66 protein-coding genes, 1 pseudogene and 1 riboswitch (1 of these 68 cut by a window edge) are annotated in these 54370 nt (G+C 59.6%); of the genes and pseudogenes, 22 read left to right on the top strand and 45 right to left on the bottom strand.

Annotation, left to right across the window (positions count from 1 at the left end; all coding sequences use genetic code 11):
• A protein-coding gene (locus AC1DE4_RS12745) for an aldo/keto reductase (RefSeq protein ID WP_477881520.1) crosses the window boundary here: on the top strand, positions 1-540 show its 3' portion. It extends 447 nt beyond the left edge of the window; only the last 540 of its 987 coding nucleotides appear in the window; the start codon falls outside the window, past its left edge; it ends in the stop codon at positions 538-540.
• 65 nt (positions 541-605) lie between these two features.
• Here AC1DE4_RS12745 and AC1DE4_RS12740 read toward each other — a convergent pair whose 3' ends face one another.
• The 6 genes and pseudogenes from AC1DE4_RS12740 to clpP form a co-directional block, all read right to left on the bottom strand.
• The gene (locus AC1DE4_RS12740; RefSeq protein ID WP_477881518.1) at positions 606-2804 is read right to left on the bottom strand and encodes an esterase-like activity of phytase family protein; all 2199 of its coding nucleotides are present in this window, start codon (positions 2802-2804) and stop codon (positions 606-608) included.
• 83 nt (positions 2805-2887) lie between these two features.
• A pseudogene (locus AC1DE4_RS12735) lies at positions 2888-3545 on the bottom strand (EamA family transporter).
• An 81-nt stretch (positions 3546-3626) separates the two neighbouring features.
• A riboswitch (FMN riboswitch) is annotated at positions 3627-3776 on the bottom strand.
• 122 nt (positions 3777-3898) lie between these two features.
• Positions 3899-4174, bottom strand: a complete 276-nt coding sequence (hupB, locus tag AC1DE4_RS12730) for a DNA-binding protein HupB (protein WP_007531759.1) — start codon at positions 4172-4174, stop codon at positions 3899-3901.
• Between the two features lie 207 nt (positions 4175-4381).
• A complete protein-coding gene (gene lon / locus AC1DE4_RS12725) occupies positions 4382-6796 on the bottom strand; it encodes an endopeptidase La (RefSeq protein WP_018857066.1) in 2415 nt (804 codons plus the stop codon).
• A gap of 413 nt (positions 6797-7209) precedes the next feature.
• Complete coding sequence (gene clpX / locus AC1DE4_RS12720) at positions 7210-8487, bottom strand: ATP-dependent Clp protease ATP-binding subunit ClpX (RefSeq protein ID WP_018857068.1); 1278 nt, start codon at positions 8485-8487, stop codon at positions 7210-7212.
• Positions 8488-8781: 294 nt separating this feature from the next.
• The gene (gene clpP, locus AC1DE4_RS12715) at positions 8782-9411 is read right to left on the bottom strand and encodes an ATP-dependent Clp endopeptidase proteolytic subunit ClpP (protein ID WP_007792131.1); all 630 of its coding nucleotides are present in this window, start codon (positions 9409-9411) and stop codon (positions 8782-8784) included.
• Between the two features lie 424 nt (positions 9412-9835).
• On the opposite strand from clpP, the gene AC1DE4_RS12710 reads away from it, so the two are divergent.
• Both AC1DE4_RS12710 and AC1DE4_RS12705 read left to right on the top strand, forming a co-directional pair.
• Positions 9836-11041 carry a GGDEF domain-containing protein gene (locus AC1DE4_RS12710; protein ID WP_477881516.1) on the top strand — a complete coding sequence of 402 codons (1206 nt, stop codon included), beginning with the start codon at positions 9836-9838 and terminating at the stop codon, positions 11039-11041.
• 43 nt (positions 11042-11084) lie between these two features.
• Positions 11085-12329: a cytochrome P450 gene (locus tag AC1DE4_RS12705; protein ID WP_018857071.1), complete on the top strand. Its 1245-nt coding sequence runs from the start codon at positions 11085-11087 to the stop codon at positions 12327-12329.
• Positions 12330-12404: 75 nt separating this feature from the next.
• Here AC1DE4_RS12705 and AC1DE4_RS12700 read toward each other — a convergent pair whose 3' ends face one another.
• Positions 12405-13739 carry a dicarboxylate/amino acid:cation symporter gene (locus AC1DE4_RS12700; RefSeq protein WP_477881514.1) on the bottom strand — a complete coding sequence of 445 codons (1335 nt, stop codon included), beginning with the start codon at positions 13737-13739 and terminating at the stop codon, positions 12405-12407.
• A 239-nt stretch (positions 13740-13978) separates the two neighbouring features.
• On the opposite strand from AC1DE4_RS12700, the gene AC1DE4_RS12695 reads away from it, so the two are divergent.
• On the top strand, positions 13979-15841 hold the full coding sequence (locus tag AC1DE4_RS12695) for a sensor histidine kinase (protein WP_018857073.1): 1863 nt from the start codon (positions 13979-13981) through the stop codon (positions 15839-15841).
• On the top strand, positions 15838-17199 hold the full coding sequence (locus AC1DE4_RS12690; protein ID WP_477881512.1) for a sigma-54-dependent transcriptional regulator: 1362 nt from the start codon (positions 15838-15840) through the stop codon (positions 17197-17199). The genes AC1DE4_RS12695 and AC1DE4_RS12690 overlap by 4 nt, the downstream gene beginning before the upstream one ends.
• 54 nt (positions 17200-17253) lie before the next feature.
• Here AC1DE4_RS12690 and AC1DE4_RS12685 read toward each other — a convergent pair whose 3' ends face one another.
• From AC1DE4_RS12685 to AC1DE4_RS12675, 3 genes are all read right to left on the bottom strand, one after another.
• Positions 17254-17598, bottom strand: coding sequence for a cupin domain-containing protein (locus tag AC1DE4_RS12685; protein WP_113470087.1), 345 nt, complete (start codon positions 17596-17598; stop codon positions 17254-17256).
• A gap of 4 nt (positions 17599-17602) precedes the next feature.
• Positions 17603-18886 carry an O-acetylhomoserine aminocarboxypropyltransferase gene (locus AC1DE4_RS12680; protein WP_192304835.1) on the bottom strand — a complete coding sequence of 428 codons (1284 nt, stop codon included), beginning with the start codon at positions 18884-18886 and terminating at the stop codon, positions 17603-17605.
• A 110-nt stretch (positions 18887-18996) separates the two neighbouring features.
• Positions 18997-19425, bottom strand: coding sequence for a CoA-binding protein (locus AC1DE4_RS12675; protein ID WP_113470086.1), 429 nt, complete (start codon positions 19423-19425; stop codon positions 18997-18999).
• A gap of 104 nt (positions 19426-19529) precedes the next feature.
• Between AC1DE4_RS12675 and AC1DE4_RS12670 the strand changes: the two genes are divergently transcribed.
• Positions 19530-19859: a hypothetical protein gene (locus tag AC1DE4_RS12670; protein ID WP_113470085.1), complete on the top strand. Its 330-nt coding sequence runs from the start codon at positions 19530-19532 to the stop codon at positions 19857-19859.
• A 412-nt stretch (positions 19860-20271) separates the two neighbouring features.
• Positions 20272-21108 carry an EamA family transporter gene (locus tag AC1DE4_RS12665; protein WP_192304833.1) on the top strand — a complete coding sequence of 279 codons (837 nt, stop codon included), beginning with the start codon at positions 20272-20274 and terminating at the stop codon, positions 21106-21108.
• Here the strand turns inward: AC1DE4_RS12665 and AC1DE4_RS12660 are convergent, their stop codons facing one another.
• Complete coding sequence (locus AC1DE4_RS12660) at positions 21109-21942, bottom strand: enoyl-CoA hydratase (RefSeq protein WP_018857080.1); 834 nt, start codon at positions 21940-21942, stop codon at positions 21109-21111.
• 73 nt (positions 21943-22015) lie between these two features.
• On the opposite strand from AC1DE4_RS12660, the gene AC1DE4_RS12655 reads away from it, so the two are divergent.
• The 8 genes from AC1DE4_RS12655 (at position 22016) to AC1DE4_RS12620 (ending at position 27778) form a co-directional block, all read left to right on the top strand.
• Positions 22016-22447 (top strand): PaaI family thioesterase, encoded by a 432-nt coding sequence (locus AC1DE4_RS12655; protein WP_018857081.1) that lies wholly within the window; start codon positions 22016-22018, stop codon positions 22445-22447.
• A gap of 224 nt (positions 22448-22671) precedes the next feature.
• The gene (gene rplM / locus AC1DE4_RS12650) at positions 22672-23136 is read left to right on the top strand and encodes a 50S ribosomal protein L13 (RefSeq protein ID WP_018857082.1); all 465 of its coding nucleotides are present in this window, start codon (positions 22672-22674) and stop codon (positions 23134-23136) included.
• A 2-nt stretch (positions 23137-23138) separates the two neighbouring features.
• Positions 23139-23606 carry a 30S ribosomal protein S9 gene (gene rpsI / locus AC1DE4_RS12645; RefSeq protein ID WP_018857083.1) on the top strand — a complete coding sequence of 156 codons (468 nt, stop codon included), beginning with the start codon at positions 23139-23141 and terminating at the stop codon, positions 23604-23606.
• A gap of 136 nt (positions 23607-23742) precedes the next feature.
• Complete coding sequence (locus AC1DE4_RS12640) at positions 23743-24045, top strand: putative quinol monooxygenase (protein WP_169681791.1); 303 nt, start codon at positions 23743-23745, stop codon at positions 24043-24045.
• Between the two features lie 95 nt (positions 24046-24140).
• Entirely contained in the window at positions 24141-25100 is a 960-nt protein-coding gene (gene speB / locus AC1DE4_RS12635; protein ID WP_113470084.1) for an agmatinase, read from the top strand.
• 63 nt (positions 25101-25163) lie between these two features.
• A complete protein-coding gene (gene argC, locus AC1DE4_RS12630; protein WP_113470083.1) occupies positions 25164-26096 on the top strand; it encodes an N-acetyl-gamma-glutamyl-phosphate reductase in 933 nt (310 codons plus the stop codon).
• Positions 26097-26110: 14 nt separating this feature from the next.
• Positions 26111-26902 (top strand): sulfite exporter TauE/SafE family protein, encoded by a 792-nt coding sequence (locus tag AC1DE4_RS12625; protein ID WP_477881508.1) that lies wholly within the window; start codon positions 26111-26113, stop codon positions 26900-26902.
• Positions 26903-27004: 102 nt separating this feature from the next.
• Positions 27005-27778 (top strand): bestrophin-like domain, encoded by a 774-nt coding sequence (locus AC1DE4_RS12620; protein ID WP_018857088.1) that lies wholly within the window; start codon positions 27005-27007, stop codon positions 27776-27778.
• Between the two features lie 5 nt (positions 27779-27783).
• Here AC1DE4_RS12620 and AC1DE4_RS12615 read toward each other — a convergent pair whose 3' ends face one another.
• A complete protein-coding gene (locus AC1DE4_RS12615) occupies positions 27784-28191 on the bottom strand; it encodes a DoxX family protein (protein ID WP_477881506.1) in 408 nt (135 codons plus the stop codon).
• A 158-nt stretch (positions 28192-28349) separates the two neighbouring features.
• The gene (locus AC1DE4_RS12610; protein ID WP_477881504.1) at positions 28350-29240 is read right to left on the bottom strand and encodes an aminoglycoside phosphotransferase family protein; all 891 of its coding nucleotides are present in this window, start codon (positions 29238-29240) and stop codon (positions 28350-28352) included.
• 293 nt (positions 29241-29533) lie between these two features.
• Between AC1DE4_RS12610 and AC1DE4_RS12605 the strand changes: the two genes are divergently transcribed.
• The 4 genes from AC1DE4_RS12605 to AC1DE4_RS12590 all read left to right on the top strand — a co-directional run bounded on the left by AC1DE4_RS12605 (position 29534) and on the right by AC1DE4_RS12590 (position 31382).
• Entirely contained in the window at positions 29534-29677 is a 144-nt protein-coding gene (locus AC1DE4_RS12605; RefSeq protein ID WP_156828753.1) for a hypothetical protein, read from the top strand.
• Between the two features lie 7 nt (positions 29678-29684).
• On the top strand, positions 29685-30596 hold the full coding sequence (locus AC1DE4_RS12600; protein ID WP_192241570.1) for a dihydrodipicolinate synthase family protein: 912 nt from the start codon (positions 29685-29687) through the stop codon (positions 30594-30596).
• Positions 30597-30712: 116 nt separating this feature from the next.
• The gene (locus AC1DE4_RS12595; RefSeq protein WP_051085589.1) at positions 30713-30976 is read left to right on the top strand and encodes a hypothetical protein; all 264 of its coding nucleotides are present in this window, start codon (positions 30713-30715) and stop codon (positions 30974-30976) included.
• A 103-nt stretch (positions 30977-31079) separates the two neighbouring features.
• Entirely contained in the window at positions 31080-31382 is a 303-nt protein-coding gene (locus tag AC1DE4_RS12590; protein WP_018857094.1) for a DUF1883 domain-containing protein, read from the top strand.
• On the opposite strand, the gene AC1DE4_RS12585 is transcribed toward AC1DE4_RS12590, so the two are convergent.
• Together AC1DE4_RS12585 and AC1DE4_RS12580 are read right to left on the bottom strand one after the other, a co-directional pair.
• Positions 31383-32699 (bottom strand): replication-associated recombination protein A, encoded by a 1317-nt coding sequence (locus tag AC1DE4_RS12585; protein ID WP_477881501.1) that lies wholly within the window; start codon positions 32697-32699, stop codon positions 31383-31385. It lies immediately after the preceding gene.
• The gene (locus AC1DE4_RS12580; RefSeq protein ID WP_018857096.1) at positions 32696-34099 is read right to left on the bottom strand and encodes a DegQ family serine endoprotease; all 1404 of its coding nucleotides are present in this window, start codon (positions 34097-34099) and stop codon (positions 32696-32698) included. The genes AC1DE4_RS12585 and AC1DE4_RS12580 overlap by 4 nt, the downstream gene beginning before the upstream one ends.
• A 409-nt stretch (positions 34100-34508) precedes the next feature.
• Here AC1DE4_RS12580 and AC1DE4_RS12575 point away from each other — a divergent pair, with 409 nt between their 5' ends.
• Complete coding sequence (locus AC1DE4_RS12575) at positions 34509-34808, top strand: lysozyme inhibitor LprI family protein (protein WP_245267949.1); 300 nt, start codon at positions 34509-34511, stop codon at positions 34806-34808.
• 35 nt (positions 34809-34843) lie between these two features.
• Here the strand turns inward: AC1DE4_RS12575 and ilvD are convergent, their stop codons facing one another.
• The gene (gene ilvD, locus AC1DE4_RS12570; protein WP_018857098.1) at positions 34844-36682 is read right to left on the bottom strand and encodes a dihydroxy-acid dehydratase; all 1839 of its coding nucleotides are present in this window, start codon (positions 36680-36682) and stop codon (positions 34844-34846) included.
• Positions 36683-37007: 325 nt separating this feature from the next.
• On the opposite strand from ilvD, the gene msrP reads away from it, so the two are divergent.
• Together msrP and msrQ are read left to right on the top strand one after the other, a co-directional pair.
• The gene (gene msrP, locus AC1DE4_RS12565; protein WP_477881499.1) at positions 37008-37955 is read left to right on the top strand and encodes a protein-methionine-sulfoxide reductase catalytic subunit MsrP; all 948 of its coding nucleotides are present in this window, start codon (positions 37008-37010) and stop codon (positions 37953-37955) included.
• Positions 37955-38611: a protein-methionine-sulfoxide reductase heme-binding subunit MsrQ gene (msrQ, locus tag AC1DE4_RS12560; RefSeq protein WP_018857100.1), complete on the top strand. Its 657-nt coding sequence runs from the start codon at positions 37955-37957 to the stop codon at positions 38609-38611. Before msrP ends, msrQ begins: the two co-directional genes overlap by 1 nt.
• A gap of 37 nt (positions 38612-38648) precedes the next feature.
• On the opposite strand, the gene AC1DE4_RS12555 is transcribed toward msrQ, so the two are convergent.
• From AC1DE4_RS12555 to AC1DE4_RS12415, 29 genes are all read right to left on the bottom strand, one after another.
• Positions 38649-39032: a VOC family protein gene (locus AC1DE4_RS12555; protein WP_477881496.1), complete on the bottom strand. Its 384-nt coding sequence runs from the start codon at positions 39030-39032 to the stop codon at positions 38649-38651.
• A gap of 261 nt (positions 39033-39293) precedes the next feature.
• Complete coding sequence (rplQ, locus tag AC1DE4_RS12550; protein WP_018857102.1) at positions 39294-39719, bottom strand: 50S ribosomal protein L17; 426 nt, start codon at positions 39717-39719, stop codon at positions 39294-39296.
• Between the two features lie 45 nt (positions 39720-39764).
• Positions 39765-40775, bottom strand: coding sequence for a DNA-directed RNA polymerase subunit alpha (locus tag AC1DE4_RS12545; RefSeq protein WP_007531694.1), 1011 nt, complete (start codon positions 40773-40775; stop codon positions 39765-39767).
• A 100-nt stretch (positions 40776-40875) separates the two neighbouring features.
• The gene (rpsK, locus tag AC1DE4_RS12540; protein ID WP_003547577.1) at positions 40876-41265 is read right to left on the bottom strand and encodes a 30S ribosomal protein S11; all 390 of its coding nucleotides are present in this window, start codon (positions 41263-41265) and stop codon (positions 40876-40878) included.
• 134 nt (positions 41266-41399) lie between these two features.
• Positions 41400-41768: a 30S ribosomal protein S13 gene (gene rpsM / locus AC1DE4_RS12535; protein ID WP_016553566.1), complete on the bottom strand. Its 369-nt coding sequence runs from the start codon at positions 41766-41768 to the stop codon at positions 41400-41402.
• A 219-nt stretch (positions 41769-41987) separates the two neighbouring features.
• Positions 41988-42638: an adenylate kinase gene (locus AC1DE4_RS12530; RefSeq protein WP_026371777.1), complete on the bottom strand. Its 651-nt coding sequence runs from the start codon at positions 42636-42638 to the stop codon at positions 41988-41990.
• Positions 42635-43975: a preprotein translocase subunit SecY gene (gene secY / locus AC1DE4_RS12525; RefSeq protein WP_018857104.1), complete on the bottom strand. Its 1341-nt coding sequence runs from the start codon at positions 43973-43975 to the stop codon at positions 42635-42637. Before secY ends, AC1DE4_RS12530 begins: the two co-directional genes overlap by 4 nt.
• A 239-nt stretch (positions 43976-44214) precedes the next feature.
• Positions 44215-44688 carry a 50S ribosomal protein L15 gene (gene rplO / locus AC1DE4_RS12520; RefSeq protein ID WP_016553563.1) on the bottom strand — a complete coding sequence of 158 codons (474 nt, stop codon included), beginning with the start codon at positions 44686-44688 and terminating at the stop codon, positions 44215-44217.
• A 15-nt stretch (positions 44689-44703) separates the two neighbouring features.
• Positions 44704-44913 (bottom strand): 50S ribosomal protein L30, encoded by a 210-nt coding sequence (gene rpmD / locus AC1DE4_RS12515; RefSeq protein WP_018857105.1) that lies wholly within the window; start codon positions 44911-44913, stop codon positions 44704-44706.
• Between the two features lie 14 nt (positions 44914-44927).
• Positions 44928-45497, bottom strand: coding sequence for a 30S ribosomal protein S5 (gene rpsE / locus AC1DE4_RS12510; protein WP_007531680.1), 570 nt, complete (start codon positions 45495-45497; stop codon positions 44928-44930).
• A gap of 132 nt (positions 45498-45629) precedes the next feature.
• The gene (rplR, locus tag AC1DE4_RS12505) at positions 45630-45992 is read right to left on the bottom strand and encodes a 50S ribosomal protein L18 (protein WP_018857106.1); all 363 of its coding nucleotides are present in this window, start codon (positions 45990-45992) and stop codon (positions 45630-45632) included.
• Positions 45993-46004: 12 nt separating this feature from the next.
• Positions 46005-46538, bottom strand: coding sequence for a 50S ribosomal protein L6 (gene rplF, locus AC1DE4_RS12500; RefSeq protein ID WP_018857107.1), 534 nt, complete (start codon positions 46536-46538; stop codon positions 46005-46007).
• Between the two features lie 42 nt (positions 46539-46580).
• The gene (gene rpsH / locus AC1DE4_RS12495) at positions 46581-46979 is read right to left on the bottom strand and encodes a 30S ribosomal protein S8 (protein ID WP_004674934.1); all 399 of its coding nucleotides are present in this window, start codon (positions 46977-46979) and stop codon (positions 46581-46583) included.
• Positions 46980-46991: 12 nt separating this feature from the next.
• A complete protein-coding gene (gene rpsN / locus AC1DE4_RS12490) occupies positions 46992-47297 on the bottom strand; it encodes a 30S ribosomal protein S14 (RefSeq protein WP_003573787.1) in 306 nt (101 codons plus the stop codon).
• Between the two features lie 32 nt (positions 47298-47329).
• Positions 47330-47887: a 50S ribosomal protein L5 gene (gene rplE / locus AC1DE4_RS12485; protein ID WP_016553557.1), complete on the bottom strand. Its 558-nt coding sequence runs from the start codon at positions 47885-47887 to the stop codon at positions 47330-47332.
• On the bottom strand, positions 47887-48189 hold the full coding sequence (gene rplX, locus AC1DE4_RS12480) for a 50S ribosomal protein L24 (protein WP_007531676.1): 303 nt from the start codon (positions 48187-48189) through the stop codon (positions 47887-47889). The genes rplE and rplX overlap by 1 nt, the downstream gene beginning before the upstream one ends.
• Positions 48190-48201: 12 nt before the next feature.
• The gene (gene rplN / locus AC1DE4_RS12475; protein ID WP_018857108.1) at positions 48202-48570 is read right to left on the bottom strand and encodes a 50S ribosomal protein L14; all 369 of its coding nucleotides are present in this window, start codon (positions 48568-48570) and stop codon (positions 48202-48204) included.
• Between the two features lie 260 nt (positions 48571-48830).
• Entirely contained in the window at positions 48831-49070 is a 240-nt protein-coding gene (rpsQ, locus tag AC1DE4_RS12470) for a 30S ribosomal protein S17 (RefSeq protein ID WP_007787739.1), read from the bottom strand.
• An 11-nt stretch (positions 49071-49081) separates the two neighbouring features.
• On the bottom strand, positions 49082-49282 hold the full coding sequence (gene rpmC / locus AC1DE4_RS12465; RefSeq protein WP_007531673.1) for a 50S ribosomal protein L29: 201 nt from the start codon (positions 49280-49282) through the stop codon (positions 49082-49084).
• Between the two features lie 12 nt (positions 49283-49294).
• Entirely contained in the window at positions 49295-49708 is a 414-nt protein-coding gene (rplP, locus tag AC1DE4_RS12460; RefSeq protein WP_003573792.1) for a 50S ribosomal protein L16, read from the bottom strand.
• 33 nt (positions 49709-49741) lie between these two features.
• Complete coding sequence (gene rpsC, locus AC1DE4_RS12455) at positions 49742-50461, bottom strand: 30S ribosomal protein S3 (RefSeq protein ID WP_018857109.1); 720 nt, start codon at positions 50459-50461, stop codon at positions 49742-49744.
• A complete protein-coding gene (rplV, locus tag AC1DE4_RS12450) occupies positions 50461-50850 on the bottom strand; it encodes a 50S ribosomal protein L22 (protein ID WP_018857110.1) in 390 nt (129 codons plus the stop codon). Before rplV ends, rpsC begins: the two co-directional genes overlap by 1 nt.
• Positions 50851-50852: 2 nt before the next feature.
• On the bottom strand, positions 50853-51131 hold the full coding sequence (gene rpsS, locus AC1DE4_RS12445) for a 30S ribosomal protein S19 (protein WP_007531666.1): 279 nt from the start codon (positions 51129-51131) through the stop codon (positions 50853-50855).
• 15 nt (positions 51132-51146) lie between these two features.
• A complete protein-coding gene (rplB, locus tag AC1DE4_RS12440; RefSeq protein WP_018857111.1) occupies positions 51147-51983 on the bottom strand; it encodes a 50S ribosomal protein L2 in 837 nt (278 codons plus the stop codon).
• An 11-nt stretch (positions 51984-51994) separates the two neighbouring features.
• Complete coding sequence (locus AC1DE4_RS12435) at positions 51995-52288, bottom strand: 50S ribosomal protein L23 (RefSeq protein ID WP_016553551.1); 294 nt, start codon at positions 52286-52288, stop codon at positions 51995-51997.
• The gene (gene rplD / locus AC1DE4_RS12430) at positions 52285-52905 is read right to left on the bottom strand and encodes a 50S ribosomal protein L4 (RefSeq protein WP_007531661.1); all 621 of its coding nucleotides are present in this window, start codon (positions 52903-52905) and stop codon (positions 52285-52287) included. The genes AC1DE4_RS12435 and rplD overlap by 4 nt, the downstream gene beginning before the upstream one ends.
• Before the next feature lie 13 nt (positions 52906-52918).
• Positions 52919-53560: a 50S ribosomal protein L3 gene (gene rplC, locus AC1DE4_RS12425; RefSeq protein WP_025659906.1), complete on the bottom strand. Its 642-nt coding sequence runs from the start codon at positions 53558-53560 to the stop codon at positions 52919-52921.
• Positions 53561-53594: 34 nt separating this feature from the next.
• Positions 53595-53903 (bottom strand): 30S ribosomal protein S10, encoded by a 309-nt coding sequence (rpsJ, locus tag AC1DE4_RS12420; RefSeq protein WP_003547547.1) that lies wholly within the window; start codon positions 53901-53903, stop codon positions 53595-53597.
• Positions 53904-54214: 311 nt separating this feature from the next.
• The coding region (locus AC1DE4_RS12415; protein WP_477881559.1) for an EF-Tu C-terminal domain-related protein at positions 54215-54370 on the bottom strand (156 nt) is incomplete at its 5' end.

Raw genomic sequence — 54370 nt, 5'->3', positions numbered from 1 at the left:
TACGGCGTCAGTGTCGAGAAGGTCGAGGAAGCGCTGAAGGCAATCGAATATCCTGGCGTCGTCAGCATCCAGATCATCTACAACATCTTCCGCCAGCGGCCCCATCACCTGTTCTTCCAGGAGGCTCGACGGAGGAACATCGCCGTCATCGCCCGCGTGCCGCTCGCAAGCGGGCTGCTGTCAGGGAAGATCACCCGCGAGACGAAATTTGCGAGCGACGACCACCGCAATTTCAACCGCCACGGCGAGGCTTTCGATGTCGGCGAGACCTTCGCTGGCGTTCCCTTCGAGGTCGGCCTGCAGGCCGTGGAGGAAGTGCGCAAGCTCGTGCCATCAGGCACGACCATGGCGGCCTTCGCGCTGCGCTGGATCCTGATGAGCGATGCGGTCACTGTCGTCATTCCGGGTGCACGCAACGCCGAACAGGCACGCGCCAACGCTGCTGCAGCAAGCCTCGCGCCGCTCTCACACGAAGTGATGGAGGCCACGCGCGAGATCTACGACCGACTGGTCGCCCCTTACGTCCACCAGCGCTGGTAAGGCAGGCATTGCAAGAAAAATGGCCGGGCATAGACCCGGCCATTCTGTTTCTGGCTCAATCAATCTCAGTTCGTACCGACGAGGTTGACCTCGAAGAACAGAGTTTCACCCGAGGAATCATCCACGCCATCATTGTCCGTGACAGCGTAAGCCTTGCCGGAGGCGTCGAAGGCGAAACCTTCCAGCTTGTCAAGGACGTAGCCGTTGGTGGCAGTCTTCAGCTCCGGAAGGAAGTCGTGGGCTTCCGTCTTCTTGACGAGCGGCAACTCGCCTCCAAGCTTGCCGGGCTTCAGATCCGATACCGCGACCTTGTAGAGCTTCTTCAGCTTGGCTGCGTCACCGACGAGGTTGTCGCGCTCGATGATATAGACGCCGTCGCCCTGAGCGGAAATCTCAGACAGACCAACCCAACCGGCTTCGGACTTGTCCAGCGGATAGCGGACGGCGCCCCACTCCGTGCTCTTCGGGTTGTACGAGACGAGCTTTACGAAACCCTTCTCGTCATCCTTCCATTCGCGCTGAACAGCCATCCACAGGGTGGCATCGTCGCCGGAACCGATGATCGTCACGCCTTCGAAGCCGTAGCGGATTTCGTTGGCGGTCAGTTCGCTCGGCAGAGCGATTTCTTCCTTGATCTCGCCCTTCGGGTTTACGTGGTACAGCGCGTGCGGCAAAAGCTTCTCGCTGTTGCCTTCCGAGGCCAGCCAGAACCAGCCCTTCTCGTCGACGGCGATACCCTCGATATCGAGCTTTTGGGCCGGCTGGCCATCGCGCTTGACGGTCAGCGATTCGGTGATGACGGCCGGTTTCTTGGTGGCGTCGATAGTGTAGATCGTCGGCTGCATGCCGAGAACGCTGTCGCTGACGGCAAACAGCTGGCCCGGCTTTTCCGGAACGGCGGCAAGACCCGAAAGTGCTGCAAAGCCGAGCGGATTGCCCTCCTTCTCCGCCGCAACGATCTGCGGATAGGCCATTTCGCCTTCCGCAAGTTGATAGATCATTACGTGGGATCGCGGTCCGCCATCCTTGCCGAGATCGACTTCGTTGGCGGTGGCAAACAGATTGCGCGACGGGACGGCCACGCCACCCTCGGGCGAGACGCCGGACGGAAGGATCTGGACGAGTTGCGGTTCCGCGCCGGTATCCTTGTAGACGCCGACGACCGAAGCGCGCTCCGAAAGCAGGAAGATGTATTTCTGGCCGCCGAAGGTCGCGACCTCCAAGCCTTCCGGCTCAACACCCTTGGCGGAAGAGCGCTTGTCCGGATAGTGGCCGATATTGGCGACAGCGCGTTCGAACGAGGCACCGGATTCGTAAAGTACCTTTCCGGTCTTGTCGAAAATCGTGAAGCCGCGCGAGCCGCCTTGATAGTCGCCTTCGTTCGCAACGACCAGACGGTCGTTGTCCAGCCACTTCACGGCGTCGGGCTCGCGCAACACGCCCTTGAGTTCGCCGGTGAACCTCAGCGCGCCGTCGCGCTTGGTATCGATACCCGCGAGATCGACGCTGCCCGCAGGGAAGTGCGCCTTTACCGTTGCGGTCGCCGCGTCGATAATGACGATCTCGTTGTTTTCCTGCAGGGTCAGGGCGATCTCGTTCTGGTCGTTGAAGGAGACGAATTCCGGCTCCGGATCTTCGGGTGCGATGCCCGCCAGTCCAGTCAGCATCACGTGCTTGATCGAACCGCAATCGACCGCGCCGTTCTTGACCTGGAACACGACAAGGTCGCCTGCCGGCATCTGCGGAATCTTGCCGTCGTTCACCTCTTCGTCACGCTCGTTTTCGATCGCGATCGCGCCGAGCGTCTTGTCCTTGTTGAGTGCGATCGAATCCGGCTGCCCCCCAAGGTCGCATGCGTTCTCGATCTTCTTGGTGGCAACGTCGACGATCGCGAGACGCCCAGAAGGCTTTGCCTTGCTCTTCGACGTATTGACGGCAACGAGCGCCTTTCCGGCGGTTGATGTCACGGATGTCGGCTCGCCGTCCATCATCAGCGCGCCCCCGGCCTTCGGAGCCTTGGCGTCTGAGATATCGACAAAACCAATCGCTCCGAGTGGGCTGTCGCTATAGATCAGCGTCATGCCGTCGTCGGTAGCCGTGATGATTTCCGCCGAAGTGGCCGAGAGCTTGTCTTTCTCCTGTGGCAGGTTGGATGCCACCGGAAAGGTTGCGATACGATTGAAGACGGGCTCTGCGGCGGCCGGAAACGCGGCCGTCGCCAGGAGCGCCGCAACGAGCACTGTCTTGCGCGATACAGTTGTCATGAAATCCCCCATGAGTTCACACAAGGTTTTTCTGGGGGATGGGCATGACACCGGGATGACACCGATGTCATATTTTGAACGCGCTAGCGGGTCTCCCGCTCCTTCTTCATTTCGTTCCGCATGATGAAGAGCGATGCCCCAAGGATCAGCACCGCGCCCAACCACAGATAGCCGGTCGGCGCATAGCCGAAGACCAGCCAGCCGGCGAACGCGTTGAGCGGCAGCTTGAGATCGTCGAATGGCTGAATGTAAGCGGCATCGGCTGCCGAATAGGCTAACGTCAGGAAAATACTGCGCCATCACGGTCAGGAGGCCCGCCGCACGGTTGCGGTCGCGGCCCATCGCGCAGGGCCGATATACTCACCAAGGTAGATGCGTGCGCCCATGATGATGAAGAACGGAGACGTCATTACCAGCGCAATCGCCTGCCAGATGGGTACTTGCGCAAGCCCCGCGACCCAGGTCGTTACCCCCAAAGGCAGCCAAGGCGACTCGTACAACATGACGCCAGTGATAACGCGTTCTCATTGCCCCAAGACCGGCGCGCCAGAGAAAGGGCAGCGAGAACACCAGGGCAAAGGCATATTGCCAGAAGGCTGCCGAGGCCGAGAGGAAAGCGAGCTTCATCGTCAGCCATTGCGTGACGATATTGAGGATAGAGAAGGCGATGCCCGCGGCAATCATCCAGGCAGCACCGACCATTGCTCGCGAAGCGGAAAACGTAGGGGAAGTCTGATTCATGTCTTTCTTTCCGAAACCAACACAAATCAGGACGCATGAGCGCGATATGCAGCGAGGGCAGAATCCACCCTCGCCCGCTCCGCTCATTCTCTTTCATCCGGACTGTAACCGTCGGCTCCGGAATTGCACCGGATCTGCTGACCCTCTCGGCACACGACCAAAAGGCGCTCGCGGGCTGGGGCCAAGGCCTTTACCGCCGGTAGGTACTTTCACCCCGCCCTGAGAACGGTCATTTCGTATGACATGCCGCGCGTGCCGACAAGGCCGCGAAAAGCAAAAAGGGTTCGGCCGTGGCCGAACCCTTCGAAACTTGTGCCGCCGGTCTCGTTGCCCGGCCGCCAAGTAAATTCATATCAGCCGTTGACGGCGTCCTTCAGGCCCTTGCCGGGCGTGAACTTCGGCACGTTGCGAGCCGGAATATCGACTTCTGCGCCGGTGGACGGGTTGCGGCCCTTCGTGGCTGCGCGATGGGAGACGGTGAAGCTACCAAAACCAGCGAGGCGAACGTCGCCCTTGCCCTTCAGTTCAGCCTGGACGACTTCGAAAACAGCATCAACCGCGGAAGCAGCGTCGGTCTTCGAGAGTCCTGCCTTTTCGGCAACTGCGGACACGAGTTCATTCTTGTTCATGTTTCCACCCCTTTCTAAATGGTTCGAAACGACTCAAATCTATAAGCCAGGCGCAGAATAGAGTTCATCAGGCCCGCCGCACCCCAAAGAGCCTGCAAATCAAGGAAATGCAAGCACCCGTGTGCCAATTTCACAAAAAAAGGCTGGCGAAAACGCCAGCCTTTTCAGGGTTTTTAAGCAATTGGGCACGAATGTGGCAAACAAAGCTCAGTGAGCTATGGTTGCACCCGTTTCGTCGAGCCCTTCGACCGTCGCGATGACGGGCGTTTCCACCGTGCCATCCCACTCGATTGCTTCCGGTCTGCGGACCAGCGCATGCTTAATCACCTCGCCCATGCGGGACACCGGGATGATCTCCATGTTGTTCTTCACGTTATCCGGAATCTCCGCCAGATCCTTGGCGTTTTCTTCCGGAATCAGCACCTTCTTGATGCCACCGCGAAGCGCTGCGAGCAGCTTTTCCTTGAGGCCGCCGATCGGCAGAACACGACCGCGAAGGGTGATTTCACCCGTCATCGCCACGTTCTTGTCGACCGGGATGCCGGTCATGATTGAGACGATCGCGGTTGCCATGGCAACACCGGCCGACGGACCATCCTTCGGCGTCGCACCTTCCGGTACGTGCACGTGGATGTCGCTCTTGTCGAAGCGCGGAGGCTCGATGCCGAAATCGACGGCGCGCGAGCGGACATAGGATGCCGCTGCGGAAATCGATTCCTTCATGACTTCCTTCAGGTTGCCGGTCACGGTCATGCGACCCTTGCCCGGCATCATGACGCCTTCGATCGTCAGCAGTTCGCCGCCGACTTCCGTCCAGGCCAGGCCCGTTACCACGCCGACCTGATCTTCGCGCTCTGCTTCGCCGTGGCGGAAGCGCGGAACGCCCAGGTAGTCGTCGATGTTTTCGGCCGTCACATGAACGGACTTCGTCTTGCCCTTGATGATCTCGGTGACCGCCTTGCGGGCGAGCTTCATCAATTCGCGTTCGAAGTTACGAACACCAGCTTCGCGGGTGTACTGCTGGCTGATCGCCATCAGGGCATCGTCGCTGACCGAGAATTCATTCGGCTGCAGCGCATGTTCCTTGATGGCCTTCGGCAGCAGGTGCCGCTTGGCGATTTCGCGCTTTTCGTCTTCGGTGTAACCGGCGATACGGATGACTTCCATGCGGTCCATCAAAGGTGCCGGAATGTTCAGCGTATTCGCCGTCGTGATGAACATCACGTCCGACAGGTCGTATTCGACTTCCAGGTAGTGATCCATGAAGGTCGAGTTCTGAGCCGGATCCAGCACCTCGAGCAGAGCCGACGACGGATCGCCACGGAAATCCTGGCCCATCTTGTCGATTTCATCGAGCAGGAAGAGCGGGTTGGACTTCTTCGCCTTCTTCATCGACTGGATGACCTTGCCGGGCATCGAACCGATGTAGGTGCGGCGGTGACCGCGAATTTCAGCTTCGTCACGAACGCCACCGAGAGCCATGCGGACATACTCACGGCCGGTCGCCTTGGCGATCGACTGCGCGAGCGAGGTCTTGCCCACGCCCGGAGGACCAACGAGGCACAGGATCGGACCCTTGATCTTGGTCGCGCGGGCCTGGACAGCCAGATACTCGACGATACGCTCCTTGACCTTATCGAGACCGAAGTGATCGGCTTCGAGGATCTTCTCGGCGTTGTTGAGATCCGACTTGATCTTCGACTTCTTGCCCCACGGAATTCCGAGCAGCCAGTCGAGATAGTTGCGGACAACAGTCGCCTCAGCCGACATCGGGCTCATCTGCCGCAGCTTCTTCAGCTCGGCGTCAGCCTTTTCCTTGGCTTCCTTCGAAAGCTTGGTCTTGGCGATGCGCTCTTCCAGTTCGGCCATCTCGTCGCGGCCTTCCTCGCCGTCGCCAAGCTCCTTCTGGATCGCCTTCATCTGTTCGTTCAGGTAGTACTCGCGCTGGGTCTTCTCCATCTGGCGCTTGACGCGCGAGCGGATGCGCTTTTCGACCTGAAGGACCGAGATCTCGCCTTCCATGAAGCCGAGCGCCTTTTCGAGGCGTGCCTTGACACTGGTGGTTTCCAGCATCTCCTGCTTCTCGGTGATCTTGATCGACAGGTGCGAGGCAACCGTATCGGCGAGCTTCGAATAGTCGTCGATCTGGCTGGCAGCGCCAACGACCTCGGGCGAGATCTTCTTGTTGAGCTTTACGTAGCTCTCGAACTCGGAAACGACCGAGCGGCTGAGCGCTTCAAGCTCGACCGGATCGTCATGCGGTTCTTCGAGAACGTGACCAAGGGCTTCGTAAAAGTCCTCACGATCCGTGTAAGCGTCGATCTCGGCGCGGGCGCGACCTTCGACCAGAACCTTGACGGTGCCATCAGGCAGCTTCAGCAGCTGCAATACGTTGGCGACAGTACCGACATTGTGAATGGCAGACGGTTCCGGATCGTCATCGCTCGCATTGATCTGCGTGACGAGCATGATCTGCTTGTCCGATCCCATGACCTCCTCGAGCGCACGGATCGATTTCTCTCGGCCGACAAACAAGGGCACGATCATATGCGGGAAGACGACGATGTCGCGCAGGGGCAAAACCGGATATGCTGTGCTCGCAACTGACGTTTTCTTCGTCATTTTATTTCCTTTCCATCGTCCCGTTTCCGGGCTCTTCTGGCGCGGCCACTAGAACCGGGCCGCACTCCACTTGAGACAACAAGTGGAGGTTCTGATTATGCTTTTCAAGCTGCGCCATGGCCGGTGTCCCCCTGGACATGACAGCTATGCTACAACGGAATACCTTCATTCTGGAGCGCCGTGCCAAGTCAGCGGCTACCACTTCCGAAGCGGCTAAAACACAAGACCGAAACACACCAACGGAATCATTCCATAATTGCCAAGGGCGGGGGAATCCGCAACGGCAACAGAAGTGGTTTCAGACCTCTTTAGCAAGATTTATCAGGGTCGTGCACTGATTTTGAAATAGAAAGGGGCCCGCCAACGGCAAGCCCCTCAAATTCACAGTTCGTATCGTAAAGATATCTCTAAGGTCACGCGGAAGCGTTGGCCTTCTCATCTTGACGATCGGCGTAGATGTAAAGCGGACGGGCGGAGCCGCGTGCCACTTCCTCGGAGATGACGACTTCGCGTACGCCTTCCAGCGCCGGCAGTTCGAACATCGTGTCGAGGAGGATCTTTTCCATAATCGAACGAAGGCCGCGGGCACCGGTCTTGCGAATGATCGCCTTGCGGGCGATCTCGCGGAGAGCGTCCTCGTGGAAGGTGAGTTCCACGTCTTCCATCTCGAACAGGCGCTGGTACTGCTTGATCAGTGCGTTCTTCGGCTCCGACAGGATCTGGATCAGTGCATCCTCATCGAGATCCTCGAGCGTCGCCAGGACAGGCAGACGGCCGATGAATTCCGGGATGAGGCCGAACTTGACCAGATCTTCCGGCTCCAGTTCGCGCAGGACTTCGCCGACACGACGGTCGTCCGGGGCCTTAACCGTTGCACCGAAGCCGATCGAGGTCTTCTCGCCGCGAGCCGAGATGATCTTGTCGAGACCGGCGAATGCGCCACCGCAGATGAACAGGATGTTCGTGGTGTCGACCTGCAGGAATTCCTGCTGCGGATGCTTGCGGCCGCCCTGCGGGGGCACCGAGGCAACCGTGCCTTCCATGATCTTCAGAAGCGCCTGCTGCACGCCCTCGCCCGATACGTCGCGGGTGATCGACGGGTTGTCGGACTTGCGGGAGATCTTGTCGACTTCGTCGATGTAGACGATGCCGCGCTGGGCGCGCTCGACATTGTAGTCGGCAGCCTGCAGCAGCTTCAGGATGATGTTTTCGACGTCTTCACCGACATAACCGGCTTCCGTCAGCGTCGTCGCATCGGCCATCGTGAACGGAACGTCGATGATGCGGGCGAGCGTCTGGGCAAGATAGGTCTTGCCGCAACCGGTCGGTCCGACCAGCATGATGTTCGACTTCGCCAACTCGACTTCGCCGTTCTTGGAGGCGTGTGCGAGGCGCTTGTAGTGGTTGTGAACGGCAACCGACAGGATCTTCTTCGCCTGGCGCTGGCCGATGACATATTCATCGAGGACCTTGATGATGTCCTGAGGCGTGGGAACGCCGTCACGGGACTTGACCATCGAGGATTTGTTTTCCTCGCGGATGATGTCCATGCACAATTCGACGCATTCATCGCAGATGAAAACGGTCGGTCCGGCTATAAGCTTCCGGACTTCGTGCTGGCTCTTTCCGCAGAACGAACAATAGAGGGTGTTTTTGGAGTCGCCGCCGTTGCTGCCGCTGACCTTGCTCATATCACTTTCCTTCCAGCACGCCGCATTTCAAGGTGAAATAACGGTCCACTCATTGGCCTGCTCCACGCTTGGAGCCCCAGCCGGCCAAGGCCGTTTAAGGGGTACGAACCGGTCCAAACTAAGCTGTCCTGGCGCCGGCGGCAACGAACTCCCCTTCGACTGCCGATGCTATGTCATAAAAATTCAACATAGCATTAATACTTGAGATTGCCGCACCCGCCACCGGGTTTCTTCCCTTGTTCGATCACAAATGAGATAGAACTGTGGCGGATACAACACCATTCCTACTTCTCACTAGGCGGCATCACCTTCCATCTCGACGCGAGATGTCAGGACCTTGTCGATGACACCCCAGGTCTGAGCCTCGTCCGCATCCATGAAGTGGTCGCGGTCAAGGGTCTTTTCAACTTCCTCGTAGGTGCGGCCTGTATGCTTGACGTAAACTTCGTTCAGGCGGCGCTTCATCTTGAGAATATCGCGGGCGTGACGCTCGATGTCAGATGCCTGACCCTGGAAGCCGCCTGATGGCTGATGCACCATGATGCGGGAATTCGGGGTGGCAAAGCGCATGTCCTTGTGGCCGGCAGCAAGCAGCAGCGAGCCCATGGACGCAGCCTGGCCGATGCAGAGCGTCGAGACGGCTGGCTTGATGAACTGCATCGTGTCGTAGATCGCCATGCCGGCAGTCACAACGCCGCCTGGAGAATTGATGTAGAGCGCAATTTCCTTCTTCGGGTTTTCGGCCTCGAGGAAGAGGAGCTGGGCGCAGACGAGCGTCGCCATGTGATCCTCGACAGGCCCGGTCAGGAAGATGATGCGTTCCTTGAGCAGGCGCGAATAGATGTCGTAGGAGCGTTCACCGCGATTGGTCTGTTCCACGACCATCGGCACGAGGGCCATAGCGGTATCGACTGGGTTTCTCATGTGCGTCCTTTGTCAACGTCTGCCGGCTATGGCCGGGAATCAAAGAAAATGCCTATCCCTACATAGAGCTTCCCTGCCCTCCTCTTCAAGACGCGCCGATGGATAACGTGAAGAGGGACTGGAGCAAGGCGAACAACTTTTCGCCCGATGTACGCTGATTCCGACGAAATAGATTCGAGGAACGGGCTACGATCGCGCTGTCGCACAGCTTTTGTCGGCATCAGGATAAACGAATTCTGAATCCGCCCGCAACTGCCCTTCATTCACAGAAAGGAAAGCCTAAAGACAACTCCGCACAAAAATGCAGTGGCGCGCAAGCACAATTAATGAAGTTGCCAGTTTTTTCCGAAAGGATACGCGCAATACAAGGGGTACTGCCGTGTTCAATGTTACGACTGGATTAGCCATTTGGTGCTCCGAAGCCATGACGCTCGCGCTGGTAGCGTTCATGGCCTGGCGCCACAATGTCCGAAACAAGGCCTATTTCTATTGGGGAACGGGCTTTCTCCTTAGCGGCGTGGGTTTCGCAATGGCGGCCCTGCGCGGGCAGATACCCGCCATCCTTTCCATCGAGATCGCCAACACGATCGCACTATCTGGGCAGAGCGCGTGGGTTGCCGGGTACCTCGCGCTTGATCGTCGCAAGCTCGAATGGTGGGCATTGCTGCCACCGCTCGTCTGGCTGGGCGGCGTCTTCCTGCCGTGGGTCAACGACGACTACACCAATCGCGTCATTCTCTACAATCTAGCCTCAGCCACCGGCGCGACGGCACTCGCGATGGCAGTCTGCATGGCAGGCAAGCGCAACGAGGGCTCGAGAGGCAAACTCGGCGCCATCTTCGTGGTCCAGGGCGTCCTGTGCTTCGGTACTGCGCTGGCAATGGCAATCCTCGGCCCCACTGATGCGGAAGCTGTCAACTTCGCGGGCAGCGCCGCGATGGCAACGGGCTTCCTGCTCATCCTGGCGTGCGCTCTCACCTGCCTCGTCATCATGGAGCACTCGGAGAAGCATCTTCGCATGCTCAGCCTCACCGATTCTCTGACTGGCGTCTTGAACCGACGCGGCCTCTTCGGACGCTTCGATGCCATCCGGGAACGTGCATTCAACAGTAACCGTCAGGTCGCCGTGTTGCTTTTCGACCTCGACCACTTCAAGCGCGTCAACGACCGGTTCGGCCATCAGGCCGGCGACGTCGTGCTGACAGTGTTTGCCCGATTGGCCAATCAATTCGTGCCGGATGGAGCTTTCGGCCGCATGGGGGGCGAGGAGTTTGCAGCCTTCACGACCGTCGCCGACCAGACAGAAGCTGAAGCGCTGGCAGAGACGATCCGGGCGGAGTTTTGCCGTGTGCCCGTGAGCACCGGCGACGCGATCGTCCCGGCAACATTCAGCACCGGCGTTGCCCTTGCCTCAGCCATCGAGGCAAACATGGACAAGCTCGTATCGGCAGCCGATCGGGCGCTCTATGCCGCAAAGGCAGCCGGCCGCAACTGCACCGTCATCTTCGGTGAAGCCGAAGCCGCGGCACCACTGCCTCCGCAGCCGGATCAAACAAGTGGCGAACTGGTTCCAACACTCGACGACCAAATCCACGCGCTCCGCCGCGTTGGATCGCTGTCGAGAGGCTGACCCTATCTTTTCGAGGCTTGGCAAATCCGCTAAGCCTCGAAGCATGATGATCCCACCATTTCTTTCCATCGATCCCGCCACACGCCACGTCTCGCTGGACGCAAGCAATCCTGCCTTTTACAGCGATCCGAACAGCGTCTACGCGGCTCTGCACGCGCATTGCCCCACATTCTATTGGGAGCAGCAGAAGCAGTGGTTCTTCACAGGCTATGACCATGTGAACGGCCTGCTGCGCGATCGCCGCTTCGGCCGCCAGATCCAGCACATCGCAAGCCGTGAAGAACTCGGCCTTCCCGAACCGGAACAGCACGTGGCGAATTTCGATCTCGCGGAACGATACTCGCTGCTTGAACTGGAGCCGCCTGAGCACACGCGTCTGCGAACGCTCGTCAACCGCGCCTTCGTGTCTCGTCACGTTGAGAAGATGAAGTCGGAAATCGCCGAGCTTGCCAACAAGCTCATCGACGGCTTCGGGAAAAACAACGAAGTCGAGCTGCTTTCGGCGTTTGCCGACATCATTCCGGTGACGATGATTGCCCGCATGATCGGCATTCCGGAGGAAATGGGACCGCAACTCCTGGAGTGGTCGCATGCCTACATCCGCATGTATCTCTTCGGCCGAACCCGCGAGGACGAGGATGGCGCCGAACGGGCCGCGAAGGCGTTCTCGGACTATGTAAAGACGGTCATTGCCGAGCGTCGCGCCAACCCGCGGGACGACCTTCTGACGCACATGATCCACACCGAACACAAGGGCCAGTATCTCACAGAGGACGAGCTCGTTTCGACGACGATCGTATTGCTCAATGCCGGTCACGAGGCGACGGTGCACCAGATCGGCAACTCGGTGCGCATCATTCTGGACAGCGGACGCGATCCGGCCGACCTTTTTAAGGACGAAGCCACCACCGAGCGAACCGTCGAAGAGTCCCTGCGTATTTGCGCACCGGTCCACATCTTCCAGCGCTGGGCGCTGGAGCCCGTCGAGATCGACGGCATTTCGTTCAAGCGCGGCGACAAGGTGAGCCTCATTCTGGCGGCAGCCAATCTCGACCCGACAAGATTCAGTGATCCGCTGACGTTCAAGCCTGACCGCAATGAGGCCGCCAACGTGTCCTTTGGCGCGGGTATCCACTTCTGCATCGGGGCGCCGTTGGCTCGGCTCGAACTGAACGTCGTCCTGCCAATTCTCTTCGAGAGACTACCTGGGCTCAGGCTTGCCCGTACACCTGTTGTGAAGGACGTCTATCACTTCCACGGATTGGATCGGCTGGATCTCGCCTGGTAGGCACCAATGGAAAGGGTCCGCGTTCCGGAGAACACGGACCTCTCTGTCATGCTTCCAACACCTTACGGTTTGGCGTTATTCCGCGGCCTGCAGAGCCGGCACACCGTCGACCGGTTCCGGAGGCAACCTGCCGGCCATGGCCGCAGCAAACCTCGTCTGATCAAGTTCATTTTCCCAGCGGGCGACGACGACCGTCGCGACCGCGTTGCCGACAAAGTTGGTCAGCGCGCGGCATTCCGACATGAAGCGGTCGATACCGAGGATTAGCGCCATACCTGCCACTGGAACCGAGGGCACTACCGAGAGCGTTGCGRCAAGCGTAATGAAGCCGGCACCGGTGATGCCGGCAGCGCCCTTGGAGCTCAGCATCGCGACCAGCAGAAGCAGGATCTGGTCTGCCAGCGTCAGCGGGGTATCCGTCGCCTGAGCGATGAAGAGGGCTGCGAGCGTCATATAGATGTTCGTGCCGTCGAGGTTGAAGGAATAGCCGGTCGGAATGACGAGACCGACGACAGAGCGCTTGCAGCCTGCCTGTTCCATCTTGGCCATGAGGCCCGGAAGCGCGGCTTCCGAAGAAGACGTACCGAGCACCAGCAGCAGCTCCTCCTTGATGTAACGGATCAGCGCAAGGATCGAAAACCCGTTGTAGCGGGCAACCGCACCGAGAACGACCAGAACGAAGAGCAGCGATGTCAGATAAAAGGTACCGATCAGCATTGCCAGGTTTGCAATGGAGCCGATGCCGTATTTGCCGATGGTGAACGCCATGGCGCCGAAAGCGCCGATCGGAGCTGCCTTCATCAGGACCGCCACCAGCTTGAAGACCGGCACCGTCAGTGACTGCAGGAAGTCAGCGACCGGCCGACCGCGATCGCCGACCATGGCAAGCGCGATACCGAACAGGACGGAGAAGAACAGCACCTGAAGAATGTCGCCGTCGGCAAAAGCACCAACGATCGTGTTCGGGATAATGTTCATCAGGAAGCCCGTGACGGTCGAGTCATGAGCCTTTTCCGCGTAGCTTGCGACGGCCTTGGTATCCAGCGTCGCCGGATCGATATGCATGCCGGCGCCCGGCTGTATCACGTTGGCCACCAGCAGGCCGACAGCCAATGCCAGCGTCGAAAAGACGAGGAAGTACAGCATCGCCTTGCCGGCAACGCGTCCAACCTTCTGCAGGTCCGACATGCCGGCGATGCCGGTTGCAACGGTCAAGAAGATGACGGGGGCGATGATCATTTTGACGAGCTTGATGAAAGCGTCGCCGAGCGGCTTCAGAGCCGTGCCGATATCGGGATAGAAATGACCGAGCAGGATGCCAGCACAGATGGCGGCAAGAACCTGCACGTAGAGAAGCCGATAGAAGGGAACCTTGCCGCGCGGCTGCGCGACTGGAAGTGCTGCACCCATGATGTCCTCCATGTGCCCCAAAACCAACGGTGGCCTCCCGGGGCGATTGCGTTACCAATTCAACAGCCACGCGGCTGTTTGCGGAGGTTTTGCAACATGCGTGCCAAGTTGCGACGCCGCTATTAAGATATTGATTTCGCAACAGTCTATTGTTCGTCCGCGCCGTAAAGCAAAAGAGATGAGCGCATTTTCGCACAAATTGATTTGACGTGAGTGCGGAATTACGCACAGAGTGAACAATGCTTCAATCCTCTTCGAGATCGGATTTCGGTTCCTTCCACCGTGCCAGCCGGCGGGTACGGCGAACGTGGATCCTCTTTGCTTCGGTTTCGGCAGCGCTGATCCTTGCCACGCTGTTCGGCGCGACCGTCTATGGGCGTCGCGCCGCCATCGATACGATTGTGAGCCAGAGCCGGACCGATGCGAGCCTGAAGGTGGCGCTGCTCAACGCCGTTCTGGAGAGGCCACGCGCCCTGCCCCTGCTTCTTGCCGAGGACCAGCAGGTTCTCGATGGCCTCTCGTCCAAAAGCAGCGATGCAATCGACATCTTGAACCGGAAGCTGGAGCGACTTGTCACGGGAACGCAGGCCGCGGTGCTCTACGTCATTGGTCCCAACGGTATCGCTGTCTCCTCGAGCAACTGGCGGGAGCCCATCAGCTTCGTCGGCAACGACTACGCCTTCCGCGATTACTTCCGAAAGGCGATGGATGAAGGAACCGCCGAGCATTTTGCCCTAGGCAGTGTCAGCAAGCGCCCTGGCCTCTACATTTCGCGCCGCGTCGGCAGTGCGGCGGCGCCCCTTGGCGTCGTGGTCGTCAAGCTCGAGTTCGACCAGCTTGAGAGCGATTGGCGCGATACGCATCGTCCTGTTTATGTCACCGACAATCGCGGCGTTGTTCTGATCACCAGTATCCCCTCCTGGCGTTTTATGATCAACGGTCCGGTGCCTGAGGCTGAGCTTGCCGCCATCCGCAACAGCCAACAGTTCGGCGATGCGCCGTTGGCGAAATTGCCTATCATGCGGCCCCGGCCAATCGATGCCGAGGCCTCGCTTGTTTCCGCCGTTCTTCCCGGCAGTGGCGAAGGCGAATATTTGCGCCTAGCAACGCCAGTTCCCACCACCCCATGGCATCTCGAGTATCTGGTACCGACCGACGCCCCGGTCGCCGCGTCCGTTCGAGAAATGCGCCTACTGTCGCTTGCCGTCCTTCTGCCCATTCTCGCCATCGCAGCGTTTCTCCTATGGAGGCGCCAGGCGGCCGCGACCAAGATCGCGGAAGAACAAGCCATGCGCGAGGAGCTGGAGCGAAGGGTCGTCGAGCGAACCGACGATCTCAGCAGGGCGCGCGACCGTCTGCAGGCCGAAATCTCCGATCACAGGGAAACCGAAGCAAGGCTGCAGGTCGTGCAGCAGGAACTGGTGCAGGCGAACCGGCTCGCGATCCTCGGCCAGGTGGCGGCGGGCGTGGCCCACGAGATCAACCAGCCGGTCGCGACCATACGCGCCTATGCAGACAACGCCCGCGTCTTTCTGGAACGCCGGCAGACGAATCAGGTGGACGAAAACCTGGAGGCGATTGCCGGCCTCACCGAACGGATCGGAGCGATTACCGACGAGTTGAAGGCATTTGCGCGCAAGGGCCGCGTGGCGCCGGAGCCCGTGGAATTGCTGAGTGTTATTGATGGAGCGGTTGTTCTGCTGAAAAGCCGCTTTGCCGGACAACTGGAAGCACTCGATATTCGGCCGCCTCCAGCGAGGCTATGCGTACTCGGCAACCGGATCCGGCTTGAACAGATCCTGATCAACCTGTTCCAGAATGCTTTGGAGGCCCTTGACGGGCGAGCCGACGCGAAGGTCGACGTCTCGGTGACAGAGACAGGCGACGAAGTTGCAATCAAGGTCGCCGACAACGGCCCGGGGATTTCGCCTGACATCCTGAAGTCGCTCTTCACGCCGTTCAATACGTCCAAGGAAAGAGGTTTGGGTCTCGGCCTCGTCATTTCCAAGGACATCGTGGCCGACTATGGCGGCCGCATCGACGTGACGAGCGATGCGAACGGAACCTGCTTTACGGTGCACCTGCGGAAGGCCATGGCATGACCGATGTAACGCCGATTTTTCTCATCGATGACGACAAGGACCTGCTGCGGGCAACGAAGCAGACGCTTGAGCTCGCCGGCTTTTCCGTTTCGGCTTTTTCCGACGCGGGGGAAGCACTGGCGGCATTGAGCCCGGAATTCGCAGGCGTCGTAGTTTCCGATATCCGGATGCCTGGGATCGATGGCCTGCAGCTCTTCGGTCGCGTGCGACAACGGGACGAGGATCTGCCGGTCATCCTGGTTACAGGACATGGCGATATTCCGATGGCGGTGAAAGCCATGCAGGACGGAGTCTATGATTTCATCACCAAGCCGTTCGCGACAGACCGGCTCATCCAGAGCGTGCGGCGCGCCGCCGAAAAGCGTCGTCTCGTGATGGAAAACAGGTCTCTGCGCAAGGCGACCGAAGAGGCACGCGACGACCTTCCGCTGATCGGCCAGACGCCGGCGATGGAGCGGCTGCGCCACACCCTGCGACAGATTGCCGACACCGATGTCGACGTTCTCCTGATGGGAGAAACCGGCAGCGGCAAGGAGGTCGTGGCAAGCCTGCTCCACCGCTGGAGTCGACGCGCATCCGGCAATTTCGTCGCACTCAACTGCGGTGCGCTGCCGGAAAGCGTGGTTGAAAGCGAGCTGTTCGGTCATGAGCCCGGCGCCTTCACCGGCGCGCAGAAAAAGCGCATCGGTCGCATCGAGCATGCGAGCGGCGGAACGCTTTTTCTCGACGAGATCGAGAGCATGCCGCCGGCAACCCAGGTGCAGATGCTGCGTGTGCTCGAGATGCGCGAGGTTGCGCCGCTTGGCACCAACGAGGTCCGACCGGTCGACCTGCGTGTTGTCGCCGCCTCCAAGATCGATCTCAGTGATCCCCGCCAGCGTGGCGACTTTCGTGAGGATCTTTATTATCGGCTCAATGTCGTGACGATCTCGATCCCGCCACTCAAGGAGCGAAGGGATGACGTTCCGCTGCTTTTCGGCTACTTCGCCGAGCGCGCCGCGAGCCGCTTCAAGCGAGACGTGCCCACGATCCCCTCGTCGATCCATCGCCACCTGCGGGAATACGACTGGCCGGGCAACGTGCGCGAACTGTCACATTTTGCCGAACGGTTCGTGCTCGGCGTCGGGCAGGTCTCGGATCGTGCTCCGGCAGCAGAACCGGAGACGGATGGAGCCTTGTCGCTTCCGGACCGGCTCGAACGCTACGAGGCCCACATCATTCGCGAAGCTCTGAACGCCAATGACGGCGACGTCCGCCGCACGATCGCGGACCTCGGCATTCCCAGGAAGACATTCTACGACAAGCTCCAGCGCCACGGCATCGTCCGCAGCGATTTCGCCTCTTCCGACAGAAGCTAGCCCCTGTGACCGCCGTGCCGATCGGTGACCAGACCTTCGCCTTCCGCCACGCAGTCAAAGGCGGACGACATAATCCTTGCGAGTCGTTTCAACCACTTCCCAGGTTCCCCTAAAGCCGGGCCTGAGGATCATCCGATCGCCTGCGCGAAGATGCACAGCGTCACCACCGTCCTCCGTGACAACAGAGTGGCCCGAAAGCACGTTGAAATATTCCCACTCGTCATAGGCGATCCGCCACTTGCCGGGCGTCGCCTCCCATATGCCGGAATAGAGGCCGCCATCGGCCTCCTCCAAGTTCCAGGTTTTGAACTGCGGGTCGCCGGCCAGTATGCGGTCGGCATCCGGGGCGCCGAACTCCGGTTCGACGCCGTTGATGTCAAAAGTCAGGTAGTTTGCCATTGCCTCAAATCTTCGCCAGCGATTGCTCGAGATCGGCGATGATATCCTTCACGTCCTCGATGCCAACCGAAAGGCGAACGACGTCGGGCCCGGCGCCGGCGGCGATCCTTTGCTCGTCCGTCAATTGCCGGTGCGTGGTCGATGCCGGATGGATCACGAGCGAGCGTGTGTCGCCAATGTTGGCGAGATGCGAGAACAGTTCCAACCCCTCGACCAGCGTCTTGCCGGCCTCGTAGCCGCCCTTGACACCAAAGGTGAAGACGGAGCCGGCGCCCTTCGGCGAATAGCGCTGCTGCAGCGTGTGGTTCGGGTCGTCCTCGAGGCCGGCATAATTCACCCAGGCGACCTTGCTGTGCGCCTTCAACCACCTTGCGACGGCTATCGCGTTATCGCTGTGGCGCTGCATGCGCAGCGGCAACGTCTCGATGCCGGTCAGGATCAGGAATGCATTGAAGGGAGAAATGGCCGGACCGAGATCGCGCAGGCCAAGCACGCGGCAGGCGATGGCAAATGCGAAATTGCCGAATGTCGAATGCAGGACCACGCCGTTATATTCCGGCCGCGGGCTAGACAGCATCGGATAGTTGCCGGACTTCGACCAATCGAAGGTCCCGCCATCGACGATCATGCCGCCCATGGAGTTGCCGTGACCGCCCAGGAACTTCGTCAGTGAATGCACGACGATATCGGCACCGTGTTCGATCGGCCGGATGAGATAGGGGCTCGCCATGGTGTTGTCGACAATCAGAGGCAGGCCATGCTTGTGCGCCACTGCCGCGATCGCAGCGATGTCGACGAAGGTACCGCCGGGGTTTGCGAGGCTCTCGATGAAGATTGCCCGCGTCTTGCCATCGATCTGGCTTTCGAAGCTCGCGGGATCCGCGGGATCCGCCCAGCGAACCTGCCAGCCGTAATTATCGAAGGCATGACCGAACTGATTGATAGAGCCTCCGTACAGGCGCTTCGCGGCCACGAAATTCTCGCCGGGGCGCATCAGCGTGTGAAAGACAATCACTTGGGCCGCATGGCCGGACGCAACGGCAAGCGCCGCGGTGCCACCTTCGAGTGCCGCGACGCGCTCTTCGAGCACGGCCTGGGTCGGGTTCATGATCCGGGTGTAGATGTTGCCGAACTGCTGCAGACCGAAGAGGGCCGCCGCGTGATCCGAATCGTTAAAGACAAAAGCCGTCGTCTGGTAGATCGGTGTCGCGCGTGCGCCGGTCGTGGGGTCGGGCTGTGCCCCCGCATGAACTGCCAACGTATTGAAACCCGGACCGCTCTTGGCCATGAAATCCTCCCATTCAGCTTGATCGAATGGCGGCGAGCATAGCGAACAACCGCGAAAAGTTAATCGCGTTCTTTTTCAACCCAGGCACGTTATTTGGAAAATCCAACCACTCAGCCGATGAGGCGGGGATACTCAATTGCCGGGCAGCGATCCATGGCGACCTTGATGCCGGCAGCCTCGGCTCTTGCCGCTGCCGCATCGTCACGTACACCAAGCTGAGACCATATCACCTTCGGCCGCGGGCTCATTGCCAATGCCTCGTCGACAACACCCGACAGAAATTCCGAAGCCCGGAAGACCTCGACCATATCGACCAATACCGGGACATCGGCAAGCCGAGCGTAGACCGTCTGGCCATGGATCTGCTTACCTGCCTGACCGGGATTCACGGGGATAACGTTGTACCCCCGAGACAGCAGATAGCCCATCACGCCATTGCTCGGTCGCGCGGGGTTCGGTGACGCGCCCGTCAGGGCAATCGTCTTCACGGAACGCAGAATACCGAGGATGTAGTCATCCTCATACCTATCGTGATTCAAGGACTTCGCCTCCAATAACAATCGCGTTTACTTCGGGGTTGGTTGAAACCAGGCTGATCGTTTCAGCGTATATAGGAATTAGGACGCAGCAGGAGGATTTTCCCATGAAAAAATTGGTTGTCGCGATCGCCTTCGTCATGGCCGCCTCCCCGGCACTGGCCATTTCGAGATACAATGCGCTCAACATGAGCTGCCAGGCAGCGCGCGCGGCGATCCATAACGAGGGCGCCGTGATCCTTCGGTATCCGTCGAAACGAGTGAGCGGCATGACATTGTTCGACCGCTACATTCGCAACAGCAACTATTGCGACCCCAATCAATATGCTGAATGGACGACCATTCCTACGAAGGACAATCCGAGGTGTCGCGTGCTGAACTGCCAGAATATAGACAACTTAGACGGGATGTTTATCATTCCCGATTATTCGCTGTAAAGGCTTGTTTCTGCCGTCCCAAATCGCGACGCTTTAGCCTCGCGGGCTCAAGCGCGCGCGTCACAAAATTTCGGCTAAGCGATGGATTCCGTGATGGCTTTTGTCACAGTTTTGTGAGAATCTGCGGTGGCAAATCCGTAGCCTCCGTCACCGTTCTATGTATATCCTGTATATGTTCACATATGTTCTTGCATATGTTAGCAACGCCTCATGGTTGAACAGGCGACCATCGAGCAAATACCTCTGGTGTACGTTCCTCTTTTATCGATTTGAGGGCCAGCATCCTCAGGTTGCTTGACGGGCGACCGGGAGCCAGTGTGGTCCGTCCTGTCATCGAACGGGATTGATTTTTACCAAGAGCGGCGTAACAACAATTCCACAATCGCTGTTTTCACACCGCCCGGTGGTCTTTTTGCCAATCCACGTCATTTTGCTCGTTCTATTTGGTGCCCTGTTGCACGCGACATGGAACGCCATGATCAAGGCGGGCACGGACAAATCGCTCGATGCCAGCCTCATTTCGGCAGGCGGTGCCGTGTGCGCTCTTCCCTTCCTGATGTTCCTGCCATTGCCGAACTCGGCCGCATGGCCATTCATCGGCGCTTCCGCTGTTCTCCAGTTCGCGTATTTTCAGCTCGTCGCAGGCGCATATCGCGCAGGCGACATCGGCCTTGTCTATCCGCTGATGCGCGGGTGCGCTCCGCTGCTGATTGCGGGCACCAGCGGTTTCATCCTGAACGAGACACTGTCGACCGGCTCGCTCCTCGGCACGATGACGATCTGCGCCGGTATCCTGACGCTGGCCTTCGAGGCGCGAAAAGGCAGCGGCCACGCGATCAGGCTGGCCCTCGCCAATGCCTGCGTGATTGCGACCTACACCTATGTCGACGGTGTCGGCGCCCGCGTCTCGGGCAATGCCGTCTCCTATACGCTATGGATGTCGCTGCTGCCGCCGGTATTGCTATTCACCTGGGCGATCTCTAAGCGCGGCGCCGTCGCAGTCGCCATGCATGTCCGCTACAACTGGTGGCGCGGCCTGATCGGTGGCGGCGGATCGATCGCGTCCTACGGCCTCGCCCTTTGGGCGATGACCAAGGCCCCGGTGGCAACTGTTGCGGCGCTGCGCGAGACGTCGATCCTCTTCGCCCTGCTGATCTCAGTCATCGTTTTGAAGGAAAAGGCCAGTCCCTGGCGCTATCTCGCCGGCGCAATCATCGCCGCAGGCGGGCTGATCCTGAAACTCGGCTAGCTATTCGCCGGTCCACTGCGGCATGCGCTTGGACAGGAAGGCCCCAATCCCCTCCTCGGCATCGGCGGTCAGCATATTGTCGACCATGACCTGAGCAGCATAGCCGTAGGCTTCCTCGACGGGCATTTCGAGCTGGCGGTAGAATGCCTCCTTGCCGATCTTCAGCGTCAACGGCGATTTGCTTGCAATGACGGACGCGTATTTGGTGACGACCTGCGTCAGATATTGCTTCGGCACGATGCGGTTCACCAGGCCGAAATCCTTCGCGGTCGAGGCGTCGATCGTCTCACCGGTGAGCAACATCTCCATCGCCTGCTTGCGATGCGCCGCGCGGGACACGGCCACCATGGGGGTCGAGCAGAACAGGCCGATATTGACGCCGGGCGTACAGAAGGTTGCCGTATCGGTGCAGATCGCAAGATCGCAGGAGGCGACAAGCTGGCAACCGGCAGCCGTTGCGAGGCCGTCGATCTCGGCGATGACAGGCTTTGGCAAGCGGGTGATTTCGAGCATGAGATCAGCGGCCAGCGCAAAGGTTTCTTCGAAGAATGCCTCGCCGCCGTCCTCATCGGCCCGATGCGCGGTCAATTCCTTGAGGTCGTGGCCGGCAGAGAAGACATTGCCGGTCGATGCGATGATGACCACGCGAACGGCAGCGTCCTCGGCGGCGCTCTGGAGCTCACCGATCAGGGTCTCCATGACGGCGATCGAGAGCGCATTTGCAGGCGGATTGCTGAGCGTCAGCCGCAGGATGCCATCGCTCAATTGCGGGATGACGAGCGCGCCCTCGCCCGCTTTGCTCGGGTCCTTCCGAAAGGATACGACTTCGGCCATGGTCTAACTCCCTGCATTGCTATTTCGTGCTAATTGTTCTGCCACAGGCGACAAGCAATTTCGAGGCAAACTCATGCAGCCGGTCATGACGATCGACGAGCTCCACCGTTTTCTGGATACGGACTTTCCGCAGATCCACACGGGTGGGCGCGTATTTGCGATCACCGAGATCACACCCGGCAGCGTCTCGATGCGGCTGGACCCGAGCGAGAGGCACTTGCGCCCCGGCGGCACCGTCTCCGGACCAGCCCTTTTCACCTTGGCGGATGTGACGGCCTATGCAGCAGTATTGGCGCATATCGGGCCGGTGGCGCTGGCGGTTACCGCCAATCTCAACATCAATTTCCTGCGCCTGCCGAAGCCTAGACCGACGACTTGCACCTGTCGGATTCTCAAGCTTGGCAAGCGGCTCGCCGTCATCGAGGCCTCGATTTTCCAGGAAAGTGCGGACGAGTTGATCGCTCATGCGACGGCGACTTACTCCATTCCGCCGCGCGAAATATGAGGTAACACAATACCACATATATAACATATTGATTTTACTGATACATTTTTGCTGCACGCCAATTCGTAAATATTGACCCCAGGCTGCTTTGCCTCTATAAACACCACCAGAAATGCAGCCTTTCCGTGCTGCTTTCTTTTTGGTGCGTCTTCGGACAGCCAAACCAAGCAACAAGAAACGCCCTCTCGCCTTCGGGCCGAGGGATCCAAAAGAGAGTAACAACTATGGCAACCTTCTCCCAGAAGCCTGCAGAGGTGGAGAAGAAGTGGGTCATCATCGACGCCGAAGGGCTCGTCGTTGGTCGTCTCGCTTCCATCATCGCTATGCGTCTGCGCGGCAAGCACAAGGCAACTTTCACGCCTCACGTTGACGACGGCGACAACGTTATCGTCATCAACGCCGACAAGGTCGTTTTCACCGGCAAGAAGTACTCCGACAAGGTTTACTACTGGCACACCGGTTATGCCGGCGGCATCAAGGAGCGTACCGCTCGCCAGCTCATCGAAGGCCGCTTCCCGGAGCGCGTTCTCGAGAAGGCTGTTGAGCGCATGGTTCCGCGCGGCCCGCTCGGCCGTCGTCAGATGAAGAACCTCCGCGTTTACGCTGGTTCCAATCATCCTCATGAAGCACAGCAGCCTGTCGTTCTCGACGTCGCCAAGCTGAACAAGAAGAACGTAAGGAGCGCCTAAGAATGGCTGACCTCTCCTCCCTGAAGGATCTCGGCACGTCCGAAGCAGCTGCTGCTCCGGCTCACGTCCGTAAGGTCGACTCGCTTGGCCGTTCCTACGCGACCGGCAAGCGCAAGAACGCTGTTGCCCGCGTTTGGGTCAAGCCGGGTTCCGGCAAGATCATCGTCAACGGCAAGGAATTCGCGGAATACTTCGCACGCCCGGTTCTGCAGATGATTCTGCGTCAGCCGATCGTCGCTGCTGCCCGTGACGGCCAGTTCGACATCGTTGCAACGGTTGCAGGCGGCGGTCTTTCCGGCCAGGCCGGCGCCGTTCGTCACGGTCTTTCCAAGGCCCTCACCTACTTCGAGCCGGGCCTGCGCTCGGTCCTGAAGAAGGGYGGCTTCCTGACCCGCGACAGCCGCGTTGTTGAACGTAAGAAGTACGGTAAGGCCAAGGCCCGCCGTTCGTTCCAGTTCTCCAAGCGTTAATCGCTGCGGAATATCGACTACGAAAGGCCGGGCGCTTCGCCCGGCCTTTTTGTTTGGTGGCTGCTTGAAGCGGCCCGTTCCCTTGCCAGTTCTACTGCATTCCAGGCGCTTCACGCGCATCCCAAGGGAGGCAGGAATGACCAAGCAAGCAATCTATGTCGAACTGAAAGCAAAATCCGGCAAGGAAGAAGAAGTGGCGACGTTCTTGAAGAGCGCGCAGGCGCTTGTCGAACAGGAGCCCGGTACCGTGACGTGGTTTGCCATTCGCTACGACCAGAGCACATTCGCCATCTTCGATACCTTTGACGATGAGGCAGGCCGGCAGGCGCATTTGAACGGCAAGCTGGCCGCGACGCTGATGGCACGAGCAGCTGAACTGCTTGCCGAAGCGCCGCAACTGAAGACACCCGAGGTGTTGGCCGACAAGCTGCCGGGGTAAAACCAGTTTGGCCGAGCGACCAGAACCGTTTTGGCCTTTCGGTTTGAGATTCGTTTCTGGTAGGCATAGCGACCAACACCCTCGAGGAGCATCTCTTGGCCAACAAGTCGATCGACCACGCATTCACGGCAACGAGCCTCACATCGGCCGCCAGCGACCCCACCTTCGCCGGGGCGCTGTCGTTCATGCGTCGCCGCTTCACCAAGGAACTGGCCGACGCGGATGCGGTCGTCTGGGGCATCCCTTTCGATGCCGCGACATCCAATCGGCCGGGCACGCGGTTCGGACCGCAAGCGATACGGCGTGCGTCGGCGATCTTCGACAACGACCCGCAATATCCATTCAACCGCGATCTCTTTGCCGAGATGGCCGTGATCGACTATGGCGACTGCTTGCTCGACTACGGCAACCACCACGAGACGCCCGCAGCAATCGAACGGCAGTCGAAGGCGATTGTCGACAGCGGTGCATTCATGCTGACCCTTGGCGGCGATCATTTTGTCACCTGGCCGATCCTCAAGGCGCATGCCGCCAAGCACGGACCGCTAGCACTCGTCCAGTTCGATGCGCATCAGGACACCTGGTTCGACGACAACAGGCGGATCGATCATGGCTCGTTCGTGGCGCGGGCCGCGCGGGACGGCATCATCGATCCCGATCGGTCGATCCAGATCGGCATCCGCACCCACGCACCCGAGGATTTCGGCATTCATATTCTCTACGGCCATCAGCTTGAGGAGATGACTCCGAGCGATATCGCCTCGACGATCATCTCGCATACCCGCGGCGCGCCGGCCTACCTGACCTTCGATATCGATTGCCTCGATCCCGCCTATGCGCCCGGCACCGGTACGCCTGTGGCAGGTGGTCCCTCGAGCGCCAAGATTCTCTCGGTGCTGCAGCGTCTGCACCAGCTGGATATCCGCGGCGCCGACGTCGTCGAGGTCTCGCCGCCCTACGATCATGCGGACATCACCGCCATTGCGGGGGCGACGGTCGCGATGTATATGCTTGGCCTACATGCCGAGCGCCGCGCAAGCGCGTCACACGGCTGACTCATCCCTCTTACAAAATGATTCCGGACTTCTTTCTAACCTGTTGAAAGTGTGAGCGAGACAATGGCACCGAAGATCTTCATCGATGGCGAACATGGCACGACGGGCTTGCAGATCCGCACGCGCATGGCCGGCCGCCGCGATGTCGAGCTTCTGTCGATCCCGGAAGCGGAGCGTCGCAACGCCGCGATGCGCGAGGACATGCTGAACAGCGCCGATATCGCGATCCTCTGCCTGCCCGACGACGCTTCGAAGGAAGCGGTGCAGATGGTCTCGGGCAACAACAACGTGCGTGTCATCGACACCTCCACGGCGTTCCGTGTCAATCCTTCCTGGGCCTATGGCTTCGCGGAGATGGACAAGGAGCAGGCAGAGACGATCAAGGCGGCGCGTTTCGTCGCCAATCCGGGCTGCTACCCCACCGGCGCGATCGGCCTCATCCGGCCGATGCGCGCTGCCGGCATTCTGCCCGACGGCTATCCGGTCACGGTCAATGCGGTCTCCGGCTACACCGGCGGCGGCAAGCAGATGATCGCGCAGATCGAGGATCAGAGCCGGGAGGATGCGATCACCGCGCCGCACTTCCTCTACGGGTTGACGCTGGCACACAAGCACGTGCCCGAGATGAAGATCCACGGCCTGCTGGATCGCGCACCGATCTTCTCGCCGTCTGTCGGCAAGTTCCCGCAGGGCATGATCGTTCAGGTACCGCTGCATCTCGACGATCTTGCCGAGGGCACGACGCTCGAAAGCATCCACGCTGCTCTTGTCGCTCACTATGCGGGCCAGGACATCGTGACGGTGGTGCCGCTGGACGAGAGCCGCAAGCTCCCCCGTATCGATGCCGTCGAGCTTGCCGGCAAGGACACGATGAAGCTCTTCGTGTTCGGCACGCCGGGTGCGTCTCAGGTCAACCTCGTTGCGCTGCTCGACAACCTTGGCAAGGGTGCCTCGGGCGCCGCGGTTCAGAACATGGACCTGATGCTCGCCTCCTAATCCCGGAACCGATCATGTCGCTTGAGACGCTGCTGGCGAACACGAGCGCGTGGTTTGTTGCCGCCCTACCAGACCGCGGCATTTCATCGCTCGTCGCCATAGCATTGATTGCGGGACTGGCACGCGGCTTCTCCGGATTCGGCGCGGCGCTGATCTTCGTTCCGCTTGGCGGCGCAATCATAGGTCCGAAGCTGATATCGCCCGTCCTGCTCGTCATCGATGGCCTGGCGACGCTTGGTATGATTCCCCCGGCTTGGCGCAGCGCAAACCGGCGTGAAGTCTTCACCATGGCAGCGGGCGCGGTGCTTGGCGTGCCTGCCGGGACGGCAGCGCTGGCGCTGGTGGATCCGCTGACGTTGCGCTGGGCGATCACCGCGATCGCCATTTGCCTGCTTGCGTTGCTGGTTTCCGGGTGGCGATACCATGGCGAGCCACTGGTATCGCTGACCTCCACGACAGGTCTCGTTGCCGGCCTCTTCAGCGGCGCTGCCCAGCTCGGTGGACCGCCGGTCGTTGCCTATTGGCTCGGCGGCAAGACCGATTTTGCCCGGGTGCGGGCAAACGTCATTCTCTATTTCGCGATCTCCACCTGCTTCAGCGTCGTCAGCTACTATTTTGGCGGGCTGTTCGTTGAGGCCGTGTTTGCCCTGACGATCGTTATCCTGCCGAGTTACACCATCGGTCTCTATGCCGGCTCGAAACTGTTCGGGCTCGCCAAGGAGAGCACGTTCCGAATGATCTGTTATCTGCTGATCGCAGCCTCCGCCATCATGGCAATGCCGCTGCTCGATGGGGTCCTCCGGTAGGGTCCAACACACCGCCGAATGGCGGAGCGCGAAGCCGCGCAACCGTCGTTGATCAATGGTCCACTGCCGCATAAAGTCGTGCCCGACCTTGGGGGAGCGCGCATGAGTGCAGTCGTCCTGTTCGGTGTTGCCTTTATCGGCGGTACGGTTCTCGTAACGCTGGTCTTCTATTTTGTGATGCGTCTGATCATGGGCGGCGATCCGACTGGCAAGGACAGAGAGCTAGCCGGCGCCATCGTCATGCGAATATCGTCGCTGCATGCGCTGATCCTGGCGCTCGTCTTCGCCCAGGAGATGATCGAGTACCAGCAACTGAAGTTCGAAAGCGTCACGGAAGCGAACGCAATCGCAGACGTGTATTTCGACGCTGATCGCTACGGCGTCAACGAGAAGGCGCCCATCCAGCAAGCGCTCTTCGAGTATGTGCAGATCGTCGTCGACGAGGAGTGGCGCATGCTTGGAGACACTGGGCAGCTATCGCCCACGGCGTGGAACAAGTGGGACAGCGTCTATCAGCGGGTGCTCGACCTGACGCCGACCAATGTGCGCCAGCAAAGCATTCGCGAACATATGCTTGGTGATGTGCACCGTATCGCGGAGGCGCGGGACAAGCGTGAAAACAGCGGCACCGATTCCATCAGCATCATCTTCTGGTTCGCGGCGATTTCGGGGCTCGTGTTCATGGCGCTTGGCTACTATCCCTACCCGCCGGATGCGCGAAACCTGCTGCTGCTTTCGGTGCTCGGCGCGTTCACCGGCATCATTCTTTTCTTCATCTACGCGTTCTCAGACCCCTACAACCCGCCGGCTACGATGAAGCCGACGGCGTTCGAGCGCCTGCTCGATGAATTGGCAAACCCTCCGCCCTCCGGATAGCTGACCTATCGAGCCATCAGCGGCGAGCGCGTCTTCAGGACCAACGCGTCCCCCGGTCCATGCACCGCCGCGTAGAGCAGGCCTGCGAGGAAGGTAAAGTGATCCACGAAGAAACCGAACTCCGCCTGATTCGCGCTCCAATGGCTTGGGCCATGGAAGGCGAAGGCCAGGAATATCACGTAGATGCCGGCCAGAACCGAGGCTTCCGAGAAGAAGGCTCCCGTCAGGAATGCCAGCGTCAGGGCAAGTTCGAAGAACGCCGCTATCCACGCCAGGAAGAGCGGGAAAGGAAAGCCCGCCGCGGCGATATAGCTCGCGGTGGCTTGTATATCCATGAACTTGAAACTCATGGCCATCGCGAAAATGGCGCCGAAGATCAGTCGCGCCAGCAGAATTGCGAACGTTTTTCTCATGCTATCTCTCCCTCGGCCCGAAGCCGTTCGTTGTCCAAATTTCCGGCTTTCTGCGTCCCGCGATTGCGGTTCTACTAACCTTCCCCCATAGGACGCAGCGGGACCTTCTCTCCCGACATCCAGCCGCCATTATTTTCGACAGCGCAATTCCGAGAGCGTCATGCCCACGCCAGGTAATCGGCCAGCACGTCTTCGATGACCTGCCAAGATCTCCTGACGTCTACGGGATTTGCGCCGGCCATGCCGGCGGCGACGATCAGGGCCTTCCATAGCGTCCATCCGCGGCCGCGTGCCCACGTCCCCGCGTCGAGCGGACGTGCCTTTCGAAACACCTGGCGGCTCTGTCCCTCGAACATGTGCCAGGTGATTGCGAGATCACAGGCGGGGTCGCCGACGCCCGACGTCCCGAAATCGATCACGGCATCGAGGCGACCGTTCCTGACTAGAAGGTTGCCATAGGCGACGTCGCCATGAAACCACACAGGCGCGCCTTGCCACGAAGTCGAAAGCGCGGCTTCCCAGACGTCCGTCGCCAGTTGCGTGTCGATCCGACCATCCAAACGCACAAGCGCCTCGCGCGTTTGCGCGTCGTAGACATACAGCGATCCGCCGCGAAAAAAGTTGTGCGAGCCGGGCGGAGGTCCCCCTCTGGCGTCCACCGCCTGCAACGCATCGAGGAAACCGGCCAGGGTGGTGGCGAACTCACTGAGGTCGTCGATGCGTTCCGTCAGCGCCGTCTCACCGTCACGCCACTCATAAACCGACCACGGCCAGGGATAGCTCTCGTCCGCCCTCCCCATCGCCAGAGGCACGGGTATCGGCAGAGGCAGCTGCGGCGCAAGAACCGGCAGCCACTGCTGCTCCTTGGCGACCTGTTCGGCATAGTGAGCAGCGCTCGGCAACCGAACCGTCATCGCCGTGCCAAGGTGGAATGTCCTGTTGTCCCATCCGCCGAACTCGACGGGCCGGATCGCCAGATCAGCCCACTCCGGAAACTGCGTGGCAATCAGCCGACGCACGAGCGCGGTATCGATTACTGGGCCATCCATTGTTCTGGCAGTCCTCCCTGAAGGTGCCGGCATAATGTCGGCCTTTCCCAGCAGAGATCAATCCTAAGGTTGTCTTCGACCTTTCGACTTTGAATCAAGACCCTGAGAAGATGAATCCAAGCTCGCCGCTAATCGCCTGAAATTCATGGTATTTCTCCGGCGCCGCCGCCTTCGTCGGATCCGCGTCTTTATGCGATTTCTATATCACGCTGCTTGTACTCGAATGGAATTCCTACCGTGAATGGCGTTAGCCTTCCCATGAAATGCGAAGGTTGAAAGCCATGCGAGATTTCATGCTACCCAATGCCCCGATCCCCCGCCCGCGCCGCCCGGCACCGAAACGGCAGATGCGCGAGCGACGCACGGCCCAGGCGCTCATCCTGTTCGGGGTCGTGCTTGCCGCTGTTGAACTCTACGTCATTCTGGGCGGCCTTTGAGCGCAGCATGCCAGCTGACAGACCGTTGCGCCTCGGCGCCACCACGACCGCGCTCATCACGCCGTTTCGCGACGGAGCACTCGACCTTCCCGCACTGGAACGACTGGCGGAGCGACAGATCCGCGGCGGTGTCGACGGGCTTGCCGTCTGTACACTGACCGGAGAAGGACCGACCCTCACCAGAAGCGAGCGCGCCGCAGTCATCCGGACCTGTGTCCGCGTTGCCGGCGATCTTGTTCCCGTCATTGCCGCAACCGGCACGAACGCTACGGCAACGACGATCGCCTTTACGCTAGACGCCGAGGAGCTTGGCGCCAGTGCTGCCCTAGTGACGCTTCCGTACTATTCCAAGCCTGGACAGAAGGGCATTGTCGGTCACTTCGCTCAGCTCGCGACCGCAACGAGCCTTCCCTTGATCGTCGAAAACAACCCGATGCGCACGGCAATCGATATGACCTTGCCGACACTCGCCGCGCTCGCCGATATCCCGTCAATCGTCGGCTTGGCCCTTGCGGAGGGCAACGCCGTCGCTAGGTGCCCGGTGCCCTTCTGGCGTCAACGCTTCCTGCTTCTTTCCGATCGCGACGCAACGGCCCTCTCCTTCCTCGGCAGCGGCGGCAACAGCATCATCTCGGCTGGCGCGAACGTGTACCCGCGTCTGTATGCCTCGCTGCAGCAGGCGGCGCTCGGCGGCAATCTCCCAGCTGCGCGCTTGCTCGATGACAGGCTGGCCCCACTGACAGGAGCGCTAGGCCCCGAGGCCGACCCCGCTGCAATCAAGAACGCGTTGCGGACATTGTTGCCGATCGATCCGGAAGTCCGAATGCCGCTTCTGGCCCTGGATGCCGATGGAGAACAGCTTATTTCGCAGGCGCTCTCGCGCGTTTCCGAGATTCAAGATGCCGCTTTATATATATGATATTTTTATATTTTCCTGATCACCGGCCAATGGAAGGCGAATGCGAGTACCACTACCTTCCTGAGCGTGGCACAGCGCTGCAATCCAGCGCAGAAGACAATTCGAAAGGAAATTCGATGCCCTCTCTTCAATCTGCGTCCGCAATCGAACCCCTCCAACGCCAGGGTTCTGCACGCTTCACCATCGGCCAAGACCGAAATGGCCGCTGGGTCGTGCAGGACCGCAAAGGGCTCGTTGGAGGCGTCTTCATCAGCGAACACGCAGCACGCCATTTCGCAGCCGATGAATGCGATCACAAGCCCGAGCAGATTTGCCGCGCCGCGGATGGCATCGTCCTGCAGTTCGGCGCGCTAGAGCGCGGCGAAAAGGAAATCCACTGATACATCGTGATTGGTGGCGGGCCAGCTGGCCCGTCGCCAATGGCAAACGCTTCCTTAACTGGAAGGGCCTATGGTGCTGGCGTAGAGAAGATGCCACGAGACCATGCCGAAACCAAACTTTCGCTTTACCCACTACGATCTGAAGGAACAGCGCGCCGGGACGATTATCGAGGTGACGTTGAACGCGGTGGCGAATGTGCGCCTGATGACTGCGCCGAACTATCAGCGCTTCACCGAAGTCCTCGACTTCAAATATGTCGGCGGCGTCGCGCGGAAGTCTCCCATCCGTCTGTCCATTCCCGACAGCGGACATTGGCATCTGGTCGTGGACATGGAAGGCCATCATGGCCTTGCGGAATCAGCGGTGAAGCTCGTCGCTCCCGCAGGGCAGATGCGAGCCTCCTGATCAGCGCTGATTGCGCTCCTTCCTGAGCTTTGCCCACCATTCAAGGCGTTTGCGGATATCCCGCTCGAAGCCGCGTTCTGGTGGATCATAAAAGGTCTGTCGGCCCATTTTCTCCGGGAAGTAATCCTGGCCCGAAAAGGCGTCCGGCTCGTCGTGATCGTAACGATAGCCCTCGCCGTAACCCTCGCCCTTCATCAGCTTCGTCGGCGCATTCAGGATGTGCTTCGGCGGCAGAAGCGAACCATTCTGCTTGGCGGCCATGGTCGCGGCCTTGAAAGCCGTATAGACGGCGTTCGACTTCGGTGCGGTCGCGAGATAGACGCAGGCCTGCGCCAATGCCAGTTCGCCTTCGGGTGAGCCCAGGTAGTCGTAGGCGTCCTTCGCCGCGTTGCAGATCACCAGCGCCTGCGGGTCGGCAAGGCCGATGTCCTCGACAGCCATGCGAACGAGGCGCCTGCCTAGATAAAGGGGATCTTCGCCGGCGTCGAACATGCGCGCGAGATAGTAGAGCGCTGCATCGGGGTCGGAGCCACGGACGGACTTGTGAAGCGCGGAGATGAGGTTGTAGTGCCCATCCTGGGCCTTGTCGTAGACCGGGGCGCGGCGCTGCACGATGCGCGTGAGGCCCTCCGTATCAAAAGTCTCCTTCTCGCGCGCGGCACGCCATACTTCCTCGGCAAGCGTCAGAACGGCGCGTCCGTCACCGTCCGCCATTCTATGCAGACTGACACGGGCGTCTTCCGTCAGCGGCAGCGCCTTGCCTTCGGCAGCCTCGGCACGCTTCATCAATTCTTCGAGGCTTTCATCGTCATGCGACTTGAAGGTCAGCACCCGTGCGCGGGACAGCAAAGCCGCATTGAGCTCGAATGAGGGATTCTCGGTGGTGGCGCCCACGAGGATGACGGTGCCGTCCTCCATCACCGGAAGGAAACTATCCTGCTGCGCCCTGTTGAAACGATGAATCTCATCGACGAAGAGCAGCGTCTGCCGGCCATCCATTCGACGCAGCCGTGCCGCCTCGAATGCCTTCTTGAGATCGGCCACGCCTGAAAAGATCGCGGAGATCTGTTCGAAGGCGAGACCCGCCTCGCCCGACAACAATCGGGCGACAGTCGTCTTGCCGGTGCCGGGCGGCCCCCAGAAAATCATCGAGCCGAGCGAACCGCTCTCGATCATGCGCCGCAACACGCCGTCTTCGCCGGTCAGATGCTCCTGGCCAGTGACTTCCGAAAGCGTGCGGGGCCGCAGGCGATCGGCAAGAGGCCGCCGGTTGGCGACCTCCTCGGGAATGCGCGGTGCAAAGAGATCGTCACTCATCGGAAAAACTGTCGGATTCGCTGGCCATCGCGCTCGATCTCGACGCGCCAGAAGCTGGGATCCTCGTCGGCGATCGCTGCGAGTTCCTTGGTATTCTTCACTTCCGTGCCATTGATCGAGATTATGATGTCTTTTGGCTCAAAGCCGAGGCGAGCGGCAAGGGAGTCTTCCTTCACCTCGGAAACAACGACGCCGGTCGATTCCGAAGGCATGCGCAGCTCGTCGGCAACACGCGGTGAGAGATTTTCGACAACAGCGCCCGTGAAGGGCGTGCGGCCACCGATCGTACGCTGGTCGCGTGGCGCCGTCTCGGGCGCTCTGTCGAGCGCTAGTGCGATCTGCTGCTCGCGGCCGTTCTCGACCACGGTCAATTTAACCGACTTGCCAAGCCCTACCGTGGTCAGGCGATAGAGCAGCGCATCCGGATGCTCGACCGGAATGCCATCGACGGCGGAGACGATCTGCCCGGCTTTCAATCCGGCCTTGGCCGCCGGGCCACCCTCGGTAACCTTGACGACAAGCGCACCGCGCGCCTTGTTGAGGCCGAGCGCTTCGGCAACCTCGGACGTCACCGCATCGAACGTGGCGCCAACATAGGGCCGCTCGAAGGACTTCACGCCGGCATCCGCAGACGCAAGGAACACCTTCACGAGATTGGCCGGGATCGCAAAGCCGATGCCGTTCGAACCGCCGCCGCGCGAGAAGATCGCCGTGTTGATCCCGATCAGCTCGCCATTCATGTTCATCAGCGCGCCGCCGGAGTTGCCGGGGTTGATCGACGCATCCGTCTGAATGAAGAAGCCAAACTCGTTCTTGACCACCTGATTACGTGCCAGCGCCGAAACGATACCGCTGGTGACCGTCTGGCCGACACCGAAGGGATTGCCGATCGCCAGGACGAGATCACCGACCTCGACGGCATCGGAATTGCCTAGCGCGAGGGTCGGGAAGGTCTCTTTGGTGTCGACCTTGAGGACGGCAAGGTCGACACGGTCATCTCGCAGGACAACCTTGCACGGAAACTCCCGCCCGTCCGAAAGCGCGACCTTGATGTCATCCGCGCCTTCCACGACGTGGTTGTTCGTTACGATCGTTCCGTTCGCCTCGACGATGACGCCCGATCCCAGCGACGACTGCTTCTCGCTTCGGTTCGGCATCTGCTGACCGAAGAACTCTTCAAAGAAGGGGTCGCCCCCGAAAGGAGACTGCCTGCGGACGGTCTTTTCGGCATAGACGTTCACAACGGCGCCTGCCGTCTGCTTGACGAGCGGCGCGAAGGAGAGCTGCATCTCCAACTGGCTCTGCGGTACGGTCTTGGCGGTTTGAGCATTGGCGGAAACCGGCAGCGCAAGCACCAGAGCCACGAGAGGCAGGGCCGTGCGCTTCAACAGGTCATGCATGGGGATTCCTTCTGAAATTCGCTCTTGAACACGTTGTAGCGCCGGACGCTAGAAAGGAAAGAGGGCGGAAGCATGGAAGAACAAGGCAGCTCACGGACTACTGATCAAGCTTCGCAAACTGATTCAAAAACGAACTCTATGCGACTGATATCTAATGCCAAAGGCAAGCCGAAGTCACCCGAAGGAGACATCGCGCTCGAAGCATGTTGCACCTCTGCCCCATTCCTGGTGCCCAAGCTGTTGAAGCGCCGTTCGCCCACCGATTCCTTTAAGCCAAAGCAGGACCCGTCCTTGCCGCGTCGGCCAACTGCATCATGTTTGTCGCTGGACCCAATGAAACAGGAACTGATGCATGAGAGCTTTTCACCCCACGCTTTTCCCCGTCGCAGCATTCACCCTTTCAGCGCTCATGGCAGGCGCTTCCCATGCCGCGAGCTTTGATTGCGACGCAAAGGAACTGAAGCCGGATGAAACAGTGATCTGCGAAAACCGCGCGCTGAACGATGCCGATGTGAAGATGGTAACGACGTTCAACCTGCTGTCTGGGCTTATGGCGATGGGCTCGCGCGGCACCTTGCAGGACGAGCAAACGGCCTGGCTCAAGAAACGCCAGGAATGCGCCGCAGACGCGGCATGCATCAAGGCTGCCTATGACGAGCGCCTGAAACAGCTCGATGAAACCTACAAAAAAATAAACCGGCCGCTTTAGCGACCGGTCCATTTCACATTCTCTTGACAAGAAGCTCAGCGGCTGCCGAGATCGCGAACGGCTCCCCGATCGGCGCTGGTTGCGAAGGCGGCATAAGCCTTCAGCGCCGTCGTGACGTTGCGCTTGCGCTGCTCGGCCGGATGCCAGCCCCTCTCCTCCTGCTCGGCACGACGGTTCGCCAGCTCCTTGTCGTCGACGCGCAGGCTGATGATGCGGTTCGGGATGTCGATGTCGATCATGTCACCTTCGCGAACCAGACCGATCGTACCGCCGTTTGCCGCTTCCGGCGAGACGTGGCCGATGGAAAGCCCGGAGGTGCCGCCGGAGAAGCGGCCGTCGGTGATCAGCGCACAAGCCTTCCCGAGGCCCTTCGATTTCAGGTAGCTCGTCGGATAGAGCATTTCCTGCATGCCGGGGCCACCCTTCGGGCCCTCGTAGCGGATGACGACGACATCGCCGGCAACGACCTGGTTCGACAGGATGGCCTTCACGGCCGCGTCCTGGCTTTCGTAGACCTTGGCCGGGCCGGAGAACTTCAGGATGGATTCGTCAACGCCTGCCGTCTTCACAATGCAGCCGTCAAGCGCCAGGTTGCCCTTCAGAACAGCAAGACCGCCGTCCTTCGAGAACGGATGCTCCACGGAGCGGATAACGCCCTTTTCGCGGTCCGTGTCGAGATCGTCCCAACGCGCTTCCTGACTAAAGGCGACTTGGGTGGGGATGCCGCCGGGCGCGGCGCGGTAGAAGTTACGGACCGTCTCGCTGTTGGTGCGGGTAATGTCCCAGCGGTCGATCGCGTCGCCGAGCGTTTCGGCATGGACCGTCGGGCATTCGCGGTTCAGCAGGCCGCCCTTGTCCAGCTCGCCGAGGATCGACATGATGCCGCCGGCGCGGTGAACATCTTCCATATGGACATCACTCTTTGCCGGTGCGACCTTGGAGAGGCAGGGAACGCGGCGCGACAAGGCGTCGATGTCGGCCATCGTGAAATCGATCTCGCCTTCGTGAGCAGCCGCGAGGATGTGCAGGACGGTATTCGTCGAACCACCCATGGCGATATCGAGGGCCATCGCGTTCTCGAACGCCTTCTTGGACGCGATCGTGCGCGGCAGAGCCTTGACGTCGTCCTGCTCGTAGTAACGGCGCGCGAGATCGACGATCAGGTGACCAGCTTCGACGAACAGGCGCTTGCGATCGGCATGCGTTGCGAGCGTCGAGCCGTTGCCGGGCAGCGACAGGCCGAGCGCTTCGGTCAGGCAGTTCATGGAGTTGGCGGTAAACATGCCCGAGCACGAGCCGCAGGTCGGACAGGCAGACCGTTCGATGACCTTGACGTCCTCATCACTGATCTTGTCGTCGGCGGCGGCAACCATGGCGTCGACGAGGTCGAGCGCGTGGGTCTTGCCATGCAGGACGACCTTGCCGGCTTCCATTGGGCCACCGGAGACGAAGACGGTCGGGATGTTGAGGCGGAGTGAGGCCATCAGCATGCCGGGCGTGATCTTGTCACAGTTGGAGATGCAGACCATCGCGTCGGCGCAGTGGGCGTTGACCATGTATTCGACGCTGTCGGCAATCAGTTCGCGCGACGGCAGCGAATAGAGCATGCCGTCATGGCCCATCGCGATGCCGTCGTCGACGGCGATCGTGTTGAATTCCTTGGCGACGCCACCAGCAGCTTCGATTTCGCGGGCCACGAGTTGACCAAGGTCCTTGAGATGGACGTGGCCAGGCACGAACTGGGTGAAGGAGTTCACCACCGCAATAATCGGCTTGCCGAAATCCGAATCCTTCATGCCCGTGGCGCGCCAAAGGCCGCGCGCACCCGCCATGTTGCGGCCGTGGGTCGTGGTTCTGGAACGGTAGGCTGGCATTGGCGTATTCCTTACGTGTCGGAAATCGTCGGCGATTGCGGGTCGCAGGCTTCAAGCGGCCGGGTTGTCGCCGTTTTTTGGAATTGTCCTAATCCAAACGGTGTGGGCTGTCACTACCGGGAAGGCCGAAACCGGTACGCTTCGGCTCCTGGGCACATCGAGCTTATACGGTCACGGCAGTCGTTTCGTTACAGACTATTGCATCAAGCAGCGAACACAAAAAGTTGGCTTTTCGCAGCCGTGCCTGTGGGCATAAACAATGATCTAAAGATGTGTTTAATGCGTTGAAGGTTTATACCGAGCTTACTTGCTCAGGAGGTTTCCGATGCCAGCCTATCGCCCCCCCAAGATCGCATCCTCGGAGATTACGCCGCAACAACTCTATCTGCGCCGCCGCGAATTCCTCGGCGCTGCGACGCTGGGCGCCATGGCGCTGTACGGAGCCGGCAAGGCCAGTGCAGCGGCACTGTCGGTCGTCGAAAGCAAATATACGGTCGATGAGAAGACGACACCCATGAAGGACGTCACGACCTACAACAATTTCTACGAATTCGGCATGGATAAGGGCGATCCCGCTGCGCTCTCCGGCGACTTTAAACCGCTGCCTTGGACGATTAAGGTTGACGGCATGGTCAACAAGCCCGGCACGTTCGATGTCGAAGCGCTGATCAAGGAATTCCCGATCGAGAGCCGCACCTACCGCATGCGTTGTGTCGAGGCGTGGTCGATGGTCATTCCGTGGGATGGCTTTCCGCTTGCTTCCCTGCTCAACAAAGTCGAGCCGCTCGGAAGCGCAAAGTACGTCGCCTTCGAAACGGTCGTGCGGCCAGAAGAGATGCCGGGACAGAAAGGCATCTTCCAATCGCTCGACTGGCCCTATGTCGAAGGCCTGCGGCTCGACGAAGCGCGTCACCCACTCGCCCTGCTCGCCGTCGGTCTTTATGGTCAGACCTTGCCGAACCAGAACGGCGCGCCGATCCGGCTGGTCGTGCCATGGAAGTATGGCTTCAAGGGCATCAAGTCGATCGTCCGGATCACCCTGACGGATAAGGAGCCGAAGAACACCTGGCAGGTGACCAATCCCCAGGAGTATGGCTTCTTTGCCAACGTCAATCCGGAGGTCGATCACCCACGCTGGAGCCAGGCGACGGAACGGCGCATCGGCGAAAGCGGCTTTTTTGGCGCCAGCCGCCACCCCACCCTGCCGTTCAACGGCTATGCCGACGAGGTCGCCAGCCTCTATAGCGGCATGGATCTTCGGAAGAACTTCTGATGCCGGGATTTTCGCTCAGCCTTGCGAAGCGGTGGCAATCGGCCTCTGTCTGGGCGCTCTATGCCATCGGCCTGTTGCCCGCCGCATGGACCTTCTATCTCGGCGCGACCGATCAGCTCGGCGCCGATCCGGTAAAGACCTTCGAACTGTTCCTCGGCCTTTGGGCGATCCGCTTCCTTATCCTGACGCTCGCCGTCAGCCCTGCCCGCGATCTGTTCGGCTGGAACTACCTGCGCTATCGCCGCGCGCTTGGGCTCCTCTGTTTCTATTACGTGGCGATGCATTTGACTGTTTACATGGTGCTGGACCAGGCACTTGATCTCTCAGCTGTGCTCAACGACGTGCTGAAGCGGCCCTTCATCATGTTCGGCATGGCCGGGTTCGTCATGCTCGTTCCGCTTGCCGTGACGTCGAACAATCTTTCGATCCGCCGCCTCGGACCGAACTGGGTCCGGCTGCATCGCCTCGTCTACATCATCGCCGCTGCCGGCGCCGTACACTTTGCGCTATCGACGAAGGTCATCGACCTCGAGCAATACGTCTATGTCACGGTGATCATCCTGCTGATCCTCTACCGCTCATGGCGGCCGATCGCGCGGAGCAGGAAACGCGGCCAGGGCCGCCAGCGCACACGGGCTGCAGCGACCGCCTCATGATTTGCGCACGCTCCTTCGACTATCGGCTAGCGACCAATCACGATTCTGTCGCTGGCTGATTGATCATGGCTTCGATGTTGTAGCCATCGGGATCGAGAACGAAGGAGGCGTAATAGCCTGATGCATATTGTGGGCGTGGGCCGGGGGCGCCATTGTCCTTTGCGCCAGCATCAAGCGCGGCGTGATAAAACGCATCAACTTCGGCCTTGCCTCGAGTGCGAAAGGCGACGTGCACACTCGTCAAAGGCGGCTGGCTGTCGACCTGCTGGATCTCGAAAAGGCACCCATTGCCGATATCGAAGGCCCAGAACACGCTCTCCTTTCCGGAGGAAAGTTTGTATCCTAGCGGTGCAAGCGCCTTCTCATAGAAGAGCTTGCTCTTTGCCAAGTCACTCACAGCAACGGTTATATGGTCTATCAAGCGCCCACTCCTTGAGACGTTGGCGGGAACACCAAGCTAGCTCCGATCTCAAGACTGCTCAACATGCCAAGCGGCAGCACGATACAGCATTGGCCTGCGGCTGCATCCAAGGGCAGCGATCCGCTCCTGAATACGCCTTGTCTTGGTGGAAACACGACGACCCCGTCCACGACCGCCGTCTCCCGTGCCCAGCAAGGGCTACAAACGAAAACAGCCGGGCTTTGCAGCCCGGCTGTTTTGCTTCCGGCAAACCGGAAAGGATTAAGCGGCTTCAGCTGCAGCAGCTTCGGCTTCAACGCGAGCCTTGTCGGCTGCGCCCTTGGCGTAGGTGTCGCGGTCAACGAACTCGATGACGGCGAGAGCGGCGTTGTCGCCCTGGCGGAAGCCAGCCTTCATGATACGCAGGTAACCGCCGTTGCGGGTTGCGTAGCGCGAAGCGATCGTGTCGAAGAGCTTCGAAACAACAGCGGCGTCGCGGATCTGCGAGATCGCCTGACGACGAGCATGCAGGTCGCCCCGCTTGCCGAGGGTGACGAGCTTTTCAACGATCGGACGGATTTCCTTTGCCTTCGGCAGGGTCGTCACGATCTGCTCATGGGTGATGAGCGAAGCCGCCATGTTGGCAAACATTGCCTTGCGGTGGCTAGCGGTTCTGTTCAGCTTGCGGCCGGATTTACCGTGGCGCATTGCTATTCTCCTTCACATGCAGGCATCTCGCCCGCCGTTTGATGGTTAGTATTGGTCTTCGTAGCGCTTGGCGAGATCTTCGATGTTCTCAGGCGGCCATGCCGGCACTTCCATGCCGAGGTGCAGGCCCATGGAAGCGAGAACTTCCTTGATTTCGTTCAGCGACTTGCGACCAAAATTCGGCGTGCGGAGCATTTCTGCTTCGGTCTTCTGAATGAGGTCGCCGATGTAGACGATGTTGTCGTTCTTCAGGCAGTTTGCCGAGCGAACGGACAGTTCGAGTTCGTCCACCTTCTTGAGGAGCGCCGGGTTGAAAGCGAGTTCGGTGACGGCTTCTTCTTCGGCTTCCTTCTGCGGCTCGTCGAAGTTGACGAACACGCCAAGCTGATCCTGGAGGATGCGAGCCGCGAAAGCGACGGCATCTTCGCCGGAGATCGAACCATCGGTTTCGATCGTCATGTTCAGCTTGTCGTAGTCGAGAACCTGTCCTTCGCGGGTGTTTTCAACCTTGTAGGACACCTTCTTGACCGGCGAATAAAGGCTGTCGACCGGGATGAGACCGATCGGAGCATCTTCCGCACGATTGCGGTCGGCCGGAACGTAGCCCTTGCCGTTGTTGACGGTGAATTCCATGCGGATTTCGGCGCCCTCGTCGAGCGTGCAGATGACATGCTCGGGGTTGAGGATTTCGATATCGCCGACCGTCTGGATGTCGCCAGCCGTTACAACGCCCGGGCCCTGCTTACGCACGACCATGCGCTTTGCGTCATCGCCATCCATCTTGATGGCGATTTCCTTGATGTTGAGGACGATGTCCGTGACGTCTTCGCGGACGCCCGGGATCGACGAGAACTCATGCAGCACGCCATCGATCTGCACAGCCGTCACTGCGGCACCGCGCAGCGAGGACAGCAGAACGCGGCGAAGCGCGTTGCCGAGGGTGAGGCCGAAACCGCGCTCCAGCGGCTCTGCTACGAGCGTCGCCTTGGTGCGCGAGCTCGAGGAGAACTCGACCTTGTTCGGCTTGATCAATTCCTGCCAGTTTTTCTGAATCATATTTTTGCCTTCCGTTCGTTACCACCATCCAATCGTGGCAACCGAGCTTGAGAAGCACCGGGAGCGAAAACCCGCTCACCGGTGTTGTGAATGGCGATGATCAGACGCGGCGCTTCTTGCGCGGGCGGCAACCATTGTGCGGGATCGGCGTCACGTCACGGATGGACGTGATCATGAAACCAGCAGCCTGGAGCGCGCGCAGAGCGGATTCACGACCCGAACCCGGGCCGCAAACTTCGACTTCCAGCGACTTCATGCCATGTTCCTGAGCCTTCTTGGCGCAGTCTTCAGCAGCGATCTGAGCAGCGAACGGGGTCGACTTGCGCGAGCCCTTGAAGCCCTTGGCGCCAGCAGACGACCAGGCAATGGCGTTGCCCTGAGCGTCGGTGATGGTGATCATCGTGTTGTTGAAGGTCGAGTTGACGTGGGCAACACCCGACGAAATGTTTTTACGTTCGCGACGACGAACGCGTACGGCTTCCTTGGCCATTTAAATCCCTTTCTTGGATCTCTGCACCGCCGTAATACCAGCGGCTACACCGGAACGAGACCTTACGGCCCTGCCCCAAACTCAAAAGAGGCCGGCGCAGACCGCCAGCCCCCTCACCTCCGGTTTCCCGGAAATTACTTCTTCTTACCAGCGATGGCCTTTGCCGGACCCTTGCGGGTGCGGGCATTGGTGTGCGTGCGCTGGCCGCGGACCGGAAGGCCACGACGATGACGCAGGCCACGGTAGCAGCCGAGGTCCATCAGACGCTTGATGTTCATCGAGGTTTCGCGACGCAGATCGCCTTCGACCTGATAGTCACGGTCGATGGTTTCACGGATCTGCAGAACCTCGGAGTCCGTCAGCTGATGGACGCGCTTGTCAGCCGACAGGCCAACCTTCTCCATGATTTCCTGCGCGAATTTTGGACCGATCCCGTGAATGTAGGTCAGCGCGATAACGACGCGCTTCGCAGTCGGGATGTTGACGCCAGCGATACGTGCCACGCCTATTCTCCTTGCGTTCCCGTTGCCATCCGGCAAGAGGCTTTTCGTTATGCAGCCGAACCGGCCGCTCGTTCAGATTTGGGTTCGTACATGTCAAAACGACCGAACCCGGACTTCTCTGGAAATCCGCGCCGATCGCATAAATGTCGCGAGTTGGCGCGGTGTTTAGCGGAATCAGTGCTGAAAAGCAACCGCTTCCGCCAAGTTTATTTTCAAAGACTAAAGCTTCGAAAGTATCTTATCGATCTCGCTGGTGACGTGATCGATATCCGCCATGCCATCAACCGACTTCAGCTTACCCTTGGCATAGAAGTAGCCGATCAATGGAGATGTTTCCTTGTAGTAAGCCTGCAGGCGCGTGACGACCGTTTCGCGGTTGTCATCCGGGCGCCGCTTGAAGTGAGTCGAACCGCAGCGGTCGCAAACGCCTTCAATCTTCGGCTTGACGTTGGTGTCGTGATAGCCTGCACCGCAGTTGGCGCAGGTATAGCGTCCCGAGACACGGTCAGCGAGGACGTTGTCGTCAACCTGGATCTCGATCACAGTCGAGAGCTCAAGACCCTTGCTTTTCAGAATGGCTTCCGTTGCGTCGGCCTGAACCAGCGTGCGCGGGTAACCGTCGAGAATGAAACCCTTGGTGCAGTCCGGTGCATCCAGACGCTCGGAGACGATGGCATTGACAATCTCATCGGAAACAAGCTTGCCAGCATCCATGACGGCCTTTGCACGCTTGCCCACCTCCGTGCCAGCCGCAACGGCAGCACGCAGCATGTCACCCGTGGAAAGTTGCGGAATTCCGTACTTCTCCACGATCCGCTGAGCCTGGGTCCCCTTACCCGCGCCCGGCGGCCCTAACAGTATGAGTCTCATCGCCCCCTCTTTCCTCCGCGCAACTTCGATTTCTTGATCAGGCCTTCATACTGCTGTGCGATCAGATGACCCTGAATCTGCGCCACCGTATCGAGAGTTACGCTAACCACGATCAAGAGCGAAGTGCCACCCAAGGACAAAGGAATGCCCGTCTGAGACACAAGAATTTCAGGCAGAATGCACACGAAGACGAGGTAGATCGCGCCAATCACCGTAATGCGGGTCAGCACGTAGTCGATATACTCAGCAGTCCGCTCGCCCGGGCGAATACCCGGGATGAAGCCGCCATGCTTCTTCAGATTGTCGGCGGTGTCCTTCGGATTGAAGACGATAGCGGTATAGAAGAAGGCGAAGAAAGCGATCAGCAGGCCGTAGAGCAGCATATAGAGCGGCTGGCCGTGGCCGAGCGCGGCGACGATCGAGGTCGCCCAGGCCGGCAGTGCGGTCGTGTTGGCAAAGCCTGCAACGGTCGCCGGCAGCAGCAGCAGCGAAGACGCGAAGATCGCCGGGATAACGCCCGAGGTGTTGAGCTTCAGCGGCAGGTGCGACGTGTCGCCCTGGAACATGCGGTTGCCGACCTGGCGCTTCGGATACTGGATCAGCAGGCGGCGCTGCGCACGCTCGACGAAAACGATGATCGCGATAACGGCGATCGCAATGACGATGACGGCGAGAATCAGCGTCGTCGACAGGGCGCCGGTGCGGCCAAGTTCGAGGGTGCCGGCAAGAGCCTGCGGAAGGCCTGCGGCGATACCGGCGAAGATGATCAGCGAGATGCCGTTGCCGATGCCGCGCGAGGTGATCTGCTCGCCGAGCCACATCAGGAACATCGTGCCGCCGAGCAGGGTCACGACCGTCGAAATGCGGAAGAAGATGCCAGGATCGACAACAAGGCCGTTGCCGCTCTCAAGACCGACGGAAATGCCGTAAGCCTGAAGCGCACCGAGGAGTACCGTGCCGTAGCGCGTATACTGGTTGATGATCTTGCGGCCCTGTTCGCCTTCCTTCTTCAGGTTTTCGAGCGCCGGAACGACCGAAGTCATCAGCTGCACGATGATCGAAGCGGAAATGTAAGGCATGATGCCGAGCGCAAAGATTGCCATGCGCTGCACGGCGCCGCCCGAGAACATGTTGAAGAGGCCGAGAATGCCGCCTGCCTGGCCACGGAAGGCCTGGGCATAAGCTTCTGGATTGAGGCCGGGGAGCGGAATGTGGGTACCGAGCCGGTACACGAGGAGAGCTGCCAGTGTGAACCACAGGCGCTTCTTGAGATCCTCGGCTTTGGCGAAGGTCGAGAAATTGAGGTTAGAAGCCAACTGTTCCGCTGCAGACGCCATGCGATTCTCCGCGCTACCAATTCCGGGCTCTAGCCAAGCGAGGTGCAGGACCCGGTATCAGCATTCTGAATTATTCAAAAGCGGGTTTCGGACGGATTGCGAACGCAACCTATGCCTCACCCTTGTGTTCGTTCCTACCGTCCATGACGCACGTGCGTCCAGCCGGTTTTTGTGAGGCTCACATATGGGAGCAAAATCGCCCGGTGTGAAGCACCCCGGGCGACTTATCATAAGATTAATTATTCTGCAGCTGCGGCAGAAAGAAGCGTGACGGAACCGCCAGCTTTTTCGATCTTTTCGACAGCCGGCTTGGAAGCGCCAGCAACTTCGAACTTGACCTTTGCCTTCAGCTCGCCGTCGGCGAGTACGCGAACGCCGTCCTTGACGCGACGGATAACGCCGGCAGCCTTGAGAGCTGCTGCATCAACCGTGGACTTGGCGTCGAGCTTGCCAGCGTCGATCGCAGCCTGAACACGCTCAAGCGACACGACGACGAAGTCGGCCTTGAAAATGTTGTTGAAGCCGCGCTTCGGCAGGCGACGGTAGATTGGCATCTGACCGCCTTCGAAACCGTTGATAGCGACGCCGGAACGGGACTTCTGACCCTTCACACCGCGACCACCGGTCTTGCCCGAGCCCGAACCAATACCGCGGCCGAGGCGCTTGCGGCTGTGGGTCGAACCTTCGTTGTCTTTAATTTCATTGAGTTTCATAGCGAATCTCCCGGCTTACTTCTCGTCGACGACGCGAACGAGATGCTGGACAGCACGGATCATGCCACGAACGGAAGGAGTATCTTCCAGCGTGCGGCGACGGTGCATCTTGTTGAGTCCGAGGCCGATCAGCGTGCGCTGCTGGACGTCCGGACGACGAATCGGGCTGCCGATCTGTTCGACAATAACCGTCTTCGCTTCAGTCTTCTTGGTAGCCTTAGCCATCTGTCAGACTCCTCTTATTCTTCAGAGGCATTGCCAGAAGCGGCACGGCGAGCCTGGAGCGTTGCATACTTGATGCCGCGCTGAGCTGCGATGTCCTTCGGGTGAACCTGGTGCTTCAGAGCGTCGAAGGTAGCGCGAACCATGTTGTATGGGTTCGAGGAACCGGTCGACTTGGCGACAACGTCGTGAACGCCGAGCGTTTCGAAAACAGCGCGCATCGGACCACCGGCGATGATACCGGTACCGACCTTGGCCGAACGAAGCAGAACCTTGCCGGCGCCATGGCGGCCATGAACGTCGTGATGCAGCGTACGGCCGTCACGCAGCGGTACGAAGATCAGTTCGCGCTTGGCAGCTTCAGTCGCCTTGCGGATTGCTTCCGGCACTTCGCGTGCCTTGCCGTGACCGAAGCCAACGCGGCCCTTCTGGTCACCAACGACGACGAGAGCGGCGAAACCGAAACGGCGGCCACCCTTAACAACCTTGGCAACGCGGTTAATCGCGACCAGCTTGTCGACGAATTCGCTATCGCGCTCTTCACGGGCCTGGCGGTCTTCCCGCTGCGGCCTTCTTTCCTGTGCCATTGTCCTCTTCCTTTTTCTTTTCCGGGTGCAATCGGCAAACAAAACGAGGACCGCATCGGCCTCCCCTTTTCGGGACGCCTGCGGTCCGGTGATATCCGGCCGGTACCCTAAGGCTGCCGGCCGGAAACTTTATTAGAAGGACAGACCGCCTTCGCGGGCTGCTTCTGCCAGGGCCTTGATGCGGCCGTGGTAGATGAAGGCGCCACGGTCGAATACGACGTCCTTGACGCCTGCCTTCGAGGCGCGCTCAGCAACGAGCTTGCCTACGAGGGCAGCTGCTGCCGTGTCAGCACCGGTCTTCAGAGAACCGCGCAGGTCCTTGTCGAGGGTCGAGGCAGACGCAAGCGTCTTACCAGCGACATCGTCAATGACTTGAGCATAGATGTTCTTCGACGAGCGATGAACCGACAGGCGCGGACGGCCGTTGGCCACCGACTTGAGGTGACGACGCACGCGGTTGGCGCGACGTGCAAGTGCTTCTTTCCTGCTAGCCATTTCGCGTGATCCTTACTTCTTCTTGCCTTCTTTGCGGACGATCCGCTCTTCGGCATACTTGACGCCCTTGCCCTTGTAAGGCTCAGGACCGCGGTATTCGCGGATTTCAGCGGCAACCTGGCCGACCTGCTGCTTGTTGATGCCGGTGACGACGATTTCCGTCGGCTTCGGCACAGTGATCGTGATGCCCTGCGGCGGCTCATACACAACGTCATGGCTGAAGCCGAGTGCCAGCTGCAGGTTCTTGCCCTGAAGCGACGCGCGGTAACCGACGCCGTTGATTTCGAGCTTGCGCTCAAAGCCGTCCTTAACGCCCTTGAAGATGTTCTCGATCATCGTGCGGGACATGCCCCACTTTGCACGGGCATTCTTCGTCTGGCTGAGCGGCGTCACGACRACCGCATTATTTTCGAGCTTCACGCCGACTTCGTCGTTTGCGACGAAGAACAGCTCGCCCTTCGGGCCCTTAGCGGTAACCTTCTGGCCATCGACCGTAGCCGTGATCCCAGCAGGCACCTGAACGGGCTTTTTACCGATACGAGACATTTTTATATCCTGTCTGTTCGCTATGGAGATCCCTGCTCAGCCTTAGAAGACCGAGCAAAGAACCTCGCCACCAACGTTCTGTTCGCGAGCCTGGTGATCGGCCATCACGCCCTTCGGGGTCGAAAGGATAGTGATGCCGAGGCCGTTCGCGACCTGCGGAATGGACTTGACCGAGACATAAACCCGGCGGCCCGGCTTGGACACACGGCCGATCTCACGGATCACCGATGCGCCTTCATAGTACTTGAGTTCGATGTTGAGCTCAGACTTGCCATTGCCGAAATCGACAACGGAGTAGCCACGGATGTAGCCTTCAGACTGCAGAACATCGAGAACACGTGCACGGAGCTTCGAAGCAGGCGTCGAGACCGACGACTTGCGGCGAGAAGCGCCGTTACGGATGCGAGTGAGCATATCGCCCAACGGATCAGTCATTGTCATCTAACCTGCTCCTTACCAGCTCGACTTGACGATGCCCGGCACCTTGCCGAGATTGCCGAGTTCACGCAGCGCGATACGCGACATGCGCAGTTTGCGGTAGTATGCGCGCGGACGGCCCGATACTTCGCAACGGTTGCGAATGCGGGTCTTGGATCCATCGCGCGGCAGGGATGCCAGCTTGATCGAGGCCTTGAACCGCTCTTCGATCGGAAGAGCCTGGTTCATGATGATCGCCTTCAGAGCTGCGCGCTTGGCAGCCTGGTTAGCGACCGTAGTACGGCGGCGCTTGTTCTTTTCAACTGCGCTTGTCTTCGCCATGTGCGGTTCCTTTTCTACGCTCGTCGTTACGGTTACTGACGGAACGGGAAGTTGAACTCTGTCAGGAGAGCCCGCGCTTCGTCGTCCTTCGTTGCCGTCGTGCAAACGATGATGTCCATGCCCCACATCTGATCAACCTTGTCGTAGTTGATCTCAGGGAACACAATGTGCTCCTTGATGCCCATGGCGAAGTTGCCACGGCCGTCAAAGCTTTTCGGGTTCAGGCCGCGGAAGTCGCGAACGCGCGGAAGCGCGATGTTCACGAGACGGTCCAGGAACTCGTACATGCGAGCGCCGCGCAGGGTGACCTTTGCGCCGATCGGCATCTGCTCGCGGACCTTGAAGCCAGCGATGGAGTTGCGTGCACGGGTGATGACCGGCTTCTGGCCGGCAATAGCGGCCAGGTCGGCTGCAGCAACAGTCGGCTTCTTCGAATCAGCCGTTGCTTCACCAACACCCATGTTGATTACGATCTTGTCGAGCTTCGGAATCATCATCTCGTTGGCGTAGGAGAACTTCTCCTGCATCGCCGCACGAATGCGCTCGACATATTCCTTCTTGAGCCGTGGCTCGTACTTTGCGTCAGCCATCAGATCACCTCACCGGAACGCTTGGCCACACGGACCTTCTTGCCGTCAACAACCTTGAAGCCAACGCGGGTCGGCTTGCCGTCCTTGTCGACGATTGCGACGTTGGACAGGTGAACCGAAGCTTCCTTGCTGATGATCCCGGCTTCCTGGCTCTGCGTCTGGCGCTGGTGGCGCTTTACGACGTTGACGCCACGAACAACGGCGCGATCTTCCTTGGGCAGAACCTGAAGGACTTCGCCGGTACGGCCCTTGTCCTTGCCTGCGAGCATGACGACCTTGTCGCCCTTACGAATCTTTTGCATCCTTCGCGCTCCTTACAGTACTTCGGGAGCCAGCGAGATGATCTTCATGTGGTTCTTGGCGCGAAGTTCGCGCGGAACCGGTCCGAAGATACGGGTGCCGATCGGCTCTTTCTTGTTGTCGATGAGGACTGCTGCATTCGTGTCGAAGCGGATGATGCTGCCATCAACGCGACGGATTTCCTTGGCGGTACGAACAACCACCGCCTTCATCACGTCACCCTTCTTCACGCGGCCGCGCGGGATCGCTTCCTTGATCGAAACGACAATAATGTCGCCGATCCCGGCATACTTGCGCTTCGAGCCGCCCAGCACCTTGATGCACATGACACGACGTGCGCCGGAATTATCCGCCACGTCGAGGTTTGTTTGCATCTGAATCATATCAGGTCGCCTTTTTGGTTTACCGGAATGGTTGGGCTTTCGCCCCCTACCCCGGCTTATGAAAATTGTCAGCCGGCCGCTTGCCACAAGGACAGGCGAAAACACGGCAATAGCTTGAATAGCGCGGGATCGATCGTGCCAGGGTGGTTTCCCGTCGGGACCTTCCGTGCGCTCAAAGCAAAAGAACGCTCGACGAACGAGCGTTCTGACGCTGCTTCATACAGATATTTCCGCGAGACGCAAGGCCTCGCGCAAAAATCTTACTTGGCCTGGGCGGAAACGACCGTCCAGCGCTTGTCCTTGGAAATCGGCGCGCATTCCTCGATGGATACGGTATCGCCGATCTTGTACTGGTTGTTTTCGTCGTGGGCCTTGTACTTCTTGGAACGACGAACGGTCTTCTGGAGCAGCGGGTGAGCGAAACGACGCTCAACGCGAACTACGACAGTCTTCTCGTTCTTGTCGCCAACGACAACGCCCTGCAGAATGCGCTTCGGCATGATGTTTTCCTTTACGCCTTTGCTTCTGCCGCCTTCTGGCGGGCAATGGTTTTCACGCGGGCGATGTCCTTACGGACTTCGTTGATGCGCGAGGACTTTTCCAGCTGACCGGTTGCCTTCTGGAAGCGCAGGTTGAACTGCTCCTTCTTCAGGTCGGCGAGCTTGTCCTTGAGCTGATCGGCCGTGAGGCCGCGTACTTCTTCGGCTTTCATGTGCCTTGCTCCTTACTCTGCAATACGCTGAACGAAGCGCGTCTTGACCGAGAGCTTGGCAGAGCCGAGGCGAAGCGCTTCACGAGCGATTTCTTCGCTGACGCCGTCGATTTCGAACATCATACGGCCTGGCTTGACCTTGCATGCCCAGTATTCGACAGAGCCCTTGCCCTTACCCATACGGACTTCGGTCGGCTTTGCGGTTACCGGAACATCCGGGAACACGCGGATCCATACACGGCCGGCGCGCTTCATGTAACGCGTGATCGCGCGGCGGGCCGCTTCGATCTCGCGTGCATTCACGCGGTTCGGCTCTTGAGCCTTAAGGCCGAATTCGCCGAAGGCCAGGTCAGAACCCCCCTTGGCGACGCCCTTGATGCGGCCCTTGAATTGCTTGCGGTACTTGGTACGCTTTGGCTGCAACATTTTCTTATTCTCCGAACTTATCCACCAACGCTATTAGGCGTTGTCGCGGCGACGATCGCGATCACGGCTTGCCGGACCCTGAGCGTCACCCTCGAGTGCGCGGCGCTCGGAGGCCATCGGATCGTGCTCAAGGATTTCGCCCTTGAAGATCCAAACCTTGATGCCGCAGATGCCAAAAGCGGTTTCCGCTTCAGCTGTGCCGTAGTCGATGTCAGCGCGCAGCGTGTGCAGCGGAACGCGACCTTCGCGGTACCATTCCGTACGAGCGATTTCAGCACCGCCGAGACGGCCTGCGCAGGTGATCTTGATGCCTTCGGCGCCAAGACGCATTGCAGACTGAACGGCACGCTTCATGGCGCGACGGAAAGCAACACGACGCTCGAGCTGCTGAGCGATCGACTGTGCGACGAGCGTAGCGTCGACTTCCGGCTTGCGAACTTCAACGATGTTGAGGTGCGTTTCGGAATTCGTCATGTCCGACAGCTTCTTGCGGAGCTTGTCGATGTCTGCGCCCTTCTTGCCGATGATCAGGCCCGGACGAGCCGAGTGGATCGTGACACGGCACTTCTTGTGCGGACGCTCGATGACCACCTTGGCGATACCAGCCTGCTTCAGTTCGCTCATCACGAACTTGCGCATCTTCAGGTCTTCGTGCAGCAGCTGACCGTACTCGGCATTGTCCGCAAACCAGCGGCTATCCCAGGTACGGTTGATGCCAAGACGGAAACCGATTGGATTAATTTTCTGACCCATTATGCGGCCTCCTCTTGTGCCTGCACTTCGCGGACAACGATCGTCAGGTGCGCAAACGGCCTCTCGATGCGAGAAGCGCGGCCGCGGCCACGAGCGTGGAAACGCTTCATGACGATCGACTTGCCGACATAGGCTTCGGCGACGACCAGGGAGTCGACGTCGAGGTCGTGGTTGTTCTCGGCGTTGGCGATCGCAGACTCGAGCGTCTTCTTGACGGCGCCTGCGATACGCTTGCGGGAGAATTCCAGCTCAGCGAGTGCACGATCGACCTTCTTGCCGCGGATAACCGCAGCAACGAGGTTGAGCTTCTGTGGGCTGACGCGGAGCGTGCGGGCGACTGCTTGCGCCTCGTTGTCCTTCAGCCGGCGTTCGGCTTTTGCCTTGCCCATTGTTACTTCCTCTTTGCCTTCTTGTCCGCACCGTGACCGTAGTAGGTCCGGGTCGGAGAGAATTCACCGAATTTGTGACCGACCATGTCTTCATTGACGCTGACCGGAACATGCTTGCTGCCGTTGTAGACGCCGAAGGTGAGACCGACGAACTGCGGCAGGATCGTGGAGCGACGGCTCCAGATCTTGATTACTTCTGCACGTCCGCCTTCACGAACCTTCTCAGCCTTCTTGAGAAGATAGCCGTCAACGAACGGACCTTTCCATACTGAACGAGCCATTGGAGACTTCCTCTCTTACTTCTTACGCTGATGACGCGAGCGCATGATCATCTTGTCGGTCGACTTGTTCGACCGGGTGCGCTTGCCCTTGGTCGGCTTGCCCCACGGAGTAACCGGGTGACGACCACCAGAGGTGCGGCCTTCACCACCGCCGTGCGGGTGGTCGACAGGGTTCATGACGACACCGCGGTTATGCGGACGCTTGCCGCGCCAAACAGTACGACCGGCCTTGCCGTCGTTGATGTTGGCGTGATCCGGATTCGAAACCGCACCGATCGAAGCAAGGCAGGTGCCGTGCACGAGGCGCTGTTCGCCAGAGTTCAGGCGAAGGATCGCCATGCCCTGGTCGCGACCGACGAGCTGTGCGTAGGAACCGGCGGAGCGAGCGATCTGACCACCCTTGCCCGGCTTCATTTCCACGTTGTGGATGATGGAGCCGACCGGGATGAACTGCAGCGGCATCGTGTTGCCGGGCTTTACGTCGACAGCCTTCTCGGAAGCGATGACCTTGTCGCCGGCAGCGAGGCGCTGCGGAGCGAGGATGTAGGCCTTTTCGCCGTCAGCATAGGTCACCAGCGCAATGAAAGCCGTGCGGTTCGGATCGTATTCGATACGATCGACGGTGCCTTCAACGTCGAACTTGCGACGCTTGAAGTCGACCAGACGGTAGGTGCGCTTGTGACCGCCGCCGATGAAGCGGGCGGTGATACGGCCGAGGTTGTTACGACCGCCGCTCTTGGTCAGACCTTCCGTCAGCGCCTTGACCGGCTTGCCCTTGTAGAGCGAGGAGCGGTCGACGATGACCAGCTGACGCTGGCTCGGGGTCGTAGGATTGAATGTTTTCAATGCCATTTTATTATTCCTCAGAGACCGGTGGAGACGTCGATCGTCTGGCCTTCAGCCAGCGTCACAACTGCCTTCTTCACGTCCTGCTGCTTGCCGACAAAACCTTTGAAACGCTTGGTCTTGCCCTTGCGGAGCAGAGTGTTGACGGCCGTGACCTTGACGCCGAACAGCGCCTCGACTGCAGCCTTGATTTCCGGCTTCGACGCCTTCTTGGCGACGTTGAAAACAACCTGGTTGTTTTCCGATACCAGCGTGGACTTTTCGGTGATCGCCGGCGAGACGATCACATCATAGTGGCGAAGGTCGGTCACTTGAAACGCTCCTCTAGAGCTTCGACGGCAGCCTTGGAAAGCACGAGCTTGCCGCGGCGCACGATGTCGTAAACGTTGATGCCCTGGATCGGCAGAACATCGATGTTCGGGATGTTCTGAGCTGCGAGCTTGAAGTTGCCATCAAGTTCAGCGCCACCGATGAAGAGCGCGTTGGTCAGGCCGAGCGTCTCGAAAGCCGATGCCAGTGCCTTGGTCTTTGCTTCTGCAGCAACCAGGCTGTCGATGATGATGACATCGTCGGACTTCAGCTTGGCCGAGAGGGCGTGACGCAGACCGAGAGCGCGAACCTTCTTCGGAAGGTCGTGTTCGTGGCTGCGAGCGACCGGGCCGTGGGCCTTACCACCGCCGCGAAACTGCGGAGCGCGAGCCGAATGGTGACGAGCGCGGCCCGTACCCTTCTGCTTGTACATCTTGGCGCCGGTGCGCGAGACGTCCGCGCGGCCCTTTGCCTGGTGCGTGCCCTGCTGCTTCTTGGCAAGCTGCCAGCGGATGACGCGGGCGAGAATGTCTTCGCGGGGCTCGAGACCGAAAATCGCGTCAGAAAGAGAAACCTTCCCTGCGTCTTTTCCCTCGAGGGTCTTGACGTTGAATTCCATTGGTCCGGCTCCCTTACTTCGCTGCCGATTTGACGGCATCGCGCACGATGATCCAGGCACCCTTGGAACCGGGTACTGCACCCTTGATCAGGATCAGACCACGATCTTCGTCGGTCGAAACCACTTCCAGGTTCTGAGTCGTTACGCGCGTCTGGCCCATGTGACCAGCCATCTTCTTGTTCTTGAATACCTTACCGGGATCCTGGCGCTGACCGGTCGAACCGTGCGAGCGGTGCGAAACCGAGTTACCATGCGTAGCACGGCCACCACTAAAATTGTGGCGCTTCATGACGCCGGCAAAGCCCTTACCGATCGTCGTGCCCGTCACATCGACGAGCTGACCAGCTGCGAAGTGACCAGCCTTGAGCTCGGTGCCAACCTCGAGGAGATTGTCTTCCGTGACGCGGAATTCCGTAAGCTTGGCCTTCGGCTCGACGTTGGCAACAGCAAAGTTACCGCGCATCGCCTTCGACGTATTCTTGACCTTCGCCGTGCCAGCACCGAGCTGGACTGCGGCATAGCCGTTCTTCTCAACAGTGCGCTGGGCCACAACCTGGCAGCCATCCAGACGCAGTACTGTTACCGGGACATGTTCACCAGCGTCGTTGTAGACGCGGGTCATACCCACCTTCTGTGCAATCACACCTGAACGCATCGGTTCAATCCTTCCAAATCCGCTCGAGCAAGGCTCAGAGCTTGATCTCAACATCGACACCGGCGGCGAGATCGAGCTTCATCAGCGCGTCTACCGTCTGCGGGGTCGGATCTACGATGTCGAGGAGGCGCTTATGCGTGCGCATCTCGAACTGCTCGCGGCTCTTCTTGTCGATGTGTGGGGACCGGTTGACCGTAAACTTCTCGATGCGAGTCGGAAGCGGAACGGGGCCCCGGACGCTTGCGCCGGTGCGCTTCGCCGTCGACACGATCTCGCGCGTCGAAGCGTCGAGAATGCGGTGATCGAACGCCTTCAGGCGAATGCGGATATTTTGGCCGTTCATTCGACGTTATCCTTGTGTTTGTTTCCCACGTGCCTGTTAGGCAGACACGGGTTGTTCTTTTTTCCTAAGGCGGACCACCGGTTTCAAAGATCGAGAGGGGCACCGGAATGCGGCATCCCTATCCAGTCTTCAGGCCTTACGGCCACCTTATTGCTTGTTGTAGTCACCCGCTCCAATGAACGAAGCAGGGCGCAAATCGCGCTCGCGCGCCATTTGCAACATTTCTCTGTAATAAGCAAGCGGCTAGCGCCGCTTGCATCATAATAATGTCATCGAATCGGCCGCTTCAGGCGAAACGACCGGTCTTTCGATTACTCGACGATCGAGGCGACGATGCCGGCGCCGACGGTACGGCCGCCTTCGCGGATAGCGAAGCGCAGCTTTTCTTCCATCGCGATCGGAACGATCAGCTCGACGTCTACAGTGACGTTGTCGCCAGGCATGACCCATGACCATTTCCGTGCCTT

The sequence above is a fragment of the Rhizobium sp. 10N414 genome (assembly GCF_056394785.1).
This window is presented reverse-complemented; position numbering and strand designations above follow the sequence as displayed.

Bases quoted from the DNA above. Each gene is read 5' to 3' on its own strand.
- AC1DE4_RS12740 (WP_477881518.1), bottom strand. From the start codon at position 2,804: ATGACAACTGTATCGCGCAAGACAGTGCTCGTTGCGGCGCTCCTGGCG.
- hupB (WP_007531759.1), bottom strand. From the start codon at position 4,174: ATGAACAAGAATGAACTCGTGTCCGCAGTTGCCGAAAAGGCAGGACTC.
- lon (WP_018857066.1), bottom strand. From the start codon at position 6,796: ATGACGAAGAAAACGTCAGTTGCGAGCACAGCATATCCGGTTTTGCCC.
- clpX (WP_018857068.1), bottom strand. From the start codon at position 8,487: ATGAGCAAGGTCAGCGGCAGCAACGGCGGCGACTCCAAAAACACCCTC.
- clpP (WP_007792131.1), bottom strand. From the start codon at position 9,411: ATGAGAAACCCAGTCGATACCGCTATGGCCCTCGTGCCGATGGTCGTG.
- AC1DE4_RS12710 (WP_477881516.1), top strand. From the start codon at position 9,836: ATGACGCTCGCGCTGGTAGCGTTCATGGCCTGGCGCCACAATGTCCGA.
- AC1DE4_RS12705 (WP_018857071.1), top strand. From the start codon at position 11,085: ATGATGATCCCACCATTTCTTTCCATCGATCCCGCCACACGCCACGTC.
- AC1DE4_RS12695 (WP_018857073.1), top strand. From the start codon at position 13,979: ATGCTTCAATCCTCTTCGAGATCGGATTTCGGTTCCTTCCACCGTGCC.
- AC1DE4_RS12690 (WP_477881512.1), top strand. From the start codon at position 15,838: ATGACCGATGTAACGCCGATTTTTCTCATCGATGACGACAAGGACCTG.
- AC1DE4_RS12685 (WP_113470087.1), bottom strand. From the start codon at position 17,598: ATGGCAAACTACCTGACTTTTGACATCAACGGCGTCGAACCGGAGTTC.
- AC1DE4_RS12680 (WP_192304835.1), bottom strand. From the start codon at position 18,886: ATGGCCAAGAGCGGTCCGGGTTTCAATACGTTGGCAGTTCATGCGGGG.
- AC1DE4_RS12670 (WP_113470085.1), top strand. From the start codon at position 19,530: ATGAAAAAATTGGTTGTCGCGATCGCCTTCGTCATGGCCGCCTCCCCG.
- AC1DE4_RS12660 (WP_018857080.1), bottom strand. From the start codon at position 21,942: ATGGCCGAAGTCGTATCCTTTCGGAAGGACCCGAGCAAAGCGGGCGAG.
- AC1DE4_RS12655 (WP_018857081.1), top strand. From the start codon at position 22,016: ATGCAGCCGGTCATGACGATCGACGAGCTCCACCGTTTTCTGGATACG.
- rplM (WP_018857082.1), top strand. From the start codon at position 22,672: ATGGCAACCTTCTCCCAGAAGCCTGCAGAGGTGGAGAAGAAGTGGGTC.
- AC1DE4_RS12640 (WP_169681791.1), top strand. From the start codon at position 23,743: ATGACCAAGCAAGCAATCTATGTCGAACTGAAAGCAAAATCCGGCAAG.
- argC (WP_113470083.1), top strand. From the start codon at position 25,164: ATGGCACCGAAGATCTTCATCGATGGCGAACATGGCACGACGGGCTTG.
- AC1DE4_RS12625 (WP_477881508.1), top strand. From the start codon at position 26,111: ATGTCGCTTGAGACGCTGCTGGCGAACACGAGCGCGTGGTTTGTTGCC.
- AC1DE4_RS12620 (WP_018857088.1), top strand. From the start codon at position 27,005: ATGAGTGCAGTCGTCCTGTTCGGTGTTGCCTTTATCGGCGGTACGGTT.
- AC1DE4_RS12615 (WP_477881506.1), bottom strand. From the start codon at position 28,191: ATGAGAAAAACGTTCGCAATTCTGCTGGCGCGACTGATCTTCGGCGCC.
- AC1DE4_RS12610 (WP_477881504.1), bottom strand. From the start codon at position 29,240: ATGGATGGCCCAGTAATCGATACCGCGCTCGTGCGTCGGCTGATTGCC.
- AC1DE4_RS12605 (WP_156828753.1), top strand. From the start codon at position 29,534: ATGCTACCCAATGCCCCGATCCCCCGCCCGCGCCGCCCGGCACCGAAA.
- AC1DE4_RS12600 (WP_192241570.1), top strand. From the start codon at position 29,685: ATGCCAGCTGACAGACCGTTGCGCCTCGGCGCCACCACGACCGCGCTC.
- AC1DE4_RS12595 (WP_051085589.1), top strand. From the start codon at position 30,713: ATGCCCTCTCTTCAATCTGCGTCCGCAATCGAACCCCTCCAACGCCAG.
- AC1DE4_RS12590 (WP_018857094.1), top strand. From the start codon at position 31,080: ATGCCGAAACCAAACTTTCGCTTTACCCACTACGATCTGAAGGAACAG.
- AC1DE4_RS12585 (WP_477881501.1), bottom strand. From the start codon at position 32,699: ATGAGTGACGATCTCTTTGCACCGCGCATTCCCGAGGAGGTCGCCAAC.
- AC1DE4_RS12580 (WP_018857096.1), bottom strand. From the start codon at position 34,099: ATGCATGACCTGTTGAAGCGCACGGCCCTGCCTCTCGTGGCTCTGGTG.
- AC1DE4_RS12575 (WP_245267949.1), top strand. From the start codon at position 34,509: ATGGCAGGCGCTTCCCATGCCGCGAGCTTTGATTGCGACGCAAAGGAA.
- ilvD (WP_018857098.1), bottom strand. From the start codon at position 36,682: ATGCCAGCCTACCGTTCCAGAACCACGACCCACGGCCGCAACATGGCG.
- msrP (WP_477881499.1), top strand. From the start codon at position 37,008: ATGCCAGCCTATCGCCCCCCCAAGATCGCATCCTCGGAGATTACGCCG.
- msrQ (WP_018857100.1), top strand. From the start codon at position 37,955: ATGCCGGGATTTTCGCTCAGCCTTGCGAAGCGGTGGCAATCGGCCTCT.
- rplQ (WP_018857102.1), bottom strand. From the start codon at position 39,719: ATGCGCCACGGTAAATCCGGCCGCAAGCTGAACAGAACCGCTAGCCAC.
- AC1DE4_RS12545 (WP_007531694.1), bottom strand. From the start codon at position 40,775: ATGATTCAGAAAAACTGGCAGGAATTGATCAAGCCGAACAAGGTCGAG.
- rpsK (WP_003547577.1), bottom strand. From the start codon at position 41,265: ATGGCCAAGGAAGCCGTACGCGTTCGTCGTCGCGAACGTAAAAACATT.
- AC1DE4_RS12530 (WP_026371777.1), bottom strand. From the start codon at position 42,638: ATGAGACTCATACTGTTAGGGCCGCCGGGCGCGGGTAAGGGGACCCAG.
- secY (WP_018857104.1), bottom strand. From the start codon at position 43,975: ATGGCGTCTGCAGCGGAACAGTTGGCTTCTAACCTCAATTTCTCGACC.
- rplO (WP_016553563.1), bottom strand. From the start codon at position 44,688: ATGAAACTCAATGAAATTAAAGACAACGAAGGTTCGACCCACAGCCGC.
- rpmD (WP_018857105.1), bottom strand. From the start codon at position 44,913: ATGGCTAAGGCTACCAAGAAGACTGAAGCGAAGACGGTTATTGTCGAA.
- rpsE (WP_007531680.1), bottom strand. From the start codon at position 45,497: ATGGCACAGGAAAGAAGGCCGCAGCGGGAAGACCGCCAGGCCCGTGAA.
- rplR (WP_018857106.1), bottom strand. From the start codon at position 45,992: ATGGCTAGCAGGAAAGAAGCACTTGCACGTCGCGCCAACCGCGTGCGT.
- rpsH (WP_004674934.1), bottom strand. From the start codon at position 46,979: ATGACAATGACTGATCCGTTGGGCGATATGCTCACTCGCATCCGTAAC.
- rpsN (WP_003573787.1), bottom strand. From the start codon at position 47,297: ATGGCGAAGACAAGCGCAGTTGAAAAGAACAAGCGCCGCCGTACTACG.
- rplE (WP_016553557.1), bottom strand. From the start codon at position 47,887: ATGGCTGACGCAAAGTACGAGCCACGGCTCAAGAAGGAATATGTCGAG.
- rplX (WP_007531676.1), bottom strand. From the start codon at position 48,189: ATGCAAAAGATTCGTAAGGGCGACAAGGTCGTCATGCTCGCAGGCAAG.
- rplN (WP_018857108.1), bottom strand. From the start codon at position 48,570: ATGATTCAGATGCAAACAAACCTCGACGTGGCGGATAATTCCGGCGCA.
- rpsQ (WP_007787739.1), bottom strand. From the start codon at position 49,070: ATGCCGAAGCGCATTCTGCAGGGCGTTGTCGTTGGCGACAAGAACGAG.
- rpmC (WP_007531673.1), bottom strand. From the start codon at position 49,282: ATGAAAGCCGAAGAAGTACGCGGCCTCACGGCCGATCAGCTCAAGGAC.
- rplP (WP_003573792.1), bottom strand. From the start codon at position 49,708: ATGTTGCAGCCAAAGCGTACCAAGTACCGCAAGCAATTCAAGGGCCGC.
- rpsC (WP_018857109.1), bottom strand. From the start codon at position 50,461: ATGGGTCAGAAAATTAATCCAATCGGTTTCCGTCTTGGCATCAACCGT.
- rplV (WP_018857110.1), bottom strand. From the start codon at position 50,850: ATGGGCAAGGCAAAAGCCGAACGCCGGCTGAAGGACAACGAGGCGCAA.
- rpsS (WP_007531666.1), bottom strand. From the start codon at position 51,131: ATGGCTCGTTCAGTATGGAAAGGTCCGTTCGTTGACGGCTATCTTCTC.
- rplB (WP_018857111.1), bottom strand. From the start codon at position 51,983: ATGGCATTGAAAACATTCAATCCTACGACCCCGAGCCAGCGTCAGCTG.
- rplD (WP_007531661.1), bottom strand. From the start codon at position 52,905: ATGGAATTCAACGTCAAGACCCTCGAGGGAAAAGACGCAGGGAAGGTT.
- rplC (WP_025659906.1), bottom strand. From the start codon at position 53,560: ATGCGTTCAGGTGTGATTGCACAGAAGGTGGGTATGACCCGCGTCTAC.
- rpsJ (WP_003547547.1), bottom strand. From the start codon at position 53,903: ATGAACGGCCAAAATATCCGCATTCGCCTGAAGGCGTTCGATCACCGC.